Consider the following 57,671-nt stretch of genomic DNA (forward strand, 5'->3'; position numbering starts at 1 on the left):
CTCATCTTTGATGATGTAATGATTCGCGAAATTTTTCCCGGTATAACGCGTCGCCCAGTTTTTGGCATCATTTTCAAGACGCAGATCAAACGCACCGGCCTTAAACGCTTCAAAGGCGACGTTATCATCCAGATAGTAGTCGTAGCGGATGGTATCAAAGTTCCAGCGTCCACGATTGACGGGCAGATTAGCGGCCCAATAATCTTTGACGCGCGAATAGACAATATACTGGCCCATCTTCCATTTCGTAATGCGATAAGGGCCGCTGGCGAGCGGTGGCGATGATAAGGGATCGCTGAGCTTATGATCTTTCCAGTACTTCTCTGGCATTACGGGTAATGAAAACAGGCTGAGCATGTCCTCTTTACCCGGTTTGGCTAATTCAATGCGTACGGTTAATGGCGCGATGGCTTTTACCGTTGTTCCCTTGTAGACCAGACGAAACTGCGGCACGCCTTCAGTCATAAATTTGTGGAAGGTGAATGCGACGTCGCGGGCGGTAATGGGTGAGCCATCGTGAAAACGCGCTCGTGGATTAATGGCAATTTCTACCCAGGAATAGTCGTCAGCATAGCGTGCGCTGTCGGCAATGAGCGGGTAATAGCTACCAGGTTCATCGTCAGAGGTCGTAAACAACGTATCGTAAAGCGTTTCGGTACGTGCGCCGGGGTTACCGCGCATCGCATAGCGGTTAAAGTTGTCAAACGTGCCAATGGCGGACAGGGTGATTTGACCCCCTTTAGGGGCTGCGGGATTTACATAATCGAAGTGATTAAAGTTAAATGCGTACTTCGGTTCACCCAGTACGGCAAAAGCATAGCTTTCTTTGATGGATTGCGCCTGGGCGCTAAACCCGATGAGGGTAATAAACAGAAACAGTACGCGAGGGATCATATAAAAGCGATTTCCTTTTCCTGCCACAACCCGACGGGCATCATGCCTGAAAGATAAGGGATGTAGCGGCGAGTGAGAGTATATGAATCGCATACTGCGATCACCACGTCGGCTTATTGGGCTGTGCCATCCAACGCACAAAATCAGCAAGCTTTAATGGTCGGCTAATCCAGTATCCCTGGAAAAAATGCACCCCACGATCGCGCAGCCAACGGGCTTGCTCAGGAGTTTCTACCCCTTCCGCAACCGTCAGCATATTAAGACGTTTAGAAAGTGTCAACACGGCGTCCAGAACCGGAGAGGTCAGGGTTTCCGTCCCGATGGCGTTAATAAATCCGCGATCGATTTTCAGGTAGTCAACGGTAAAGCGTTCCAGATAAATAAGCGCGCTATGGCCGGTGCCAAAATCATCAATCGCAATTTCAAAACCTGCGGAATGTAGCCATTCAAATAGCTTTGTGGCCTCGTGCTGATTGAGCATATCTCGTTCAGTGATTTCCAGCACTATCTGAAAATAGTTTGCGGGAAGTGAAGCGTGCAGGTGCCGGATGTCGTCTTTAAATGTCTCGCCATGCAGATGCGATGGCGCGATATTGATCCCCAATTTTGCGCCAGCGGGTAACACTTTTTGTAGCGCCGGGGCATCCTGGGCGATCAACTTAAAGAGATGCTGAGTCAGCGGGACGATCATTTTCTGTGATTCAGCGTAATGAATAAAGGCATCCGGTGGGATCTCGCCCGTTGTTGGGTGATTCCAACGTAACAGGACCTCGACGCCTTTCACTTCCAGCGTTTGCATCTCTACGACGGGCTGGTACACCACATAAAACTGGTTATGCTTGATGGCGTTGAGGATATCTTTGCCTGGGCGTAAACGGATGCTGTAGATGTAGTACCAGAGGAGAAGGGCGGCAATAATCCCGGCCATACATCCCAACAAAATAGAATACCAGACGTCGGTATAGCTCCACTCTTGTGCGTATAAGCGAATTTTAAGCGGGATCCCTTCAAGAGTGGCCTGCCGCCAGGAGGTATGAGGAAGAGCGGAGACATCGATGATTCGCGATGAGAATGTCGAAATTGCGGTATTACCGACGATAATCGCAATACCGTCAAAATCATCCTGCCGGGCGGTATAGAGCAGATAAGGTGCCAGATTGATATTCAGTGAGGTAAATACGCCGCTATCGTTGAACGACGCGTTTCGGTGCCAAATCATGATCGCTGGTTTGTCCGGCATCATGGGCGTACCGGGAAGTAATTCCACATCAATATTTCTGCTGATATCGAGGTTTGGTATCAAATCCAAAATCGGAGTGAACATGGAACCTGTCGCGGAAGAGCAGAAAGCGATGCCGTCTTTTACCAGCAAGAAAGCGCGAACGTTCAGGCTAAATGCTGCACTGGAGGTCAGCTTAGCGCCGACTTGTTGGCAACTGTTGGCAACCAGCGGCTGAAGGGCATCGGTGGTGGTTTTGAGGTCGGTGAAGTAGCTGCTGACGTAATTCTGGATATCGGCAAGGAGCGTGTCGTACTTAACTTCTCGTTTATGCCAGGTGACGAAAAACTGCAGGGTACTCACGAGTATTGCGACGATAAGCCCCGTTAACATACAGGAAAGCAGGATTTTCCGACCGGATGAAGAAGAGCGTCTGAACATAGATCCTTATTTTACCTGATTTAACCGCTTACTCTGTATGAATATAACCTGAAATGACTCATGTTGTGAGATTTTTCTTAGTCGCAGGGTGAAACAAAAAAGCACCGCCGAAGCAGTGCTTTTGGAATGTCTCATCAGGATAGCCAAGGGATAGCTGCCAAACGAAACTAACTGCGGCTCAGAACCCGGCGAGCTTCGTTGTAACGTTTTTTCCAGTAAGGCTCGTTCATGCTGGAAATGATAACGCCACTGCTGGTCGAGGCATGTACAAACTGGTTGTTACCGATATAAATACCGACGTGACGGCCAGTAGAACCAGCACGGAACAGAACCAGATCGCCTGTGCGCAGATTAGTGCGCGAAACGGATTTTCCCGTTTCCTGTTGTTCATAGGTTGAGCGCGGAAGCTCTAAACCAAATTGCTCGCGGAATGTACGCTGCACGAAGCTTGAGCAATCAATACCTTTTTTGGTGCTGCCGCCAAGGCGGTAACGCACGCCTTTCCAGTCAGCATACTGGTCCATAATACGTGATTTAACATCGATATTACGTACCATATTTTCAAATTCATCCTGAGAGGCTTGCAGTGAAGAGTTATCTCCATTGCCCACAGCATGCGTCTCAGAATGCATATTCTTGGCGGTGTTCGTTGTGCTACATGCAGAAAGCAGAACCGCAACTGCTATCGCGGGTATGCCCCGCAAGATATATCTCAAAATCGGTTGAGATTTGACCATTTTGTTTGTTTTCCCTTGAAGTCCTTAACGATAAATATCGTTATAAAAAATGCCAAACGTGACGAGACTAATTACCATCGCACGATGAGACAATTCCTTAAGGTCAAATCTGTGGCAGAACGCACAAATTTATTCTGAAAGGGAATAATTATCCCGCGAGGCAAAACGAGTTCGAGATTACCCGATCGTTCCGGTCAATGCGAGTGATTTTACGTGATTTCTTATAAGAAAAATTGATACAGAAAGTGAATAAACGGCATTGTCTAAATTAAGAACAATCAGGGTAAAAAATACGCAACCCACTCATTTTAAACATGAATAAGATGACAGGAGAATGACAATCAGAATGATGAAATATTGCCCGGCATCATCAGGGAATCAGAAGTATCCCTGATGATGTTAATTACTCTGCGTTATTTGTTTAAAAATTGTTTGTTTTTGCCGGGTAGATAATTCACGAACAGAGTGACTAATCGGTCGCTTAATGGCGTCATTAGCCACCAGGGAAGGCCAATCAAGACCACCGTCATGGAACCAACCACGATATCAGTGAGCCAATGAGCGCCAATCATTACGCGCGGGAAGGCAAAAACCACAGCAATAATAAGGCCGATTATTCCTGCGACTTTTCCGAAATAACGCAGCATAAATGCGGAAAAAATAAGCAGCATCATGCCGTGATCGCCAGGAAAACTGTCTTTCGACGCATCTTTGGTCGGAATATGCAGCAGTTCGCTGACGCGATAAATATTATCCAGCATAAGCGTGGGGCTGGCGCGTTTAACGGGAATAAGCGCCTGGCCCAGCTGATTTAATACCACTGCGGTGAGCAGCATAACCAAACCAATCGCCACAATGCGTCGGCGACCTTCCGACGTCTCTTTGAGCCAAAAGTGCAGCATCAATGCGCCCATAGCCAGCAATGAGCAGCCATCAAATGCCCGATTATTGGTAATAGCAACAACCGATAAGAACAGCGGGCTTTCCACCAGTTTATGATTAAAGAAGCGGAAGACGCCCGTATCGAGTGAAGACCAGAACCCATGCCCGGCTGGAATATACCAGGACAGAAACAGTGCCAGACCCGCAATATTAAGCAGGAGGATTAAAGGGTATCGGGTTTTCATCGTCGTTTACCATTGCTAAAAACGAAGGCAACCTTACGCGCTAGCGTCTAAACGAAGTCTCAACAACGCGCTCTGTAACGCATTCCAGTCAGTCTCGGTATCGGCGATGAGTTCAATACGGCTATCCGGTGGCGCGACGTTTTGCGTCTCTATATGCCAGTCGTCTCCCTGGCGGTTAATGCGTACCAGTCCTTCTTTAATACGCATTACCCCCTTTACGCGTCCAACAGGAGCAAGACGCGACCATTCCAGCAGACCGATGGTATCGAACACTGTATCGGCGTCAAAAATCCAACCGCAGGCCTGATGGCCCTGACCGCTGTTCAGGCTACGACGCCAACGCTGCTGTGCGGGTAAGCTCAACGCTGCCAGCCCCTTTTTGTTGGCATGGCTATGGGCGTGCTCCGCGCTTGCAGGAAGCTCCGCCAGGTTTAGTCGGGGCAAATCCAATAGCTGACCGTCAATTTGCCCATGGTCGGCATGAACTAACTGGCGATTACCACCGTAGTGTTGCCACCAGCTTTGTAGGGCGTTTTCGCTTTCCGTCGTGGCACGGTCGGTTTTGTTGGCAACAATGATATCAGCGGCGGCCAGCTGATCGCGGAAATTGTCATTGGCGACGCTTTTCTCATCCAGTAACAGGCGAGGATCAAGGATACAGAGGGTTGCGCGCAGATCGATCCACGGCTCATAAACCGGTGCGGTGAGTAAATCCAGAATCTGTTTGGGATGCCCGAGGCCGGTGGGTTCAATCAGCAGGCGGTCGGGTTTTCCCTGACGCAGCAGCGTATTGAGGCCAACCTGCATTGGCAGACCGTTAACACAGCACATACAGCCGCCGGGGATCTCTTTTAGCAGCGCACCGCTGTCGGCCAGCAACGCGCCATCAATGCCAACTTCACCAAACTCATTAACCAGCACGGCCCACTTCTCAGCAGGATCTTTGTTTGCCAATAAATGAAGAATAGAGGTGGTTTTGCCACTGCCGAGAAAACCGGTGATGAGATTGGTTTTAGTCACATTTACTCCAGAATCATAAATTACCGTAATGGCATTTAACAATCCTGGCGAAAAACGGGGAAAAAGAGAAGGGGTGAGAGGACGAAGAGGCGCTTCGTCCTGCTTAATGGCAGAAATCGTTAACTTTTTAACGTCTCAATGACAGCCTGATGCGCACCGTATTGGGCAATGCGTTGCCAGGCCTGCTGAATGGCCGCGACAAACTGCGGATTCTGTACGAGATCGGTGGCGAAAATCTCGCGCAGCGAAAGCAGGGCGTTGACGCGTTCTGACTCTGTGCTCTGTTTAACCAGAGCGGCAATTTTTTCACTCAACGGGTCACGAACATCAATAGCGGTGCCTGAATCATCCACGCCGCTCACATAACGCATCCAGCCCGCGACGCCGAGCGCCAGCAGTGGCCACTCGCTTTGGCGGGCTAAATGTACGCGGATCCCTTCCAACATGCGCTGGGGTAATTTCTGGCTACCGTCCATCGCGATTTGCCAGGTTTTATGTTTCAACGCTGGGTTGGCAAAACGCTCCAACAGGCTTAGGGCATACTGGTCTAAATCAACATCGGTAATTTGCAGCGTAGGTGCCTGTTCGTTGAGCATCAGGCGGTAAGCGGCTTCACGAAATGCGCTGTCCTGCATACAGTCGCTGATGTGCTGGAACCCGGCCAGATAGCCGAGATAAGCGAGAAACGAATGACTGCCGTTCAGCATCCGCAGTTTCATTTGTTCCCACGGCAACACATTTTCGACCATCTGGACGCCCGCCGTTTCCCATTGTGGGCGGCCACACACAAAATTATCTTCAATCACCCACTGGATAAACGGTTCGCAGCTGATTGCGCAAGGATCGGCAACCCCCAGCTCGCGGGCAATTTCGGCCAGTGACTCTTCAGTGGCGGCAGGGACAATGCGGTCGACCATGGTGCCTGGGAAACTGACATGTTCCTGAATCCAGGTTGCCAGTTCTGGTGAACGTTTCTCCGCCATTCCAAGGACGGCGTTTTTTACCACATGACCATTGTCCGGGATGTTATCGCAAGAGAGGACGGTAAACGGCTGTAGCCCGCGTTCACGTCGGCGGTGTAGGGCTTCAACAATAATTCCGGGGGCAGAGTGCGGTTCAGTCGGTGTTTGCAGATCGTGAGCAATACGTGGATTACTGAGGTCTAACGAACCTGTCGCCGGATCGATGCAGTAGCCTTTTTCTGTGATGGTTAGCGAGACAATAGCCACCTGAGGTTCGCAGAATTTTTCGATAATGGCTGCCAGCGAATCCAGCCTGGCGTTGAGACATTCGTTGACGGCACCGATAACAATTGGCTGGTTGCCGTTGGCCCCTTTTTCCAGCACGGTAAATAAATGATCCTGTTCGCGCAGTTGGCTCATCAGTCGATCGCCGCTGAACAGACTGATCTCACAAATACCCCAGTCTCCACCCTGCGCATTCAGCACCCTGTCGGTTAGTAACGCCTGATGGGCGCGGTGAAAAGCACCGAAACCAAAATGCACAATCCGCGTTTTTAATTGCTGGCGGTCGTATTGCGGCATCATGACATTTTCCGTCAGTGGCGCTGAGGCAATAGTTTTCATTTAATACACCTGATTAACCATAAATTAACAATGGCAGTATAAAGTTATATGACAACAAATTGAATTGGTGTGCCTCATTTATCCGGGGAATGTGAGCTTGATCAACCAATCATCGGCAATGTGTTGATCAGTTGACGGATGCCTGTATGGTAGTCGTCATTAAGATGATTTAATTTGGTATAACAACTTGTGAGGTGAAACAATGGAACAAACCTGGCGTTGGTACGGACCTAACGATCCGGTATCGCTTGATGATGTGCGTCAGGCTGGCGCAACGGGTGTTGTGACCGCCTTGCACCATATTCCAAACGGTGAAGTGTGGCCGGTAGAAGAAATTCAGCAGCGTCAGGCCATTCTGGCTGAAAAAGGGCTGACCTGGTCGGTAGTGGAAAGTATCCCTGTCCACGAAGATATCAAAACGCGTTCAGGTCAATATCAAACGTGGATTGCCAACTATCAGCAGAGTATCCGTAATCTGGCGACCTGTGGTATCGATACGGTGTGCTATAACTTCATGCCGATCCTCGACTGGACGCGTACCGACCTCGAATATCAACTGCCGGATGGTTCCAAAGCGCTGCGTTTTGACCAGATTGCTTTTGCGGCCTTTGAACTTCACATTCTGCAACGCCCGGGAGCTGAAGCGGATTATACCGCCGAAGAACAACGCCAGGCGATGGACTACTTCAATGCCATGAGTGATGCAGAAATTGAAAAACTGACCCGCAATATCATTGCTGGCCTGCCTGGTGCAGAAGAGGGCTATACGCTGGATCAGTTCCGTGCGCGTCTCGCTGAATACGACGGCATCAGCAAGGACGATCTGCGCGATAATATGGCGGTATTCCTGCGGGCGATTGTGCCAGTGGCAGAAGAAGTCGGCGTGCGTCTGGCCGTGCATCCTGACGATCCGCCGCGCCCGATCCTCGGCCTGCCGCGTATCGTTTCGACTATCGAAGATATGCAGTGGCTGAAAGAAACGGTCGATAGCATTAATAATGGTTTCACCATGTGCACCGGTTCTTACGGCGTGCGCGCTGATAACGATCTGGTGAAAATGATCGAAACCTTTGGCGATCGAATCCACTTCACGCACCTGCGCTCAACCTGTCGTGAAGATAACCCGAAAACCTTCCATGAAGGTGCGCACCTGCAGGGCGATGTGGATATGGTATCGGTGGTGGCTGCCATTTTGAGCGAAGAGCAGCGGCGTAAAAAAGCGGGCGACCTGCGTCCTATCCCGATGCGTCCGGATCATGGACACCAGATGCTTGACGATCTGCACAAGAAAACCAACCCGGGCTACTCTGCGATTGGCCGCCTGAAAGGCCTGGCAGAAGTCCGTGGCGTTGAGCTGGCGCTGAAACAAACGCAGTTCCGCGATCTGCTGTAAGTCTAACAACAGGGATTGCGCGACAGGCGCGATCCCTGTTTTTCATCAAGGCTGCGCGAGCGCCTGCTCCAGCACTGTCAGCACTTTATTGATCTGCTGTATCTGCAATCCACCAAATCCAAAAAACATAACAGCATCGCTGTTCTCTTTGCGCCATGCGGCTTCTGATCCATTTTCTATATCCGGCAGAGTGTCGAAACGGATCCCGGCCAACAGGCAGCATTGTTGCAACCTGGTGATGAATTCTGCGTGTCTGGCAATGCGTAACGAGAGGTGCAGACCTGCCGTTGCGCCAGCGATTTTCCCTTCGGGAAACAGAGTGGAAAGGCCATCGCGTAACAGGGTGAGGCGCGTCGCATAGCTGCAGGCCAGCTTGCTGATATGCGTATAAAACACCTGATTTTGCATCAGTTCGGCCAAAAATTGCTGCAACAACCACTGGCTGCCGTTGTTATTGAGCGCTTTCATATTCTGTACCACCGGAAGCAGTTCATCAGGGCAAATAAGATAGCCAAGCCGTGCGCCTGGCCCCAGCGTTTTAGAAAATGTCCCCAAGTAGATAACCCGGTTGTGATAATCCATGGCTTTCAGCGCGGGAAGGGGATTTTCCCCATAGGTAAAAACGGCATCGTAATCATCTTCAATGATGTAAGCGCCGACGCGTTGCGCCCACGTTAATAATGACTGACGGCGCTCCAGTGAAAGCACGCTTCCCATCGGATACTGATGCGCTGGAGTAACATAACAAAGCTGGGTTTCATACTCGGGTAAATTATCTGTTTGCAGCCCGTGGTTATCTACGGCAATTGACGTAATGTCTGCACCGTAATAATTAAAAAGATGCCATGCGCCAGAATAACAAGGGGATTCCGTCACAATATGGCACTTTTTTTGCTGACTGACAGCATGATGAATAATAAATATTTGGCTGAGCAGTGATAATCCTTCCTGAATCCCGTTGGTAATGATGATGTTCTCTGCTCGGGTATTAATTCCGCGGGATAAATTAAGGTATCTGACCAATTGCTCACGCAGTGAAAATAATCCACTTGGTGAATGGTATCGGGTAAATAATTGTTCTTTAAGTATGCTTGGAGCATTATTCCATTTCCGCCAACTTGACCAGGGAAAAGCGTTGGGATCGGGGACGCCCATCCGACAGTAGCACTCTCGTCCAGGCTCGGCGTAAACATCGGTTGAGACTCCGGCAGCTTTAGGTTTTGTCGGCGGAGAACCCTGGGTAACGGGCACATGCGTTGGTGTTATACGTACAGGCGTGGTGAATATCACTTCATAGCCAATGCCGTGTCGGCTCTTGATTAACCCTGCAGCCATAAGCTTATCATAGGCCATCACTACCGTTATTTTGGCTACGTTCAATACCTGAGCCTGCTCGCGAATAGAGGGAAGCTTATCGCCACAAAGCAAATCTCCCCGCTGAATAGCCTGGAAATAAAATTGAAAAATTTGCAATTGCAGCGGAGTGCGGAGTTCTCTATTGAGCGTTAATGTAAGCATGAGGAATTCCTTATTAATATATAGCCACTATATTACGAATTTCTCGTTTTTACTATTTGATACACCTCATGGAGTAGTGGCTGTTCCTATAACTTGCTATCGCTGTCTCTATTTTTGATTTTTATTATCCCTTAGCGTGTCGCTATTAAAAAAATGGAGGCAAGCATGTCGTGGATAAGAAAGAACGCATTGTGGTGCGTATTGGCTGGGGCGGTGGCAATGGCCCTGGCTATTTGGGGAACGTGGCAAGGCGTTCATTACACCAGTACCACCGAATTTTGTTTATCGTGTCACTCGATGCGCACGGCTGGAGAGGAATATAAAACCAGCGTGCATTTTCGTAACGCATCTGGCGTGCGGGCTGAGTGTAAGGATTGTCATATCCCCCCGGGCGTTGTTCCAACGCTTATTCGTAAAACTGAAGCCTTAAACGACCTCTATCACACCTTTATTTCTCCTTCTATCGATACTCCTGAAAAGTTTGCTGCCAAACGTCCGGAGCTGGCCCAGCGGGAGTGGGCGCGCATGAGCGCGAATAATTCAGCGGCGTGTAAATCCTGCCATAGCTATGAGGCAATGGATCATGGCAAGCAATCGGCAAACGCGGCGGCGCAAATGACCGCAGCGGCAGCAAAAGACAGTAACTGTATCGATTGTCACAAAGGAATAGCCCATCACAAACCCGATATGAGCAGCGGTTTTCGCGATCGCTATAAGCAGCTACAGCGTCAGGGAGATACGCCAACGGATGCGACCACGCAGTTCTCATTAAGCGAAAAATCACTGGCGGCAACGGCAGGGAGTCCGGTCGGGAAGGCGCTGTTATTTCCTGCTACCGAGGTCAAGGTGCTGAAAAAAGAAGGCAGTAACGTGCAGCTCGAAATCACGGGCTGGCGAGAAAGCAAAGGGCGTGGACGGGTGATCACCCAGTATATGGGGAAACGCGTTTTCTCCGCCGTTCTCGATGAGCCCCTGATGGCGAACGTAAAAGTGCTACACACCCAGGTCGATCCTGACTCACATCAGGAATGGCAGCAGGTGAGCGTCACCGCCTGGACCACCGATCAGGACTTTATCAACACGCTTGCGCCAATCTGGGAATACTCAGATCAAATGCTGCAATCCACCTGTAGCGCCTGTCATAGCACTCCTCCTACAACCCGATATACCGCTAACGGCTGGATCGCCGGACTGAAAGCCATGTCGACCTATTACCGGCTTAATCCGGTGGAGGAACGTACGTTGTTGAAATACCTCCAGACCCACGCCAGCGATGTGTCTGAAACCAACAAAAAGTAAGGATAATGTATGGATATTCATGACTTTAATCCGTCCCGCCGCCGTTTTCTCAACGGAATGCTGGCGGTGGGGGCTGCCAGTGCACTGGCGCCTAATCCGCTGATATCAAAAGTGTGGGCGGCGGGGGAAAATCCCGAACAGTGGATCCAATCTGGTTCGCACTATGGCGCTTTTGAAGCCAAAGTGGTCAACGGTGAGTGGACCGAAACCCGTCCGTTCAAACATGACAAATACCCCTGCGATATGCTGAACGCGGTGCGTGAAGTGGTCTACAACCCGTCGCGGGTGCGCTACCCGATGGTGCGTCTGGACTGGCTGCGTAAGCGTGAGAAGTCAGATCGCAGTCAGCGCGGAGATAACCGTTTTGTACGGGTCAGTTGGGATCAGGCGCTGGATCTGTTTTACGAAGAGCTGGAGAGGGTGCAAAAAACCTATGGCTCATCAGGCGTATTTACCGGGCTTGCCGACTGGCAAATGGTGGGCAAATACCATAAAGCGGGCGGGGCGATGGATCGGGGGCTTGGCCTGCATGGTAGCTATGTGACAACCGTCGGCGACTATTCTGCGGCAGCGGCACAAGTCATTTTACCGCATGTGATTGGTTCGCTGGAAGTTTATGAGCAGCAGACGTCGCTTCCGCTAGTGATTCAAAACAGCAATACCATCGTGCTGTGGGGCTGCGATCCGATCAAGAACCTGCAGATCGAGTTTTTGGTTCCCGATCACGATGCGTTTGGCTACTGGCAGCAGATTAAAGAGGCGGTAGCGCAGGGTAAGATGCGCGTTATCAGTGTTGATCCGGTGCGTAGCAAGTCGCAAAACTATCTTGGCTGCGAGCAGTTGGCGTTGCGGCCACAAACCGATGTCGCGTTAATGCTGGCGCTGGCGCATACCTTGTACGAAGAAAAACTGTACGACACGGCGTTTATTACCGATTACACCGTCGGTTTTGAGCAGTTTTTGCCGTATTTGCTGGGCGAAACCGATAAACAGCCGAAAAATGCCGAATGGGCGGCCGAAATCTGCGGCCTGACGGCAGAGCAGATCCGAGACTTCGCCCGTCTGTTGGTGAAAGGCCGGACACAGTTTATGGGCGGTTGGTGCGTACAACGCATGCACCATGGTGAGCAGTATCCGTGGATGCTGGTGGTGCTGGCCAGCATGGTCGGTCAAGTTGGTTTTCCCGGCGGCGGGGTAGGATTTGGCTGGCACTACAACGGCGGTGGTACGGTAACATCCGCCGGGCCTGTGCTTTCTGGACTGGGAGGGATCACGAATCCCCCGCAGGCAAAGTACAACGCGGATTTTCGCGGCGTATCGGAGCATATCCCCACTTCGCGTATCGTTGACTGCCTGCTTGAGCCGGGCAAAAAGGTTGCCTTTAACGGCGAGACGTTAACCTGGCCTGACATCAAAATGGCGATCTACAGCGCGGCAAATCCATTTCATGCGCAGCAGGACAGGAATCGCATGATCGACGCGTGGAAGAAGCTGGAAACCGTTGTGGTGTTGGATCACCAATGGACCGCGTCGTGCCGTTTTGCCGATATTGTCCTGCCCGTTACCACCCGCTTTGAACGTAACGATATTGAGCAGTTCGGTACGCATTCGAATAAAGGGTTGATGGCGTTGCATCAGATCGTCAAACCGCAATATGAAGCGCGACATGATTTTGATGTATTTGCCGGGCTGTGTAAGCGCTTTGACAAGGAAGCGGTGTACCGTGAAAACCGTGATGAAATGCAGTGGATACAGGCGCTTTATGACGAAGGCGTGAAGATGGGGGCATCGCTCGGCGTCTCATTACCGGATTTCACAACGTTCTGGCAGGGTGACGGATATATTGAATATCCGCCGGGTCAGCCGTGGGTACGTCACGGTGAGTTTCGCGACCAGCCAGACCTGAATCCGCTGGGAACGCCGTCAGGTCTGATTGAAATCTACAGCAAAACCATCGCGGGCTTTGCCTATGAGGATTGTCCGGGGCATCCGGTGTGGATGGAACCCTTTGAGCGTACCCATAGCGGCAAAAAAGATAAATACCCGCTGCATCTGCAATCCTGCCATCCGGACAAACGTCTGCATTCCCAACTGTGCTCTAGCGAGGCGTTTCGCAACACCTATGCGGTTGCCGGAAGAGAACCGCTTTATATCAGTGAACAGGATGCCACCGCTCGTGGCTTAAAAGCCGGTGATATCGCCCGCGTTTTTAACGCTCGTGGTCAGGTACTGGCTGGCGTAATTGTCAGTCCGGATTTTTCCCCTGGCGTGGTCCGTATTCATGAAGGTGCATGGTACTCCCCGCAGGAAGGGGGGAAAGCCGGGACATTATGCACCTATGGCGACCCGAACGTGCTGAGCGCGGATATCGGTACTTCACAGCTGGCCCAGGGGCCTTCAGCGCATACCGTGCTGGTGGAGGTCGAGCGTTATCAGCAGAAAGCCCCGCAGGTGACGGCATTCGGTGGTCCGCAGATTGTGAAAGAGGAGGGGACCAGTGCAGCATAAGCAAATTCATCAGCAGCGGGCAGCTGTGTACCAGTGGTTTTCGCAACTGTTATTTCGTGAGCTGGATGAAAAACAGCTTGCCAGTCTGGAAAACGGCGATAGCCAGGCTTGGATTGCCTCACTGGCGGCGGTTCCTGGAGTGTCTGCCGAGGTTAAACGTTTTGAGCGTAGCCTGGGCCGGGTTTTGCGGCGCGACTCCCGACAGCTGGAGCTGGCAGCAGATTTTGCCTCGCTGTTTCTGCTGGCCCCGCCGGCTAGTGTTTCTCCCTATGCAGGGCACTATCCACACACGACAGCGGCAGAAGAACGTCGGCAAATGAATGTGCTGCTGATTGAGCAAGGTCTGGCAGCGCGAGAGAATGAACCCTCCGATCATATTGTTGTGCAGTTGGCATTAATGGCGAGGATGGTTGCTAAAGAGGAGAGGCTATCGGAGCAATATTACTTTTTGCATCATCATATTCTGTGCTGGGCACCGTTATTTCGCGACGCTTGTCTGGTGCGGGATAACGAGGCGTTTTATCCTCAGGCGGTGAATCTGATAGTGCGTTTTATGCAAGAGGATGAACAGTATCTGGAGTCATTGCTGATGGATGATTTTTATTTCAGCAGCCAGCGCTGAAAATGAAAAAAGGGACAGCCTGCGTTGTAATGCCAGTCAGTTAAGCATTATGGAGCATATTTTATTGCGGCATAGGGTTCCGTTCACCTCAGCGGAGTCATTTCTCTGAAGCGCAGATACCCGTGAACGTGCAAGGGAGGCTCACCGCCGCCTCCCTTGCAACCCTGGCTCCCGGCAGGAAAATCGTCGCGATGCGATTCATTCGGCTCATGCCGTCTGCCTGTCGGGTCGGGGCCGAGCCTGCGTCCCTGCAGGCCGTCCCCTCTGCCCGCATCCCTGCGGGCAGACCCGGTCAGCCGTCAACGCCTCATCGATTTTCAGCCGGACCGGGGTCATCGCTTCAACTCTCTGATTTCCAGTTAAATCTGTTTTGCTGTTTAAACAAAAAAAGTAGATGGTCAGGTGTGGCTGGTCCGACTGAAAATTGCCGACGTGTTTCCGTAAGGCCGGGAGAACCCGCAGGGATGCGGGTTCAGGGCGCGCTTTGCAGGGACGCTACCTCGCGCCCGGCCCGATAGCCTGAAGGAAAAAGCGGAGGGTATTGCGTAGCAACAATTTTCCCGCCGGGAGCCTGGATTGTTAAGGGTACGGCGATAGTACCCTTAACACGTTCACAGGCAGTATCGTTTCAGAGAAGTGATATCACTAAAGTGAACGGAACATTTTGCCAGAGACAACATGTCATTATCTTTGGTTCACCTGTAACGACAGGAGCTTAATCTGCACGGCCCATATAGCGACGTTCTTCGATATGAATGCGGATTTTTTCACCCGCACTCAGATACTCAGGAACCTGGATCACCAGACCGGTGCTCAGGGTTGCTGGCTTGTTGCGCGCACTCGCTGAAGCACCTTTAATCCCCGGTGAAGTTTCAACGATTTCCAGGTCTACGGTCTGCGGCAGTTCAAGCGCCAGCAGTTGGCCGTCCCAGGTCAGTACCTGCATGTCCGGCATACCGCCTTCCGGCATGAACAGCAGCTCTTCTTCAATCTGGTCTTTGGTGAAGGTATACGGGGTATAGTCTTCTTTATCCATAAAGATGTATTCGTTGCCATCGACGTAGGAGAAATCAACGCCACGACGGCTCAGAGTGACGGTATCCACGATATCGTCACCTTTGAAGCGCTCTTCAACTTTCAGACCGGTACGCACATCAGAAAAACGCATTTTGTACAGCGTGGCAGCACCACGTGCAGACGGTGATTGAATATCGATATCTTTTACAATCAGCAGTTTGCCGTTGTAGTTCAGTACCATACCTTTTTTAATTTCGTTCGCTCTTGGCATCGAAAAAATCCTGTAGTGAGGAGTGTCTAAAATATCGCGTAAAACTACTCGCGCCGGGGCATTCAGGCAAGCGGAATTCATGCTTTTGCTGGTGCAAAAAAGGTGGTACTGTGCCCTTCCCGCACAATCCGATGGTTTACGATAAAGAGAGTACTGTATGGAATGCCGTCCGGATTGTGGTGCATGCTGCACCGCGCCTTCAATCTCCAGTCCCATCCCCGGTATGCCTGATGGCAAGCCCGCTAATACGCCCTGCGTTCAGTTGGATGAATCCCTGCGTTGCAAAATTTTTGCGTCGCCGCTACGACCAAAGGTGTGCGGCGGTTTACAGCCCAGTGCGGAAATGTGTGGGCGGACGACGCACCAGGCCATGGTTTATCTCATTGAGCTTGAAGCGCTAACCGCGCCTTAAACGTCCTTGATGCGCACCAGGCACGCGACGGTGGCGACGATCATCACCAGTGCAAACCAGAACACCGCGTGATAGTTCCAAATTTCAGCGGCAATCCCCGCCAGCGATCCGGCAATAATCCAGCCCACGCGAATGGTATTCGTATAGAGGGTGGTGGCTGAACCCGCCTGTCCCGGCATCAGGTCCTGGAAATAGAGCATACCAATCCCGCCGAGAATTCCGATGTAAATCGCGTTCAGCAGCTGTAAGCCAAGCAATATCGCCGGAGAGTGAGCCAGCAGCATACCGGCATAAAAGAAGAATCCGGCAACCACGGCAATTCTCATCAACAGACGTTTACCCAGACGCTTTGCAAAATAGCCAGCAATCAACATGGTTGGGATTTCCAGTCCGGCTGCGGTGCCCATCATGATGCCCGCCAGTTTTTCCGGCAGATGCAGTTCGTTGATGATAAACAGCGGCATATTAATGATATAGAGACTATTGGTTCCCCACATTAATGTGCAGATAACAAACAGCAGCAACGTGTCGCGTCGATTGCGGCGCGGGGCCTCAACTGCGCCTGTCGCGAGAGGCACGTTTTTACTCATTGAGGGTAAAAACAGCCAGACAATTACGCCGCAGACAACAAACGCCACCGCCGCGCTGAGATACATCACCGTAAAGCTGAATCCCATGGCCAGCGCGTAGGCCAGCGGCGGGCCAATTACCCAGGCTAGCGAAACCTGCGCACGTAATATTGAGCTGAACATGACGGCTTCCCGACCTGTGCGGTCGGCGTGTTCACGGGCGAGAGCAAACATTTGCGGGTTGGCGGTCGATCCAAAGCTGCTGAGGAATACCCCGACAAACAGCAAGATAAAATAATTACGGTTCCAGGCGAACAGCACGCAGGCCAGCATCCCCAGCACGCAGCAAAACACAATCAGGTTCTTGCGATCGCCTTTTCTATCTGAACGTCCGGCCAGAAACTGACTTACCAGAATACCGATCACAGCGCTTCCGGTAAAAAAGAACCCAACCATGCCGGGACGGGCGTGGACTTCATCCGTCAGAAAAAGGCTGAGCGTTGGCGTCTGCAACGCACCGGCGATACCCGTCAGAAATGCGACAAGCAGGAACGCCGAAGACGTTAAATCAAACGCCTTGGGTGTGGCGGCTACGGGGGTGTTATGCATGTTTTGATATCAATGATGTGAAGAGACGCGGAGTTTACGCCGCTTGTCAGAAAATAAACAGGGAGCCAAATCAAAATCGGCATCAAAAATCAAAATAGCATTTCAGTCAAAGAATGCTGTTTGCTGACGTTGCTGAATCTGACAAGCTGACGGCGTTTTTGCGTCAGCATTTTTTTCTCCTCCGCAGAGAAAATGTGCGTTATCTCTAAATTCAGCAAGTATTTTGTCAACTTTACTTGTGTGCTGAAGAAAAAAGAGCAAGACTTCTTGAAACGTTTCAGCGTCATCTTGCCTTAACTGATGGAGTCGGGTGACGCCTTTTTTCTCATGTTGGCTGAATCGTTTCAATTCAGCGGGAGAGGAGAATCATGTTCCAGTTATCTGTTCAGGATATTCACCCGGGCGAACAGGCCGGGAATAAAGAAGAGGCTATTCGCCAGGTTGCCGCTGCCTTAGTGCAGGCGGGTAACGTCGCGGAAGGCTACGTCGATGGCATGCTGGCGCGCGAACAACAGACGTCCACGTTCCTCGGCAACGGTATTGCGATTCCTCACGGTACGACGGACACGCGCGATCAGGTACTGAAAACCGGTGTGCAGGTATTTCAGTTTCCGCAAGGCGTGACCTGGGGCGAAGGGCAGGTTGCTTATGTGGCAATCGGCATCGCCGCAAGCTCTGATGAACACCTCGGTTTACTGCGTCAGCTGACACACGTGCTGAGCGACGACTCCGTCGCTGAACAGCTGAAATCTGTGACCACGGCGGAAGAACTGCGTGCGCTGCTGATGGGTGAAAAGCAAAGTGAACAGCTGAAGCTTGATAACGAAACGCTGTCGCTGGATGTCGTGGCCAACTCGCTGGTGACGCTGCAGGCACTCAACGCGGCACGGCTGAAAGAAGTCGGTGCGGTTGACGCCACCTTTGTGGCCAGAGCAATCAATGAGCAGCCGATGAATCTTGGTCAGGGGATCTGGCTGAATGACTGTGCTGAAGGTAACGTGCGTAGCGCCGTTGCGGTCAGCCGTGCAGCAACAGCGTTCGATGTACAAGGTGAAGCGGCAGCCCTGCTGGTGACCGTCGCCATGAATGACGATCAACCGGTTGCGGTGCTGAAGCGCCTTGGCGATCTGCTGCTGAATAATAAAGCTGACCGTTTGTTGAAAGCTGATGCGGCAACGGTGCTGGCGCTGCTGACCAGCGATGATGCCTTAACTGATGATGTACTGAGCGCCGAATTTATTGTGCGCAATGAGCATGGTTTACATGCCCGCCCGGGCACCATGCTGGTGAATACGATTAAACAATTTAACAGTGAAATTACCGTGACAAATCTTGATGGAACCGGCAAGCCGGCGAATGGACGCAGTCTGATGAAAGTTGTGGCGTTAGGCGTGAAGAAAGGACATCACCTGCGCTTTACTGCACAGGGCGACGATGCTGAACAGGCGCTGAAGGCGATTGGCGAAGCCATCGCGGCAGGTCTTGGGGAGGGCGCGTAATGAGCAGACGTGTTGCTACTATCACCCTTAACCCGGCCTACGACCTGGTGGGCTTCTGCCCAGAAATTGAACGCGGTGAAGTGAACTTGGTTAAAACCACCGGTCTGCATGCGGCAGGGAAAGGGATCAACGTCGCTAAGGTTTTGAAGGATTTAGGTATCGATGTCACTGTGGGTGGCTTCCTGGGTAAAGACAACCAGGATGGTTTTCAGCAGTTGTTCAGCGAGCTGGGCATTGCCAACCGTTTTCAGGTCGTGCAGGGCCGTACCCGTATTAACGTCAAGCTGACCGAAAAAGACGGTGAAGTATCTGACTTCAACTTCTCTGGTTTTGAAGTTACCCCGGCTGACTGGGAACGCTTTGTGAATGATTCGCTGAGCTGGCTGGGCCAGTTCGACATGGTGTGCGTCAGCGGCAGTTTGCCAACCGGCGTGAGCCCGGAAGCCTTCACCGACTGGATGACGCGCCTGCGTAGTCAGTGTCCTTGCATTATCTTTGATAGTAGTCGTGAAGCGTTGGTAGCAGGTCTGAAAGCGGCACCATGGCTGGTGAAGCCAAACCGTCGCGAACTGGAAATCTGGGCCGGTCGTAAGCTGCCGGAAATGAAAGATGTGATTGAAGCGGCGCATGCGCTGCGTGAACAGGGGATCGCTCATGTGGTGATTTCACTCGGCGCAGAAGGTGCGCTGTGGGTTAACGCCTCAGGTGAGTGGATTGCTAAACCGCCGTCAGTTGAGGTGGTCAGCACCGTCGGCGCAGGTGATTCAATGGTTGGCGGTCTGATTTACGGTCTGCTGATGCGTGAGTCCAGCGAACATACCCTGCGTCTGGCGACGGCTGTTGCCGCCCTGGCGGTAAGCCAAAGTAATGTAGGCATTACCGATCGTCCTCAGTTGGCCGCAATGATGGCGCGTGTCGACTTAAAACCGTTTAACTGACAGCAGGAGAGGCATAATGAAAACGCTGCTGATTATTGACGCTAATCTCGGCCAGGCTCGCGCTTACATGGCGAAAACCCTGCTTGGAGCGGCGGCACAGAAAGCACATCTGGAAATTATTGATAATCCGAATGATGCCGAACTGGCAATTGTTCTGGGCGATACGCTTCCTGCCGACAGTTCGCTGAACGGCAAAAAAGTCTGGCTGGGCGACATTGGTCGTGCGGTTGCGCATCCTGAACTCTTCCTCAGCGAAGCTAAAGGCCATGCAAAACCCTACAGCGCCCCGGTTGCAACAGCACCTGTGGCCAGCAGTGGTCCAAAACGCGTGGTGGCGGTGACGGCGTGTCCGACCGGTGTTGCTCATACGTTTATGGCCGCTGAAGCGATTGAAACTGAAGCGAAAAAACGTGGCTGGTGGGTGAAGGTTGAAACCCGAGGTTCTGTTGGTGCAGGTAATGCCATTACGCCGGAAGAAGTGGCTCAGGCTGATCTGGTGATTGTGGCCGCTGACATTGAAGTTGATCTGGCGAAGTTTGCCGGCAAACCGATGTACCGCACCTCTACCGGTCTTGCGTTGAAGAAAACCAAGCAGGAGTTGGACAAAGCGCTGGAAGAAGCAACACCGTACCAGCCAACCGGTAAAGCGCAGACTTCAGCAACCGAAAGTAAGAAAGAGAGCGCGGGGGCGTATCGTCACCTGCTGACGGGTGTCTCTTACATGCTGCCGATGGTGGTTGCTGGCGGTCTGTGTATTGCACTCTCGTTCGCTTTTGGTATCGAAGCGTTTAAAGAGCAGGGGACGCTGGCGGCGGCGCTGATGCAGATTGGCGGTGGTTCAGCCTTCGCGCTGATGGTGCCGGTACTGGCAGGTTATATCGCGTTTTCCATCGCTGACCGTCCGGGTCTGACGCCGGGTCTTATCGGCGGTATGCTGGCGGTAAGCACCGGTTCCGGCTTTATTGGCGGGATTATTGCTGGTTTCCTTGCCGGTTATGTGGCGAAGCTTATCAGCACGAAGCTGAAACTCCCGCAGAGTATGGAAGCGCTGAAACCGATCCTGATCATTCCGCTGTTCTCAAGCCTGGTGGTTGGTCTGGCCATGATTTACCTGATCGGCAAACCGGTGGCGGGTATTCTGGAAGGTTTGACTCACTGGCTGCAAACCATGGGTACGGCCAATGCGGTGCTGCTTGGCGCGATTCTTGGTGGCATGATGTGTACCGACATGGGTGGTCCGGTTAACAAGGCGGCGTATGCTTTCGGTGTGGGTCTGCTGAGTACGCAAACTTATGCGCCGATGGCGGCCATCATGGCTGCGGGTATGGTACCTCCGCTGGCTCTGGGTCTGGCAACGCTGGTTGCGCGTCGTAAGTTCGACAAAGCGCAGCAGGAAGGCGGCAAAGCTGCCCTGGTACTGGGCCTGTGCTTTATCACCGAAGGGGCAATCCCGTTCGCTGCCCGTGACCCAATGCGCGTTCTGCCTTGCTGTATCGTTGGTGGTGCGATTACCGGGGCTATCTCGATGGCGGTGGGTGCGAAGCTGATGGCGCCACACGGCGGGCTGTTTGTCCTGTTAATCCCAGGCGCAATCACGCCGGTGTTGGGATACCTGCTGGCAATTATTGCTGGTACGCTGGTAGCCGGTCTCTCCTACGCGGTGCTGAAGCGCCCGGAAGCTGAGGTTGTGGCAAAGGCGGCCTGATTTAACGTCAATACCAGGGGCAGAGAATTCTCTGCCCCTTTTTTATGCATTTACCTACACCGTTGCAGCATCGCCACAATAATCCATCCAGCCTTAATAAAACGGGTCAGGCAATCATTGGCGCGATGATAAAACCAAAGGCAACGCCAGCAATGATCCCACCCAGACCTGGCAGCATAAACGGATGGTTTAAGACATACTTGCCCACGCGCGTTGTCCCTGTGGTGTCGAACTCCATTGCCGCCAGCGAAGTCGGGTATGTTGGTAGAACAAACACCCCGGTTACCGCCACATAGGAGGCCAGAATTGCCCATGTAGGCACGCCGAGCGCAACGGCCAGAGGGATGATCAGCGGCGTGGTGGCGCCTTGCGAGTAAAGAAGCGCGCAGGTACCAAACAACACCAGTGCCAACAGCATGGGGTAAGCCCGTAGAATATCGCCTGCGATATCCTTAATCTCCGCTAAGTGGGCATCAATGAAGGTCGTTCCCAGTGTAACAATCCCGAGAATGACCGCCAGTGAACTCATCCCCGATCGAAACGTGGATGTCAGGACAATAGCATCGGTTGATGTTTTGCATAACACCACCATCAGGCAAGCGGCAGCCAGCATACAGATAATGATGATATCCCGGGTATTCATTGGGTTGCCTGCATCGAATCCAGGGCGTAGCTGCGGGCAGGCGGCAAGAATAACGATGACGACCGTTGCCAGCATAAACAGGGCGACTGAGAGTTTGGCACCCGGCGTGGTGCTGTTTTGCCCTTCATATTTACGCACTAATCCTTTTTGCAGGCGTTCCAGATAGACTTCATCATCCTGTAGCTCGCATCCCTGACGTGAGGCGATAAAAGCGGCAACCATCGCGGCGACAAAAGAAGCTGGCAGACATACAACCATGACCTGAATAAAAGTGATACCGTTGCCTTCCATAATGGTCAGCATAGCCGCCATTGCGGCACTGATCGGCGAACCGGATATCGCCACCTGGGAGGCGACTACGGATCCGGCGAGCGTACGAGAAGGGCGGATACCGGACTCTTTGGCGACTTCGGCAATCACTGGCAGGGTAGAAAATACAATGAACCCTGTTCCGGCCATAATGGTCATAGACCAGGTGATAATCGGTGCAATAATATTGATATATTTAGGGTTACGCCGCATGAAATTACCGGCAACGCGAACCAGATAATCCATACCTCCTGCGGCCTGTAGCGCCGATGCTGCCACGACAACTGTCATAATAATGAGGATAACATCAACGGGTGGCGAGCCAATTTGCAGATCAAATCCCAACGTTAAAATAGCCAGCCCCAGACCACCGCATAAACCGATACCTATTCCGCCGAGGCGGATACCAAAAAATATTGCACCCAACACGACGATAATTTCTAACCAAACCATAATGGCCTCCGCCAGAGAATAATTTGTTATTAAAATAAGTGGTTGTTTAATGCTTTATTAATCTGGTGACGGCTGTTATTGCGCCAGAAGATGATGTTTGCCAACTCGTTTTTCGTACCATTTAATACCGGCGCGAACTAATGATCCGGTTGAGTCAATATATTTATCTGGAGACTTTCTGACTGCGTCGGCAAGAATGACGGGGACTTCAGTACATCCCAGTACAATGATTTGTGCGCCGCGTGAGAAGAGCACTTCAGCCTGTTCATTCATCAGCGTTTGTGCCCGCTTAAGGTCGCCGGCTTTTAAGCAATAAATACTTTCCATGACCTTTTCCTGACCGGATGAATCAGGACTGATGCAGGTTAAACCAAGAGATTCTATGCCTTTTTGGTAGAGTCCCATGTAAAGGGTGGCGTTAGTAGCAAGTAAACCGATACGTGATTTTCCGCAGTTTTTGACCTCATTCATGGTTGTTTCAACGATACTGAGTAACTCTGTATGACAGCACTCTTTTAATTCATTAAACCAAAAGTGGGCGGTATTACAGGGGATCACAATACACTCCGCACCAGCATCTTCCAGTTTGTGCATATAATCACGCATTGCCGGAAGTGGAGAATGACCATGATGCATTAACGCATCAGTTCGGTCTGGAATATCAGGGATGGATGAAATAATTAATGGGATATGTTCCTGATCGCGTTGCGCTGCGGTAAAGGTGACGAATTTATTAAAAAGATCGACGGTTGCAGCAGGCCCCATACCACCAAGTACGCCAATTAAACCTTTCACGATATATACCTCTAATTTACCGATATTTAATATTCAGAGCTGGTGTCTATCTGGTGCTTATGTTTAACAGCAGAGTGTCGTGAGGAGAAATGCAATAATGTTTGGTTCAATGCATAAAACGCATGAGCGTGATGTCTTTTACCACCTCGGCAGGCCGGTAATCAGCCAGAGGCCCGTCATTCAGCGGTGGATGAGCGGTCGTGGTCGATGGGTAAAGAAACATGTTAATGTCAAAAACGAAGGTATTATGCAAAAAACGAATCACCAGATGCTGATGTTGAATATCATCTCCGGGAATATTCAGGCATGATGCTTAAGACTAATCGACATATTTAAACATCCGCGTGACAGGCATGAAAAATATCGAGACAAAATGGTTATATGATTTTCTGACGCTGGAAGCGTGTCGTCATTTTTCTCAGGCCGCAGAGGAGCGCAACTTATCCCAACCGGCATTTAGTCGGCGGATCAAGGCGCTAGAATCCGCTGTTGGGGTGCTGCTGTTTGACCGTACGACAAGTCCACTGCAGCTGACGGAGGAGGGTAAGTTATTCCATTCGCAGACCCGTAGCCTGCTACAACAGCTGGAATGCAATTTAGATGAGCTAAGTGGTCACAACCTGCTTGGCGTTCCCAATATCAAAATAGCGGCGGCACATTCTCTGTCGCTGACGATGTTGCCCAGATTAGTACATTCAATGTCGGCATGGGGCGAAGAATTTGTTTACCACGTCGAAGCGATTGATGTAGTCCAGGCGGTGAATACGCTGCGCGAGGGGAAAAGTGATTTTATTATCTCCTTTCGCGATGAAGACTTAATGCAGTCGCCTTTCTGCGGCTTGAAGGTTTTTGAGTCTGAGCTGTATCCCGTCTGTGCTGCGGATGCACAGGGTAAGGCGTTGTTTGATATCTATCAGCCGCAGGTGCCGATTCTGAACTATACCAGCACTTCCTACATGGGAAGATTGGTTAACCGTCACCTGGCGGAGGTGGGCAGTATTTCAGCGCGTACGCTGTTTATGTCTTCGATGAGTGAGCTATTGAAGAATATGGCATTGGATGGTCATGGTATCGCCTGGCTGCCAGCGTGGACGATCGTGAACGAACTACGGGATAAGCGCCTGGTTTGTCTGGACACGCCGGAGTTGATGGTGCCAATTCAGGCCTATATTTACCGAATGGATACCCGTTTGAATAAAACGGCAGAGCATTTCTGGCGGATTTTGTACAACCATATGCCAGAGGATCTGGTTACGCTCACTTGATACGCGCCAGCTTGTCTGGCGCGCGGAGATCGTTACGCCACTGCTTTTTCTGTTTGCTGGGTTTTCAGCCAGGCGATCTCTTCGGCCCATATATCCGGATTAATGGTTTCCAGTACCAGCGGAATACCGTCAAAACGATTATCCTTCATAATCCAACGGAAGGCATCATGGCCAATATTACCTTCACCCAGGCTGTGATGACGGTCAACGCGACTGCCAAACGCGCTCTTGGCGTCGTTCAGGTGCATACCGCGTAGATACTTGAAACCGACAATGCGTTCAAATTCCGCAAACGTCTTTTCGCACTCTTCTGCGGAACGCAAATCGTAACCCGCCGCGAAAGCGTGGCAAGTATCAATACAAACGCCAACACGGGACTTATCTTCGACGCCGTCGATAATGGCGGCCAGGTGCTCAAACTTGAATCCCAGATTACTACCTTGTCCGGCGGTATTTTCGATAACTGCCGTAACGCCCTGGGTCTGAGCGAGGACGATGTTGATGGATTCGGCAATGCGCGCCAGACATTCATCTTCCGGGATCTGCATCAAATGGCTGCCCGGGTGAAAGTTCAGCAGGGATAAGCCAAGCAGTTCACAGCGTTGCATTTCATCAAGAAACGCATCACGCGATTTTTCCAGCGCATCGCTGACCGGGTGACCGAGGTTAATCAGATAACTGTCGTGAGGCAGGATTTGTGCGGAGGTGTAGTGGTACTTCTCGCAGGCAGATTTGAAATCATCAATGATTTCGGTGGTTAGCGGCGCAGCACGCCACTGGCGCTGATTCTTGGTGAACAGGGCGAATGCGGTCGCTTCGATTTCTGCGGCTCGAATAGCGGCGTTAGCCAGACCGCCAGCGGCGCTTACGTGCGCTCCGATATATTTCATAAATTTAACCCGCCATACTCAAATACAAAAAGGGAGAGTATAGCGGGTTAATGGAGGTGAGTCGTGATCGTTTATGCCATCAGGGCGTGGACAGCGACGTTAATCGCACCACCACCGACAATCAGCCAGACAAACAGCAGCAGGGCCATCAGTAACGGTTTGGCACCGGCTTTTTTCAGTGCGCTAACGTGAGTGGTTAACCCCAGTGCAGCCATCGCCATTGCCAGCAAAATGGTATCCAGCGTTACCAGCATGTTCACAACCGACTGCGGCAGCAGGTGGAACGAGTTAAAAATCGCGACCACAATGAACAGGATGGCAAACCATGGAATAGTGATTTTGCTTTTCTCACCGCCCGTAGCCGGAGACAACTGTTTAACGCGTGCGGCCAGGAGGATGAGGAACGGTGCCAGCATCATGACACGCAGCATTTTGGCAATAACCGCGGCGTTTTCTGCATCCGGGTTAATGGCGTGCCCGGCAGCCACTACCTGTGCTACTTCATGCATGGTGGAACCAATGTAAATGCCGTAGGTTTCTGGGCTAAACCAGTGTGCCAGCAGCGGATACATTGCCGGATACAGGAAGATAGCGATGGTACCGAAGATCACCACGGTGGCGACAGCGACGGTTACCTTACTGGCTTCCGCTTTCACTACCGGCTCGGTTGCCAGCACGGCGGCGGCCCCACAAATGCTGCTCCCCGCACCAATCAGCCAACTGGTGTGGCGGTCCAGACCAAACACTTTCTGCCCCAGGAAGCAGGCAATCAAAAAGGTACTGCTCAGCGTTAACACATCAATCACGATACCGCTGACGCCGACGTCAGCAATTTGCGCGAAGGTGAGACGGAAGCCGTAGAGGATGATCCCCAAACGTAATAAATGTTGTTTAGCAAACAGCACGCCGCCGTCACAGCTTTTCCAGATGTGCGGATAGACGGTGTTGCCGAGGACCATCCCCAACAAGATTGCTAAGGTGAGGGCGCTGAACCCGGCACCTGCGACGGCGGGAATAGATCCACCCCATAAGGCGACCCCAGTGATAACTGCACTCAGGGCAAGCCCCGGAATAAAATGCCACGCTGTACGACGATGAGTCTGCAAGGTGAGTTCTGTCATATCCTTCTCCTTTATCTGGGTAAAAGAGTACGGCGAAGTGGTTTAAAAATAAAATTGATTATATATTTATAATTAATCTCTATAAGTGGTAAGTAACGGATATCCGGTGGAAAACGACTATGCATATCACCTTGCGACAACTTGAAGTGTTTGCTGAGGTACTAAAAAGCGGTTCAACGACCCAGGCGTCTGTCATGCTGGCATTGTCGCAATCGGCGGTGAGTGCGGCACTTACCGATCTGGAAGGGCAACTCGGCGTGCAACTGTTTGACCGCGTCGGCAAACGGCTAGTGGTCAATGAGCACGGGCGTTTGCTCTACCCACGAGCGTTGGCGTTACTTGAGCAAACGACCGAAATCGAGCAGCTTTTTCGCGAAGATAATGGTGCCATTCGGGTCTATGCCAGTAGCACCATTGGTAACTATATCTTGCCTGCTATGATCGCCCGCTATCGGCAGGATTTTCCTGATTTGCCGCTCGAGCTGAGCGTGGGTAACAGTCAGGATGTGATCAATGCGGTGCTGGATTTTAGGGTAGATATCGGACTGATCGAAGGGCCTTGTCACAGTACTGAAATTATCTCTGAACCGTGGCTGGAAGACGAGCTGGTGGTGTTTGCCGCACCGTCGTCACCGCTCACAAAGGGGCCTGTTACGCTGGAACAGCTGGCGGCTTCGCCGTGGATCCTGCGTGAGCGAGGATCCGGTACGCGTGAACTGGTGGATTACCTGCTGTTGTCTCATCTGCCGAGATTTCAGATGGCAATGGAGTTGGGTAACTCAGAGGCCATTAAGCATACGGTACGCCATGGTCTCGGGATCAGCTGCTTGTCGCGTCGGGTCATTGCGGAGCAGCTGCAGGCGGGAACGCTGAGCGAAGTTCCCGTGCCGCTGCCGCGTTTAGTCCGCACTCTCTGGCGCGTGCATCACAGGCAAAAACACATCTCCAATGCCATTACGCGATTTTTGCATTACAGCGACCAGGTCGAGCTGGGCGAATAGGGCGCTTACAGTCGTAAGGTCATCTCTTTATAGAACGGCGGTTATATCTTAACCGCTGTGCGCCGCAAATTTTCTGCTTTACTTATAATCCGCGGCCAGTCATGAAGGTCTCTTATAACAGCGTATTTGTGCCGGAAGAATGCCATTTCGTCTGCTACAATCGCGCCTCATTTTTTGGATGGATAGCATTTTCACATGGTTTCCGAAACTAAAACCACAGAAGCGCCCACGCTACGTCGTGAACTGAAGGCGCGTCACCTGACGATGATTGCCATTGGAGGCTCCATCGGTACAGGTCTTTTCGTTGCATCTGGTGCAACTATTTCTGCAGCGGGTCCAGGCGGCGCGTTGTTCTCTTATATTCTGATCGGTCTGATGGTGTACTTCCTGATGACCAGCCTCGGTGAACTGGCTGCCTATATGCCGGTTTCCGGCTCGTTTTCCACCTACGGTCAGAACTACGTAGAAGAGGGCTTTGGCTTCGCGCTGGGCTGGAACTACTGGTACAACTGGGCGGTAACGATTGCCGTTGACCTGGTGGCCGCACAGCTGGTGATGAGCTGGTGGTTCCCGGACACGCCGGGCTGGATCTGGAGTGCGCTGTTCCTCGGCGTTATCTTCCTGCTGAACTACATTTCCGTTCGCGGATTTGGTGAAGCGGAATATTGGTTCTCGCTGATCAAAGTTACCACCGTCATTATCTTCATCGTGGTCGGTGTGATGATGATTTTCGGTATCTTCAAAGGCGCTCAGCCGGTGGGCTGGAGCAACTGGACGACCGGTGATGCACCGTTTGCCGGTGGTTTTGCTGCGATGATTGGCGTGGCGATGATCGTCGGCTTCTCCTTCCAGGGGACAGAGCTTATCGGTATCGCGGCTGGCGAATCTGAAGATCCTGAAAAGAACATTCCACGTGCGGTACGTCAGGTATTCTGGCGAATCCTGCTGTTCTATGTGTTCGCGATTTTGATTATCAGCCTGATCATTCCGTACACCGATCCAAGCCTGCTGCGTAACGATGTAAAAGACATCAGCGTTAGCCCGTTCACGCTGGTATTCCAGCATGCGGGTCTGCTGTCTGCGGCAGCGGTGATGAACGCAGTTATCCTGACGGCGGTGCTGTCGGCAGGTAACTCCGGGATGTACGCCTCCACGCGTATGCTTTATACCCTGGCATGTGACGGTAAAGCACCGCGTATTTTCGGTAAACTGTCTCGTGGCGGCGTACCGCGTAACGCGCTGTATGCGACCACCGTGGTGGCGGGGCTGTGCTTCCTGACTTCAATGTTTGGCAACCAGACCGTGTATCTGTGGCTGCTGAATACTTCCGGGATGACGGGCTTTATCGCCTGGCTGGGGATTGCTATTAGCCACTATCGCTTCCGTCGCGGTTATGTGCTGCAGGGTCACGATGTGAAGGATCTGCCGTACCGTTCTGGCTTCTTCCCGCTGGGTCCGATCTTCGCCTTTGTGCTGTGCCTGATTATCACCCTGGGTCAGAACTACGAAGCGTTCCTGAAAGACAGCATTGACTGGGGCGGCGTGATGGCTACCTATATCGGTATCCCGCTGTTCCTGATTATCTGGTTTGGCTATAAGCTGACCAAAGGAACCCGTTTTGTTCGCTACAGCGAAATGAAATTTCCGGGTCGCGTGAAGAAGTAACAGTATAAAAAAGCATAACAAAAACCCCGGCATGATGAGTACCGGGGTTTTTTATTGCGTCAGACTTAGAAGCTGTAAGTCATGCCAACCGTGTAACGACGTCCATCAAGAACGGTGTCGTAGGTATCGTAATCGATTTGTTTATCCAGCACGTTATACACGCCAGCGGTCATCAATAGATCCTTGGTAGCATAGTAACGTAAACCAACGTCGACCTGAGTATAGGACGGGGTGCCCTGTGCCATTGAGGTACGGCTCAGGTATTCAGACGTTTTCCCGCGCAGATTCAGACGGCTCCAGAAACCGAGATCCTGGGTGGCCTGCCAGTCCAGCGTCGTGTTAAACATATGCTTCGGCATTTTGTTCAACGGCTGGCCAGAGAACTGACCGCTTTTCTGCTCAGATTCCGTGTAGGTGTAGTTCGCAGTCCAGTTGACGTCGGAGGTTATTTTCCAGCCGAAGGTGGATTCTACGCCGCGCATATTGGCTTTATCGACGTTAACGCGATCGCTGACGAAGTCATAATGGGTGCCGCCGATGGTGCAGGCCGGATCGGAACTGCTGTTACAACGGCGAACTTCGGTGATTTTGTTTTTAAAGTCGGTATTGAACAACGTAACGCCTGCGTTGAGGTCGTTGCCGTTATCCCACAGTAAACCGATCTCTTCGCTGAGGCTTTTCTCTGGCTTCAGATCCGGGTTGCCGACAATGATTCCGTTCAGACGGCCACCGCCGGTAACCTGTCCCCAACTGGCAGAAGACTGGCGCAGATCCGGTGCACGATAGCCCGCGGAAACGCCGCCTTTTAAGGTCCACTGATCGCTCAGATGCCATACGCCATAGCCGCGTGGCGTCCAGTTGTCACCGTAGTTTTCATCCTTATCCATACGCAGACCGCCGGTCAGCGTGAAGGTATCGGTAACGGCCCATTCATCTTCAGCAAACAGCGCCCAGCTCCAGCGGGTCAGTTTGTTCAGTCCATCAGCCGCTTGCAGCTGGTTGCCGTTATCGCGTAGTTTTTCATAACGGTATTGCCCGCCCAACGTCAGGGTGTGCGCCCCAAGGAATACCTGGTTCTGGTTATTGAAAATCGTGTTGTAGGACTTCATCTGGCGACCGGGGTTGTCGGTCTCTTCCTGCTGGACATAGCTGGTGGAGTTGAAGTCGTCGTAATAACCGCTGTGGGTTATTGAGTACGTGGTGTGCACATACTTGTTTTCGCTTTTACTGTTGGGCTTACAGCTTCCGTTACGGCAGTTTTCCTCTGCCATGGATTTGCCTGGCGTACTGTCGCGATCCTGCAATTCACGTGCGTAATCGAAATCGATGTCGTTTTTATCATCTGGCGTAAAGTTCAGGGTTAATCCCCCGCTACGCATACGCTGTTCGTTGTAGCCATTTACGATTTCATCTTCCGCGCGGTGGGAGAATAATCCGGTCACCTTCGCGCCAAGTAATCCGTCAACCAGCGGCCCGGACGCATAGGCATTGGTCTGGTAAATATCACCGGAATCTCTGTCTTCCTGGAAAGTGGCATCGCCGTGTAAGGATCCGGTCCAGGCTTTGGTATTCGACACTTTTTTGGTGATGACGTTAATAACGCCACCCATCGCATCGGAGCCGTAAAGCGATGACATTGGGCCACGGATGACTTCGATACGCTCGATGGATTCCAGCGGCGGTAACCAGCCTTGTTCAATACCTGAGTTATCGCTGTTAGGTCGTGTGCCGCGGGTGCTGATGCGTTTACCGTTGACCAGGAAGAGCGTGTATTGCGAAGCCATACCGCGAATACTGATATCGCTGCTGCTTCCCCCGCCAGTGACGACGACGCCAGGGACATCTTTTAGCGCATCGGTGACATCTCGATAGGCTTTGTCCTCAATCTGCTGCTTGGTAATAACAGATATTGAAGCCGGGGCATCCTGAATTTTCTGCTCGAAACCGGTAGCGGTAACGACCACGGTGTCTTGTTCAGCGGCATGGCCGAGTGATGGGAGGCAGGCGACGCATACTGCGGCAGCTACAGCCTTAACGTGAGGTATAGTCATTTGTATCATTCCATTTAAATGAATCAAACTGCGCGTCATGTGAAAGGCCATGACAATTGTATGTATTTGTCTTTTAAGGACTCTTTTCAGTAAAGAAGCGGGGGGATTGTACAAAAGTATGAATATTTGTAAACACAAATGATAATAGAAATCATTTGTGTTTGATATGATTTGGAGTGAAATGCTTTTTTAATCAATAAGATAGTTGGGGAAGAAAAAAGGAGAAAAAGTGAAGGAATGATGGAGAAATGAAGAGGGCTTCCGCCCTCAACTCAGGAATTACTTCAGCAAATACTGGGCGTGGAAGCGCAGGTGATCCTCAATAAACGACGCAATAAAGTAATAGCTGTGGTCGTAACCAGGCTGGATGCGTAGCGTCATTGGCCATGCGGTCTGACGGGCAGTTTCGGCCAGTACCGCGGGCTGCAACTGATCGGCAAGAAACTGATCGCTGTCTCCCTGATCGATTAACGTCGGGATCGCGTCTGCGGGTTTGCTGGCCAGCATTAACGCGCAGCTATCCCACTCTGCCCACTGTGTTTTATCTTCGCCCAGATAAGCGCTAAACGCCTTCTCACCCCACGGAACGCGACAAGGGTTTACGATCGGCGCAAAGGCGGAAACGCTGGTGTATCTCCCGGGATTTTTCAGCGCCATAATCAATGCGCCGTGGCCGCCCATGGAGTGTCCGCTGATGGCGCAGCGATCGCTGACGTTAAACTGCGACTGAATCAGTGCCGGAAGCTCATCACGCAGATAGTCATACATACGAAAATGCGTTGCCCACGGCTGCTGGGTGGCATTGAGGTAAAATCCGGCCCCTTGACCTAAATCGTAGCCATCATCGTTGGCAACCTGCTCGCCGCGCGGGCTGGTGTCCGGCATCACGAGAACAATACCCAGCTCAGCTGCAATGCGCTGCGCGCCTGCTTTGGTAGTGAAGTTTTCATCATTACAGGTCAGGCCCGACAGCCAGTACAGCACCGGAGGCGCGGCGTTATCACGGGGTGGTGGAAGAAAAATACTGAAGGTCATGGCGCAATTTAACGTGGCGGAGTCGTGACGCCAGCGTTGCTGCCAGCCTTCAAAACAGCGGTGCTCTTCAAGCATTTCCATGCGTGGCTCCTTGTTGTGTTGAACCTGAATGTGTTTGCGAACTCATCATAATACAGATTATTCATAGCACTGTGAGTAACTTTCACTTCCGCATTGAGCAAACATACTTCATCATCTATATAACTTTACATTAACACTCGACGTCACCGGGCTGAACGACAAGTGAAATCAGCAATGCTGAAAGGCTGTGCCAATTTCAATAATTATCACGGTGAATACTGGATTATGTGCGCCGCCTCACGCACAATGTTCTGGCTGTGACACAGCCTAAAAACTTTGCCCCATGCAGGGCAGAGGCGCCCCACCTGCAGGAGAAGAAGAAATGTCATCACTCAGTAAAGAAGCGGCACTGGTTCATGAAGCGCTGGTTGCGCGTGGTCTCGAAACCCCGCTGCGCCCGCCCGTGCAAGAGATGGATAACGAAACACGCAAACGTCTTATCTCTGGCCATATGACCGAGATTATGCAATTGCTCAATCTCGATTTGAGCGATGACAGTCTGATGGAAACTCCGCATCGCATTGCGAAAATGTATGTCGATGAGATTTTCTCCGGCCTCGATTACGCCAACTTCCCGAAAATCACCGTCATTGAAAACAAAATGAAGGTGGACGAGATGGTCACGGTTCGTGATATCACGCTGACCAGCACCTGTGAACACCACTTTGTCACTATCGATGGCAAAGCGACGGTGGCGTATATTCCGAAAGATTCGGTCATTGGTCTGTCGAAGATTAACCGCATTGTGCAGTTCTTTGCACAGCGTCCGCAGGTACAGGAACGTCTGACCCAGCAAATTCTCACCGCGCTGCAAACGCTGCTCGGGACGAATAATGTGGCGGTATCGATTGATGCGGTGCATTACTGTGTGAAAGCGCGCGGCATTCGCGATGCGACCAGTGCGACCACCACTACTTCTCTTGGCGGATTGTTTAAGTCCAGCCAGAACACGCGTCAGGAATTTCTGCGCGCAGTACGTCATCACAACTGATTAGGGCAGGAACCATGGAGCGTAATGTCACGCTGGATTTTATTCGTGGCGTCGCCATTCTTGGTATCCTGCTTCTCAATATTAGCGCCTTTGGCTTGCCAAAGGCGGCATACCTCAATCCCGCCTGGTATGGCTACATCACCTTATCCGACGCCTGGACCTGGGCGCTGCTCGATCTCTTCGCGCAGGTAAAATTCCTCACGCTGTTTGCGCTACTGTTCGGTGCCGGTCTGCAAATGCTGCTCCCGCGTGGTAAACGCTGGATCCAGTCGCGGCTTACGTTGCTGGTGCTGTTGGGTTTTATTCACGGTTTACTCTTCTGGGATGGCGATATCCTGCTGGCATATGGCTTGATCGGCCTGATTTGTTGGCGGCTGATCCGGGATGCGCCGTCGGTAAAAAGCTTATTTAACACCGGTGTGCTGCTGTATCTGGTGGGCGTTGGCGTACTGCTGCTGCTGGGAGTGATCTCCGGGAGCGAAACCAGCCGCGCCTGGACACCGGATGCTTCAGCGTTGCTGTATGAAAAATACTGGAAAGTGAACGGCGGAATGGAAGCAATCAGCAATCGCGTGGATATGATGTCCAATAGCTTGCTGGCGCTGGGTGCGCAATACGGTTGGCAACTGGCGGGAATGATGCTGCTCGGCGCGGCATTAATGCGTAGCGGCTGGCTAAAAGGGCAGTACAGTTTGCAGCATTATCGACGCACTGGCGTTTTGCTGGTTATTATCGGCATGGCGATTAACCTGCCTGCTATCGTCGCCCAGTGGCAACTGGACTGGTCCTACCGCTGGTGTGCCTTCCTGTTACAAGCCCCGCGAGAGTTGGGTGCGCCTTTGCAAACCATTGGTTATGCCGCGCTGATGTTTGGTTTCTGGCCGCAGCTTAGTCGCTTCAAATGGGTCATTGCTATCGCCTGTGTGGGGCGCATGGCATTAACCAACTATCTGTTACAAACCTTAATCTGCACCACGTTGTTTTATCAGGCCGGTTTATTTATGAAATTTGACCGGCTGGAGCTGCTGTTTTTCGTCATCCCTGTCTGGGCGATTAACTTACTTTTCTCTGTCATATGGCTGCGTTTCTACCGGCAGGGCCCGGTGGAATGGCTGTGGCGTCAATTAACCCTGCGTGCTGCGGGGACATCATTACCGCGAACATCCAGATAACGATCTGGATCACATTCATTAACAAAATGGATGTAAGCGCTTTCATTCCTGTGACTTCACTCACGCAGTCCGTTTCATTGTGCTGACAAAATACCCAGCCTGGGGTGTCTGCGGGCAGCCGCAATCTAAAACAGGGCAGTGAATATGGTAACCATTCGTGATGTGGCACGGCAGTCTGGCGTTTCTGTAGCGACCGTTTCCCGCGTACTGAACAACAGTGCGCTGGTGAGTCCCGATACGCGTGAAGCGGTAATGAAGGCAGTCACTCAGCTTGGCTATCGACCTAATGCCAACGCACAAGCGCTGGCGACGCAGGTAAGCGACACGATTGGCGTTGTCGTCATGGATGTATCAGATGCGTTTTTTGGCGCGCTGGTAAAAGCCGTGGATATGGTTGCCCAGCAGCATCAGAAGTATGTCCTGATTGGCAACAGCTACCATGAGGCGGAAAAAGAACGTCATGCCATTGAGGTGTTGATTCGCCAACGTTGTAACGCGCTGATTGTACACTCTAAAGCACTGAGCGATCGGGAACTGGCCGAGTTTATGGATCAAATCCCCGGCATGGTACTGATCAACCGCCTTGTTCCTGGCTACGCCCACCGTTGCGTCTGCCTGGATAACATCAGCGGTGCCAAAATGGCTACCCGAATGCTGCTAAATAATGGTCATCAACGCATCGGTTATCTGGCATCAAGCCACCGTATTGAAGATGACGCCATGCGCAAAGAAGGGTGGTTAACTGCCCTGAAAGAGCAGGGGATTGTTGCGGCAGAAAGCTGGGTCGGCACTGGTTCGCCCGATATGCAGGGCGGAGAGTCCGCGATGGTGGAATTGCTGGGGCGTAACTTACAACTGACGGCGGTCTTTGCTTACAACGACAATATGGCAGCCGGCGCGCTGACTGCGCTAAAAGATAACGGCATCGCTATTCCATTACACCTTTCTATCATTGGCTTCGATGATATTCCCATCGCGCGTTACACCGATCCGCAGCTAACCACTGTGCGCTATCCCATTGCCTCAATGGCAAAAATGGCGACGGAGCTTGCGCTACAGGGTGCGGCTGGCACGTTGGATCCGCAGGCGTCGCATTGTTTTATGCCAACGCTGGTGCGTCGTCATTCAGTCGCGCTGCGGCAGAATGCGGCACCGATCACTAACTCATAACGTTGCGCGATGTAACCGCTTTCAATATGTGAGTAAATTCACAGTATATTAACAATGCGATAGCTATGATGACACTGTTTGTTGCGCTGTAACTACTATGTAACGGTGAATAATCACTTTCATCGAGGTATAGGTGCCTTAAACAAAAATTAAAGCCTGTTTTTGGAGCGTTGCCAGACACGGAAGAAATATTTTTTAAAAGTGAGCTTCGGCGTTCAGTAACACTTCAGTAACGTTCTGCCTGCCGAGCATTTATCTCAAGTACTACCCTGCATAATAAAACCGGAGATACCATGAATAAGAAGGTGTTGACCCTGTCTGCTGTAATGGCAAGCATGTTATTCGGCGCGGCTGCGCACGCTGCTGATACCCGCATTGGTGTGACTATCTATAAGTATGACGATAACTTTATGTCTGTAGTACGTAAGGCTATTGAAAAAGATGCCAAAGCGGCACCAGATGTACAGCTGCTGATGAACGACTCGCAGAACGACCAGTCCAAACAAAACGATCAGATCGACGTGCTGCTGGCAAAAGGCGTTAAAGCACTGGCGATTAACCTGGTTGACCCGGCAGCTGCTGGCACGGTCATTGAAAAAGCACGCGGACAGAACGTACCGATCGTATTCTTCAATAAAGAACCTTCTCGTAAAGCGCTGGACAGCTATGACAAAGCGTATTACGTCGGTACCGACTCTAAAGAGTCCGGCATTATTCAGGGTGATTTGATTGCCAAACACTGGGCAGCTAACCCGAACTGGGACCTGAACAAAGACGGCAAAATTCAGTTTGTTCTGCTGAAAGGCGAACCGGGACACCCGGATGCTGAAGCACGTACCACTTACGTGATTAAAGAGCTGAACGACAAAGGCATTAAAACTGAGCAGCTGCAGTTAGATACTGCAATGTGGGATACCGCTCAGGCGAAAGATAAGATGGATGCGTGGATGTCTGGTCCAAACGCGAACAAAATTGAAGTGGTTATCGCTAACAACGATGCGATGGCAATGGGTGCAGTTGAAGCGCTGAAAGCGCACAACAAAACCAGCGTACCAGTATTTGGTGTGGATGCGCTGCCTGAAGCGCTGGCTCTGGTGAAATCTGGCGCCATGGCCGGTACCGTGCTGAACGATGCCAACAACCAGGCGAAAGCCACCTTCGATCTGGCGAAAAACCTGGCTGACGGTAAAGGTGCGGCAGATGGCACTAACTGGAAAATTGAGAACAAGATTGTTCGCGTTCCGTACGTAGGTGTCGATAAAGATAATCTGGCAGAGTTCACCAACAAATAAATACTCCGTATGTGGGCGCAATTTCATTGCGCCCTTAATAACGCACTCTGCAAGGCCAACAAGGTATAATTATGGTCAGCACACATACTCAGTCGTCAGGCGAATACTTGTTGGAAATGACCGGCATCAACAAGTCCTTCCCCGGTGTTAAGGCGCTTGATAATGTCAATTTAAAAGTCCGCCCGCATTCTATTCACGCCCTAATGGGAGAGAATGGAGCGGGGAAATCAACATTATTGAAATGTCTTTTCGGCATCTATCAAAAAGATTCCGGCAGTATTTTATTTCAGGGTAAAGAAATCGATTTTCATTCTGCGAAAGAAGCGCTCGAAAATGGTATTTCGATGGTACACCAGGAATTAAACCTGGTATTACAACGTTCTGTGATGGACAACATGTGGCTGGGACGCTATCCCACCAAAGGCATGTTTGTCGATCAGGAAAAAATGTACCGCGATACCAAAGCGATATTTGATGAACTGGATATTGATATCGATCCGCGTGCGCGTGTCGGCACATTATCAGTTTCACAAATGCAGATGATTGAAATTGCGAAAGCATTCTCCTATGACGCCAAAATCGTCATCATGGATGAGCCAACTTCATCGTTAACCGAAAAAGAAGTTAACCATCTGTTCACCATCATCCGTAAGCTGAAAGAGCGTGGATGCGGTATTGTTTATATCTCTCACAAAATGGAAGAAATCTTCCAGCTGTGCGATGAAATTACCGTTCTGCGCGATGGCCAGTGGATTGCGACCCAGCCGCTGGAAGGGCTGGATATGGATAAGATCATCGCCATGATGGTTGGACGTTCACTGAACCAACGTTTTCCGGATAAAGAAAACAAACCTGGTGAAGTCATTCTGCAAGTGCGTAACCTGACCTCGCTGCGCCAGCCGTCGATTCGTGATATCTCGTTTGATTTGCACAAAGGGGAGATTCTTGGGATTGCAGGTCTGGTAGGCGCAAAACGCACGGATATCGTTGAAACGCTTTTTGGTATTCGTGAGAAATCATCAGGTACGATTACGCTACACGGCAAAAAAATTAATAACCACAGTGCAAATGAAGCCATCAACCATGGTTTTGCGCTGGTCACGGAAGAGCGCCGCTCAACCGGTATTTATGCGTATCTGGACATTGGTTTTAACTCGTTAATTTCTAATATCCAAAATTACAAAAACAAAGTCGGTCTGTTGGATAATTCCCGCATGAAGAGTGATACCCAGTGGGTAATTGACTCCATGAGGGTAAAAACACCGGGTCATCGTACGCAAATCGGTTCACTTTCTGGCGGTAATCAGCAAAAAGTGGTTATTGGTCGTTGGTTATTAACCCAGCCAGAAATTCTGATGCTGGATGAACCGACGCGTGGAATCGATGTTGGTGCGAAATTTGAAATTTATCAGTTGATTGCCGAACTCGCGAAAAAGGATAAGGGGATTATTATTATTTCCTCTGAAATGCCGGAGCTGCTGGGTATTACCGATCGTATTCTGGTGATGAGCAATGGTCTCGTTGCTGGAATTGTTGACACTAAAACAACAACGCAAAACGAAATACTCCGTCTTGCGTCTTTGCACCTTTAAGATTAGGGGCTCCTCATGAGTGCGTTAAATAAGAAAAGTTTTCTTACTTACCTGAAAGAAGGCGGAATTTACGTTGTTCTTTTGGTTTTGCTGGCGATTATTATTTTCCAGGATCCCACTTTCTTAAGCTTACTGAACCTGAGTAATATTCTCACGCAATCCTCGGTGCGTATTATTATCGCATTGGGTGTGGCTGGACTGATTGTTACCCAAGGGACCGACCTGTCGGCGGGGCGTCAGGTTGGCCTGGCGGCAGTGGTGGCGGCAACTCTGTTGCAGTCGATGGAGAATGCCAACAAGGTGTTCCCGGAAATGGCGACGATGCCGATCATTGTAGTGGTGCTGATTGTCTGCGTGATTGGCGCCATTATCGGTCTGGTGAACGGTATTATCATTGCTTATCTGAACGTAACGCCGTTTATTACCACACTGGGTACGATGATTATCGTTTACGGGATCAACTCCCTGTACTACGACTTCGTCGGCGCATCGCCAATTTCTGGCTTTGACAGTGGATTCTCAACCTTTGCGCAGGGCTTTATTGCACTGGGCAGTTTCCGACTCTCCTACATCACATTCTATGCGCTGATTGCGGTGGCCTTTGTGTGGGTGCTGTGGAACAAGACCCGCTTCGGTAAAAACATTTTCGCCATCGGCGGAAACCCGGAAGCTGCGAAAGTGTCCGGTGTAAACGTTGCGCTGAACCTGCTGATTATCTATGCGTTGTCTGGCGTGTTCTATGCCTTCGGTGGTTTGCTGGAAGCAGGGCGTATCGGCTCAGCGACCAACAACCTCGGCTTTATGTATGAGCTGGATGCGATTGCGGCGTGCGTGGTTGGCGGCGTGTCGTTCAGCGGCGGGGTAGGTACCGTTTTTGGCGTAGTGACCGGTGTGATTATCTTCACCGTCATCAACTACGGTTTGACCTACATCGGCGTGAACCCATACTGGCAGTATATTATCAAGGGCGGCATTATTATCTTCGCGGTCGCGCTGGACTCACTGAAGTACGCGCGTAAGAAGTAATCTGGGAAGAGAAAAATAAAACCGGTGCAGAGGCGTTCTGCATCGGTTTTTTTATTTGATAAAGAGTAACCAGATACCAGTGAACAATGCACCAATGGCCATACCGAAATAAACGATGATATAGCTCCAGTAAGTGCTGGGCTCTTTAGCGCGAGAAATGATCATTGGCGTCTGCGAACCTTTCACTGTTTTCTCGACGATACCGGAACGTAGTCCCTTCAGGCCTTCTCTGCACGTCCAGAGAACAATCATCAGTACGCCAATAACGATAAAGATCGTTTTTCCTTCCATGCTTATTTTCCTTGTTTCTTTTGTAATTCGAGTAATTGTTCAGGCGTGACCGCCGGATACCCCTGCGCATCGTCCGGTACCTGATGCATGGTAGGGATGGGCACCAGTGGACCTAAAAAACGAGGCTCACGTTTGAAAATGTAGAGATCGGCGAGTGCGCCAAAACGGGCACCAAATTCACGTACCCGCACGGTGAGCATATCTTTTGGCGAAGGCACCGCATAGCACTGAGCCTGAATACCCATATGCAGCGCAATAAACAAGGCGCGCTCACAGTGGAATCGTTGAGTAATAATGATGAAATCGTTGGTATCGAATACTTTACGCGTACGCACGATGGAGTCGAGCGTGCGGAACCCGGCGTAATCAAGCACGATGTCAGCGGGATCAACGCCTGCGGCAATCAGATCCTTACGCATCGTCATGGGTTCGTTGTAGCTTTGCTGGGCATTGTCGCCGCTTAACAGCAGATAGTTTACCTTCCCGCTGTTATAGGCGTTCAATGCGCCCTGAATGCGGTAGCGGTAATACTGATTGATGACGCCGGTGCGGTAATACTTCGCCGTGCCCAGAACCACACCGACCTGGCGGTAGGGCAAATCCTGCAGTTCGTCGTAAATGTAGGGAGCCGTCTTCCAGCTCATCCAGCGATCGAGTCCAAGCACAGTCAAAAGCAGCAAGCCTAACAGGACTAACAGGCTGTAAAACACGCGCTTTAACATGCAGAAAACTCGTTATTTGGATGGAATTTCAATCAGGCTACTGTACCGGAAGACGTAGCGCAAGAAACAGCAGTCTGATTGAGGGGATTTTAGGCATTCTGCATAGTGCCGGATGGCGGTGTAAACACCTTATCCGGCCTACGAACTGGCGTTATTGAGTCGATTAACCCAGGAGAACGCGCTCAATATTATTGCAGCCCAGTGCTTTCAGCGTGGCGGAGGTCGCATCCCACTGAATCAACGGCGCGTCGGCTTTTTCAGCCAGCACGGCGCGTTGGATATCTGGATAATCATAACCGTTCAGATTCAACAGGTTTAACGCGCCTTGCAGCGGAGGCAGGGTCGGGTTAAAGGCGGCATTTTCAGCATAGCTGCCGCTAAAAATACGGCCATCTTTACACTCCAGCGCCACGCCGCTTGGGGATTTGCTGTACGGCATATGACATCTGTTAGCAGCGGTGATTGCCGCTTGGGTCAACGCATCGCCCTGCAGCGCGAAGCCGTGATCCTGCTCGTCCATCAGCAGCGTTTTAATCTCCAGATCTTTCGGGCCGAAGGCATCTGGCAGGTAATCACGTAGCATGTGTGGCGCACGTCCCGGCAGATGAATCCGTAAATCCAGTCCGCTGTTCAGTTCGTTCATAAACTGGCGACAGTGGCCGCACGGCGTGTAGTTGACGGTGATGGCGGCGAGCCCTTTTTCACCGCGCAGCCAAGCGTGGCTGATAGCGCTTTGCTCGGCATGAACAGTTTGCTGCATGGTCGCGCCCAGGAACTCCATGTTCCCACCGAAGTACCAGTTGCCGCTGATGCCGCGAGAAATTGCCCCAACGTTGAAGTTGGACAGCGGAGTACGTGCGCAGGCCGCAGCCAGCGGCAGCAGAGCGAATGCCAGCGCGTCTTCGTCCAGTCCCGATTCGCGTTTCAGCAAAGAGACCTGCTCAGCAGTCAGCATGGCGGGGAAATGCACATCCGCCAGAACAGGGGCCAGGGCTGATTGCAAGTTATCCGCGAGTTGGGCAAAAGCAGTTTGAAAACGTGGATGCATGGCGATGCCTCATAACAATGTAATGGAATCGTAGTTTACGGGCCTGTTATGGCTTTATATGTGATCCAAATCTCATTGTGTATGCAACTTATGAAACTTAAATGAAAAATGTGCAACGCATCGCAAATAAATAGCTAAAAAATGAAGATTAACCCACCACTGCCAGAATAATCGGGAACAGGAACGGGGCTACCAGCGAGGTAATAATGCCGCAAATGACCAGCGCCAGTGAGCTAAACGCACCTTCCTGATAGTCCAGTTCCGCACAGCGTGCGGTGCCCAGGGCGTGCGACGCGGTGCCCATTGCCAGCCCACGAGCGGCCTTAGTGCGAATACGCATGGCATTGAGTAACGTATGACCAAATACCGCCCCGAGAATACCGACAAAAATGACGCATACGGCGCTGATCGCCGGAATGCCGCCAATACTGCCTCCCACGGCCATAGCGATAGGCGTGGTGACCGATTTTGGCATGATAGACGCGGCAATTTGCGGCGATGCGCCCATCAACAAGGCGATTGTTGTACCTGTAACCATCGCCACAACGCTCCCGGCAAAACAGATAGCAATGATTGATTTCCAGCGGGCGCGAATCTGGTGCAACTGTTCGTATAACGGATAGGCCAGCGCGACCACGGCAGGCTGCAGCAAATCGTTCAGCACTTCGCTGCCTTTGAAATAGTGATCGTAGGGAATACCGGTCAGCAGCAGAATGGGAATGATCACCACCATGGCAACAAGCAGCGGATTCAGCAAAGGCATTTTAAAGCGAGCTGCCAGCTTACGTGCGCCAAAAAATACCGCCAGCGTAAGAGGTAACGACCACCAGATATACGACATCATTTTTTTGCTTTAGCCTCTTTTTGCCCAACGATTTTGCGCTCACCGTGCACAATGTGCGAGCTCCAGCTCACCACCAGGAAAACGACCAGCGTACTGATGGTACAAGACACCACCACCGGACCAAATTGCGCGCGCAGCAGGTCAAAGTACTGCATGATCCCCACGCCAATCGGGACAAACAACAGGGCCATATAGCGAATCAGCACGTAGCAGCCGGGGTTAACCCATTTTGCCGGTAACACCTGCAAAGCCAGTAAGACAAATAGGATCAGCATGCCGATAATGCTTCCCGGAATGGTGATGGGGAGTAGCGATGCAAGAAAAATACCTGCATAGAGGCAGGCATAAATCAGGACGAATGCGCGCAAATATTGCCAGATAACGTTCAGTGCTTTGCTCATAGTTGAAACCCTTGACGAGACTGATTCATCATACAATTAAACTTAAAAACGTGCTACCGATCACATCATGAATTCTAAGCATAGAGGAAATAGATATCTGGAACATCGGGCGATGGCCCTAACTCTCCGCGCTAAACTTGTGCCAGGTAGAACAGAAAACGATTCAGGGCGGTAGTAGGCGTTTCGTTGTTGCGCCAGAATACGCCGACGCTGCCTTTTTGTTCAATCTTCGGCAGATTCAGGATAACCAGTTGTCCCTGGGCGGCATACCGTTGTGCCAGCCGTAGAGAAAGAATAGATATCATGTCGCTACTTTGCAGCAGGTTGGTACTGACGTTGATTGATGCCGATTCAATGATGTTTTCCGGCAACATTACGCCGTTATCAACCAGCGCGTTATCAATGCTTATCCGGATAGGGGTTCCTGTCGGCCAGACAATCCAGCGCCAGTTATCCAGATCGTGCCAGGTGAGCAGGGGATATTTTGCCAAGGGATGATCGGGTCGGGCGACGAAACAGACCGGCTCGGTATACAGCACTTGATAATTGAGCGGCAACTGAAGCGCCCGACCGCCGACCCGACCGACGACGACATCCACCGAACCCGCGAGCAGATCGTGCAGCAGCGGGGTCATCACTTTCTCTTCAATATTTAGATGCAAGGTTGGCAGTTCTGTGAGCAAACCCAGTATTGCCTGTGAAACACAGTCGGTCGCTACCGGCGAGCAGCCAATCTTCAGACTCCCTACAAGTCCGCCTTGCTTAAAACGGGCGATTTCATACTGCGAACGCTCCATATCATTGATCAGGCGTTGGGCATGTTGCAGTAGCAACTTGCCGCCTTCGGAAGGGCGCAAGCCTTTACTGTGACGTTCAAAGAGCGTGATGCCAATCTCATCTTCGAGCTGTGATAACCATTTCGACAACGCGGGCTGGGTGATATTCATCATCCGGGCGACGTGCGTCAGATTTCCCTGTTCGCCCAGCGCGATAAGCGTTTGCAGGTGTTGCAACTTCAATTTCTGCGCCCAGTTCGCCATTTGCTATAACCTCCAGGTTATGCCTCTGCATGAAAAGCCATTGTACATTTCATCTCCAAACATACAAAGTCGCAACATACCTAAAACAAAACAGACATCTACTCTACCTGCACTGAGGCATTCACTATGACTCAACAACGTGATCTACAAGCACTGATCGATTCCGCCCCCGTCGGTAAGACCCAGTGGCGCGTTATCATCTGCTGTTTTCTGGTTGTCATGCTCGACGGATTTGATACCGCGGCGATTGGTTTTATCGCACCCGATATTCGCACTCACTGGCAGCTTACTGCCGGCGATCTGGCACCGCTTTTTGGTGCAGGTCTGCTGGGGCTGACCGCTGGCGCGCTGCTCTGTGGCCCACTGTCCGACCGTTTTGGCCGCAAACGGGTGATAGAACTCTGCGTGGCGCTGTTCGGCGCGCTAAGTCTAATTTCGGCTTTTTCACCCGATCTGCAAACGCTGGTTATTTTGCGCTTTCTTACCGGCTTAGGGCTGGGCGGGGCAATGCCGAATACCATTACTATGACTTCGGAATACCTGCCCGCGCGTCGGCGTGGCGCACTGGTCACCATGATGTTCTGTGGCTTTACTCTGGGATCGGCAATGGGCGGTATCGTCAGCGCACAGCTGGTGCCGGTGATTGGTTGGCACGGCATTCTGGTGCTGGGAGGCGTTCTGCCGCTAATGCTGTTTGTTGCTCTGCTGTTTGCGCTACCGGAATCCCCGCGCTGGCAGGTTCGTCGTCAACTGCCGCAAAACGTGATTGCCAGAACCGTTAGCGCCATCACCCGGGAATGTTATGACAATACCCATTTTTATCTCAACGAAGGTGCCGCGATAGCTAAAGGCAGCATTCGCCAGCTGTTCGTTGGGCGACAGCTGCCTATTACTCTGATGCTATGGGTAGTGTTCTTTATGAGCCTGCTGATTATTTATCTGCTCTCCAGCTGGATGCCAACGCTGCTTAACCATCGTGGAATTGATCTGCAGCATGCCTCCTGGGTAACTGCCGCCTTCCAGATTGGAGGAACGCTGGGGGCACTGGCGCTGGGCGTGCTGATGGACAAATACAATCCTTTCCGCGTGCTGGCCGTGAGTTATGCGCTGGGCGCAGTGTGCATCGTCATGATTGGCCTGAGCGAAAACGGTCTGTGGCTGATGGCACTGGCTATTTTTGGCACCGGCATCGGCATCAGCGGTTCTCAGGTTGGTCTTAATGCGTTAACCGCCACGCTTTATCCGACACAAAGTCGGGCGACGGGCGTCAGCTGGTCTAATGCAGTGGGGCGCTGCGGCGCGATTGTCGGCTCGCTTTCCGGCGGGGTGATGATGGCGATGAATTTCTCATTCGATAACCTGTTTTTCATTATTGCCGTCCCGGCGGCCATCAGCGCGGTAATGCTTACGCTGCTGACGGTTGTTATCCGCCAGTCGGCCTCTGCCTCAAATACTCTGCCACGCGCAGGTGTTGTGAATGAATAAGGAGAATCCCTATGTCTGAACTGAATCAGGACGTTAAGAACAGCCGTCAGCAGTTTTACCAGCATATTTCCGGGCAGAATCTGACCCCGCTGTGGGAGTCGCTGCACCGCCTGGTGCCGCCAACACCGAACGCACATTGCGCGCCTGCGTACTGGAACTATCAGGAGATCCGCCCGCTGCTGCTGGAAAGTGGCGATCTGATTGGCGCGAAAGAGGCGATTCGCCGCGTGCTGGTGCTGGAAAACCCAATGCTGCGTGGACAGTCTTCAATCACCCCAACGCTGTACGCGGGATTGCAGTTAATTATGCCGGGCGAGGTTGCGCCGAGTCATCGTCATAATCAGTCTGCGCTGCGTTTTATTGTCGAAGGGAAAGGGGCATTTACCGCCGTGGACGGTGAGCGCACCCAAATGCATGAAGGCGATTTTATTCTGACGCCGCAGTGGCGCTGGCACGATCACGGCAACCCGGGCAGCGAACCGGTGGTGTGGCTGGACGGTTTGGATCTGCCGTTGGTGAACCTGCTGGGCTGCGGCTTTGCGGAAGACTACCCGGAAGATCAGCAGCCGGTCACGCGCAAGGAAGGGGATTACTTGCCGCGCTACGCGGCCAATATGCTGCCGCTGCGTCATCAGAAGGGTAACTCATCGCCCATTTTTAACTATCGCTACGATCGCAGCCGTGAAGCACTGCATGACCTGACCCGCATGGGCGACGCCGATGAGTGGGACGGTTACAAGATGCGTTACGTCAACCCGGTAACCGGCGGTTATCCCATGCCTTCGATGGGGACCTTCCTGCAACTGTTGCCGCAGGGCTTTTCCTCACGAATGGCGCGTACCACTGACAGCACTATCTACCACGTGGTGGAAGGAAGTGGGCAGGTCACCATCGGCAATGAGACCTTCAACTTTTCGCCAAAAGATATCTTTGTGGTGCCGACCTGGCACGGCGTGTCGTTCCAGACCCGCGAAGATACCGTCTTATTCAGTTTTTCGGACAGACCGGTTCAGGAAGCACTGGGGTTGTTCCGCGAAGCACGCTATTAATTTGGGAGAGAGAAAATGACGCAATACGTATTTGAACCACAAGCGCCTGTTACCGTTCCGGTTGTTGGCTGTGAGGAACAATTTCCTGTGCGCCGTGTTTACTGCGTGGGCCGTAACTATGCCGCTCATGCCCGTGAAATGGGTTTTGATCCGGATCGCGAACCACCGTTCTTTTTCTGTAAACCTGCCGATGCAGTAGTCCCGGTGGCGGCTGGTCAGATCCTCGAACTGCCGTACCCATCGCAAACCGATAACTATCACTATGAGATAGAGCTGGTGGTGGCGATTGGCAAAAAGGGCAGTGATATTCCGCTGGAAAAAGCGCACGAATATATCTGGGGCTATGCCACCGGTCTGGATATGACTCGCCGTGATCGGCAGATGGAGATGCGGCAGATGGGGCGTCCGTGGGAAATTGGCAAAGCGTTTGATCTCTCCGCACCCATCGCGCCGCTGCATAAAGCCAGCGAAAGTGTGAATGTTAACAATGCGCCAATCTGGTTGCAGGTCAACGGCGACGATCATCAGCGTAGCGATATTCGCCACCTCATCTGGTCTGTGAATGAAACCATCAGCTATCTGTCTGGTTTCTTCGAACTGCAGCCGGGCGATCTGATCTACACCGGTACCCCAGAAGGCGTGGGGGCGGTAGTGAAAGGGGATGTGATCACCGGAAACGTAGACGGTTTAACCCCCATCGCCGTGAAGATTATCTGAGGTGGATGATGAAGCTGTACAGTTTCTTTAATAGCTCGGCGTCATATCGGGTGCGCATTGCGCTGGCGCTGAAGGGGCTGGATTACCAGACGGTGGGCGTCAACATTCGCATCGGTCAGCAGAACGAACTGGCCTACCGACGGATGAACCCGGTGGGACTGGTGCCGACTCTGGTGACCGATGACGGAGAATCACTTGGGCAGTCGCTGGCAATAATTGACTGGCTGGATGGCCACTTTCCGCAAACGCCGCTGCTGCCTGCCGACTTCCCGGTGCGCAGTAAGGTGCTGGAAATTGTCTATGCCATCGCCTGTGATATCCACCCGGTGAATAACATGCGGGTACTGCGCTACCTGAGCGAAGAGTTAAAGGTCAGTGAAGAAGATAAAAAACGCTGGTATGCACACTGGATCCAGCAAGGGTTAAGCGCGGTGGAACAGATGCTGCGCCAAAGTCATTCGGGGAAGTTCTGCGTGGGTGATGCGCCGACGCTGGCGGATTGCTGTCTGATCCCACAGTGGGCGAACGCGTTACGTATGGGTTGCGATCTGAGCGGATATCCGCGCTGTAAGGCGGTATATGATGCCTGTACTCAACTTCCGGCGTTTATCGCCGCCGCGCCCGAGAATCAACAAGATAAAATTCCAGCCTGATAAGGAGAACGACAATGGCTAAAGTGACACGCGCAATTATCGTGGGTGGTGGGATTGGCGGCGCGGCGACCGCGCTATCGCTGGCTCGTCAGGGCATTAAAGTGATGTTGCTGGAGAAAGCGCACGAGATTGGTGAAATTGGCGCGGGTATTCAGCTCGGGCCGAATGCATTCTCTGCTCTGGACAGCCTTGGCGTGGGGGAAGTCGCCCGTCAGCGCGCCGTTTTCACCGACCACATTACGATGATGGATGCGGTAAACGCAAAAGAGGTGGTCCGCATTGAAACCGGCCAGGCGTTCCGCGATCACTTTGGCGGTCCTTATGCGGTTATCCATCGGGTTGATATTCACGCCAGCGTTTGGGAAGCGGCGCTGGTGCATCCTAACGTTGAGTATCGCACTTCAACTAACGTGGTTGATATTCGCCAGACAGAGAATGACGTCACGGTATTTGATGAGCACGGCAACAGCTGGACGGCGGATATTTTGGTGGGCTGTGACGGTGTAAAATCGGTCGTTCGTCAGTCTCTGATTGGCGATGCGCCACGGGTTACCGGACACGTGGTCTATCGCGCCGTGATTGATTGCGATGATATGCCGGAAGATTTACGCATTAACGCACCGGTGCTGTGGGCCGGACCACACTGTCACTTGGTGCACTATCCGCTGCGCGGCGGTAAGCAATATAACCTGGTGGTGACCTTCCACAGTCGTCAGCAGGAAGAGTGGGGCGTGAAAGATGGCAGCAAAGAGGAAGTGCTCTCCTATTTTGAGGGTATCCATCCGCGCCCGCGCCAGATGCTTGATAAACCGACGTCATGGCGGCGCTGGTCCACCGCCGACCGCGAGCCGGTAGAAAAATGGGGAACCGACCGCATCACGCTGGTGGGGGATGCCGCGCACCCGGTGGCGCAATATATGGCGCAGGGTGCCTGTATGGCGTTGGAAGACGCTGTAACGCTCGGTAAAGCGCTACAGCAGTGTGATGGCGATGCGGCTGATGCCTTTGCGCTGTATGAGTCGGTGCGTATTCCGCGTACCGCACGCATCGTCTGGTCAACGCGTGAAATGGGCCGTGTCTACCACGCCGCAGGCGTCGAGCGTCAGGTACGTAATCTGCTGTGGAAAGACAAATCGCAGGTGGAGTTTTATCGCGGTATGGAATGGCTGTACGGTTGGAAAGAAGATAACTGCCTGTTGCCGCGCTGAGCCTCTTTAATCTCCCGAACGGAGGCGCTACCATAGCGCCTCTTTTTTTGCGGATGACGATATGCGTGTTTTACTGGCGCCGATGGAAGGCGTGCTCGACTCACTGGTGCGCGAGCTGCTGACTGAAGTGAATGATTACGATCTGTGCATTACCGAGTTTGTGCGCGTGGTGGATCAGCTCCTGCCGGCAAAAGTATTTCATCGACTTTGCCCGGAACTGCATAACAACAGCCGGACGCCATCCGGCACGTTGGTTCGCATTCAGCTGTTAGGACAGTATCCGCAGTGGCTGGCGGAGAATGCCGCACGAGCGGTAGAACTGGGCTCGTACGGTGTCGATCTAAACTGTGGCTGTCCATCGAAGCTGGTGAACGGTAGCGGCGGTGGCGCAACATTATTGAAAGATCCTGAGCTTATCTACCGGGGCGCAAAAGCTATGCGCGAGGCGGTCCCGGCTCATCTTCCGGTGACGGTGAAAGTTCGTCTGGGCTGGGACAACAGCGACCGGCAGTTTGAAATTGCCGATGCCGTCCAGCAGGCTGGTGCCAGCGAGCTGGCGGTGCATGGCCGAACCAAAGAGCAGGGCTACAAGGCGGAACATATCAACTGGCAGGCGATTGGCGAGATCCGTCAGCGGCTGTCCATTCCGGTTATTGCGAATGGCGAAATCTGGGACTGGCAGAGCGCCCAGGATTGTATGGCCATCAGCGGATGCGATGCGGTGATGATCGGACGTGGCGCATTAAATATTCCGAACCTGAGCCGCGTGGTGAAATACAACGAGCCGCGTATGCCGTGGCCTGAAGTCGTGACGCTGTTGCAAAAATATACCCGCCTTGAAAAGCAGGGGGACACCGGGCTGTATCATGTAGCGCGGATTAAGCAGTGGTTAGGGTATTTGCGCAAAGAATATTCAGAGGCAACAGAACTGTTTCAGGAAATTCGTGCGTTAAATAATTCGCCGGATATCGCACGTGCGATTCAGGCTATCGAGATTACTGCCTGCTCTCAGTTCCAGTAGGCCGGATAAGGCGTTTACGCCGCCATCCGGCATCAGAGAGAAGAATAGCCTGAGATTTCTGCTATCAGGCCTGGGCGAAATGACGACATCAGAAAATCATCTTAAACACGCCTGTTACCACCAATAGCCCAATCAGAAAAATAATCAGAATTACCCACAGCAGAATTTTCATTAACTTTCCTTTTTTTGGTAAGTTCAGATTGAGTATAGGAAAGTATCAATCATTCTGCCTGGAGGCGTTGTTATGCAGGTTTACGTGCGCTGAGCAGAAACACCATCGGCCGCTCTTTTTCTTCATCTAAAGCCGGGTTTTCAGCAATCTGTTGCGCGGACGGTCCCCATTCATCGACACAGACGATCTCGAATCCGGCGGCAATCAGCGCATTAATCCAGGTCGCCAGCTTACGGTGCTGTTTTTTGACGCCTTCAGCAAACCAGTTACTGATGCGCTCACCTTCCTGCTGATAATGATTAACCGGCCAGGACAGCTGCCCAGTTTTATCTTTTATCCAACCCTGACTAAGCGGTGCGGTATAAATTGGATGCTCGGCAGAGAAAACTAACATACCGCCTGGTGTTAATGACTGGTAAATGGTTACGAATAATCGTTCTATATCGTGCAAATAGTGCAGGGCAAGCGAGCTATAAACCAGGTCAAAAGAATTTGGGGACAGGGTTAGCGTTTCGAGATCTTCACGCTGATAAACGATGCCATTACCCTGCGTCATACTGTGTGCCTGGGTTAACATTTTTTGTGAAATATCCAGTCCCATTACGCTGGCTGCCTGATTATCGCGTGCGTAGCGGCAAAACCAACCATATCCACAGCCCAAATCAAGAATGTTTTTGCCTTGAAGAGAGGGGAGCATCGCTTGTATTGTCGGCCATTCTGGCGCGCCGTCGAGTCCCTTTACTGAACGATCCAGCGTGGCATATCCGGCAAAGAACTCAGGATCGTCATAGATATTCTGTGACATAACATCTCCATCCATTAATTATTAAAATTATTTAATCTATATTATTCACGAGGTGTATATTTTTCTGATTATATATTTTTATTGCCAAAGATGTATTGCCACGCGTAACTAAAAAAGCAACAGCGACAAGTCGTAATCTCTGCACATCTTTTCTTACCTGTATATCTCCATGAATAGTAATTCTGTGTTTGTCACGACGGCATTGTTGCCGCTTTTTGTTCTGATGTCTGGCTGCGCGCCGATGCATGATGACCGCCAGTCTCTGTCACAGCAGACGCCTGCCGCAAATGTCGATACCACATTGCCTGCCGCGTTAAAAAATGGCTGGCCGGACAGCCAGTGGTGGAAGGCATATCACGACCCCCAGCTTAATGCGTTGATTGACAGCACGTTACGAAATTCTCCTGATATGCAGGTCGCGGAACAGCGCATTCAACTGGCGGAGGCGCAGGCTAAGGCCGTGGAAGCGCAGGATGGCCCGGAGATTGACTTCTCCGCAGACGTTGAGCGTCAGAGAATGTCAGCCGAAGGGCTGATGGGGCCGTTTGCCATTACCGATCCGGCCGCCGGGACGACAGGGCCGTGGTACACCAACGGTACCTTTGGTTTAACCGCCGGCTGGAATCTGGATCTGTGGGGTAAGAATCGGGCCGAAGTGACTGCGCGTATAGGAGCCGTTAAGGCGCGTGAGGCTGAGCGCGAGCAAACCCGGCAGCTACTGGCGAGCGGTGTCTCCCGTCTTTATTGGGAATGGCAGACGCAGGCCGCACTGAAAACCGTGCTGACGCAAATCGAAAGCGAGCAGCAAAATGTGATTACCGTCGATCGTCAACTGTATCAAAACGGCCTCACTTCTTCGGTGGAAGGCGTCGAAACCGATATCGATTCCAGCAAAACAGAGCAGCAGCTGAATGATGTCAGCGGTAAAATGAAGGTGATTGAGGCGCGCCTAAGCGCGTTGAGCAACTCGCAGTCCGTTGCCCTGAAGCTCCATTCGACCAAACTGCCCGTGGTTGAAAGTCAGCTTCCGTCCCAGCTAGGTTATTCGCTGCTGGCCCGTCGACCAGATTTGCAGGCGGCTCACTGGTACATTGAGTCATCGCTGAGCAGCATTGATGCGGCGAAAGCGGCGTTTTATCCCGATGTGAATCTGATGGCATTTTTACAACAGGATGCGTTACATCTGAGTGACCTGTTCCGCCATTCCGCGCAGCAAATGGGCGTAACCGCCGGGTTGACGCTGCCTATCTTTGACAGTGGCAGACTGAATGCGAATCTCGATATTACGAAAGCGCAAAGTAATCTGACGGTGGCGAATTACAACAAAGCTGTGGTGGATGCGGTGAATGACGTGGCACGTGCGGCATCGCAGGTAGAAACACTGGCGCAGAAAAATCAGCATCAGCAGCAGATTGAACATGACGCTCAGCGCGTAGTGGGGCTGGCGCAGGCACGCTTTAATGCGGGTATTATTGCGGGCTCCAGGGTTAGCGAGGCAAAGATCCCGGCATTACGTGAGCAGTGCAACGGTCTGCTTTTGCAAGGCCAATGGCTGGATGCCTCAATCCAGTTGACCAGCGCGCTGGGCGGCGGTTATCACGCATCCTGATTTAATCGGCCCGCCGGTGTTCCGCTGTCGGGCCATCTTCATTGCGCTTTACGCGTGCTTCGACGTTTCATCCACCAGCGGACGCCCGCGACTATCGCGATAACCAGCACCAGCCAGATACCATGCTTGATATGCTGGTCGAGGCTGTGCAGCCACGGCGCGATCACTTCGCCACCGACGTAGCCGAGGGTGGTAAATAGCAATGCCCACACAAACGCGCCAAGAATATTCAGCGGTAAAAATATCTTCGGCGGCAGGTGACTGGCGCCAATCAGTAAGGGACCAATAACGCGAAAGCCGTACATAAAGCGCGTACCGACCACAAACAGGTAAGGACGCCGTTGGATCATTTTCTGCGCATAATGAATTTTCGCCTGATGGCGCGAGAAACGACGCAGAATTTTGCCGCCAAAACGACGTCCGAGTAAATAGAGCAACTGATCGCCAATCATCCCACCTAGTGCGACCGAGAGTACCACCAGCGGGAATTTCAGGACTCCCTGATGCGCCACGACGCCGCCTAACAGGGTAATGGTTTCACCTTCCGCCAGGCTGCCGATGATTAACGCAGCATAGCCGTACTGCGCAACATAATGCGTTATATCCATACGTTGTATGACCTCCACGGTAATAGCATACACCCTATGAATACTTGATGCCGGAAAAGACGCATAGTAGCGCTTAACGTCGTTCAGTTCCCTAATGCCTGATGGCGCTTCGCTTATCAAGCCTACGGCTTACACACTTTTTACCCGGCGCTTCGGTATTTTTCATGTGTACATAAAATAATCAAAAGCTGAATTATACTTGAAGTGTTGAGGTCCGGAGCTGACAAGAAGGGGGCGGTATGAACCATGTCTGGGGGCTGTTTTCCCATCCCGATCGTGAAATGCACGTGATCAACAGCGAAAACGAAAGTGTTTCGCATCACTATACCCACCATGTACTGCTGATGGCGGCAATCCCGGTTGTTTGCGCATTTATCGGTACCACGCAAATCGGCTGGAATTTTGGCGATGGCAATATCCTGAAGTTATCTCTGTTGACCGGATTTGCGATGGCGATTCTGTTTTACGGGGTGATGCTGGCAGGCGTCGCCGTCATGGGCCGGGTTATCTGGTGGATGGCACGTAATTACCCGCAGCGCCCGTCGTTGGCGCATTGCATGGTCTTTGCAGGGTATGTCGCGACGCCGCTGTTTTTAAGCGGATTGGTCGCACTTTATCCGCTGGTCTGGCTGTGCGCATTGGTGGGGACCATTGCGTTGTTTTACACCGGTTATTTACTCTATCTCGGCATTCCGACGTTCCTGAATATCTCTAAAGAGGAAGGCCTGAGCTTTTCCAGTTCGACGCTGGCGATCGGTGTGCTGGTACTGGAAGTTCTGCTGGCGATTACGGTAATCCTGTGGGGTTACGGCTATCGGTTATTCTGACGGATAAACCTGTCTGCGCTGCGTTGTTGACGTAAAAGTCAGCAACGCAGCATTTCGAGACGATTCTCCTGTGGCGGCAAACCTGCCGGATCGCTATGATGCCTGAGCTAGCTTGAGATAATACTTAGTCTCTGGCGGTGTGCGTTGTGACGTACGTGAACCATTATCAGAAATCTCATCATGCTGAAATTCCGAGTTTCATTATTAAGCCTTGCCCTGGTGCTGGCCGTTCCTTTTGCACCCCAAGCCGTGGCTAAAACGGCAACTACCGCAGCAGCTTCTCAGCCTGAGATAGCGTCCGGTAGCGCGATGATTGTTGATCTGAATACCAACAAAGTTATCTATTCGAACCACCCGGACCTTGTGCGTCCGATTGCGTCGATTACCAAATTAATGACCGCGATGGTAGTGCTTGATGCACGACTGCCGTTGGATGAGAAGCTGAAAGTTGATATCAGCCAGACGCCGGAAATGAAAGGCATCTACTCTCGTGTGCGACTGAACAGTGAAATTAGCCGTAAAGACATGCTGCTGCTGGCGCTGATGTCATCAGAAAACCGTGCGGCGGCGAGCCTGGCGCATCATTACCCTGGCGGTTATAACGCGTTTATTAAGGCCATGAATGCCAAAGCGAAAGCGCTCGGCATGACTCAGACTCGCTTTGTGGAACCAACCGGCTTATCGATTCATAACGTCTCGACCGCCCGTGATTTAACCAAGCTGCTGATCGCCAGCAAGCAGTATCCGCTGATTGGCCAGTTAAGCACCACGCGTGAAGATATGGCGACCTTTGCCAACCCGGCTTATACGCTGCCATTCCGTAACACCAACCATCTGGTATACCGCGATAACTGGAATATTCAGTTAACCAAAACCGGGTTTACCAATGCGGCAGGCCACTGTCTGGTGATGCGCACCGTGATCAATAACAAACCGGTGGCGCTGGTGGTGATGGATGCGTTCGGTAAATATACCCACTTTGCCGATGCCAGCCGTTTACGTACCTGGATCGAAACGGGCAAGGTGATGCCGGTTCCGGCAGCGGCGCTGAGCTATAAAAAGCAAAAAGCGGCGCAGATGGCAGCGGCGGGTTCAGCGACGAGCGAGCAAACTGCACAGAACGATTAAATAAGACACCTCATCCGGCATACACATAGCTAATGTAGCGGTAGGCCGGGCAAGCGAAGCGCCCCCGGCAACATGTCCGGTGGCGCTTATCTTTTTCTGGTTTACGACTCTTTCCAGAACTTTTGCTTACTCGTTTTACCAATCCCCGGATTCATACTGTTGGTGGGGTCATTCTCGCGGTAAAAACGGGTTAATGTCTCCGGTGCTTTATACAGATGTCCGACGTTATGCTCTGCTGGATACTGTGCTCCGCGCTCGTGCAGAAGCTCCAGCATCTGCTCTTTCAGCGCATGCGCATCCACGCCTTTTTTCACGATGTAATCCTGGTGGAAGACGTAGCACATAAAGTGGCCGTAATAGAGTTTGTGCACCAGTTGGCTGTCGATCTCTGCAGGCAGATGCTCGTACCATTCGGTGTCGTTACGGCGCAGCGCGATATCCAGCGCCAGAATATCTTCCACTTCATCGGCATGTACGGCCTGATAACGAATCGCCGCGCCAGCCGCCGCAAAGCGATGCAAAAACGCCTTGCTGCCTTCTTCCGGCGTACAGGCAAAGAAGTCGCCTTCAGCGGTTTTGAAAAACTCGCTTAGCCAGTTTTGCGCTTCAGCCACGCCACCACCGGCCATTTTTAACAGCAGGTGATGTTCGTACTTATCGCGCCAGCTTTTCATGCGCGCGGGTAAGTGGCTGGGGAACAAATGGCCAAATTTCTGCATTGCCCGATCGGTGAAATGTGGACGGAAAATTTTCACTTTTTCCAGCATCGCATCGGTGCGACCTTTCAGGGTGAAGAAGAACGGCATTTTGTCGGTGCCGAGCTTGTCGATCATCAGAAACGTATCTTTGCCGTATTGTTCAGCGATGTCATAAATATCGCGGTGCATATATTCACCGGCGACCGGCAGATGCTCAAATTTTGCCAAAATATGACGGCGGATCTCCGTCAGCACCTCTGGCTGGTTGGTACCGATGTAAAAGACCTGCTGGTTTTTTTCGGCTTCGAAGGTGTCCAGACGCACCGCAAAAACCGCGAGCTTGCCTGCACAACCGGATGATTCAAACAACCGATCCGGGTCGGCGTTATAGCGAGCGGGCGTGTCCGCCTCAATATCTCTGACGCGGGTAACGTAGTCGTGATCGTGTGCATGACGCCCGTCATGGCGCACATCGTCATCTTTGATCCGCTCGTCATCAAGTTTGCTCAGGATCTGTTCCGGGGTCTGGCCCAGTTCGATACCCAGATGGTTAACCAGCTGTAATTTACCCTGCTCGTCAATACGCGCAAACAGCGACATCTCCGTGTATGCCGGACCGCGCTGAACCAGCGAGCCGCCGGAGTTGTTACAAATACCGCCAATCACTGAAGCTCCGATACAGGAAGATCCGATCACCGAATGCGGCTCACGGCCAAACGGTTTGAGCGCTTTTTCGAGTGAATAAAGCGTGGTGCCGGGATAGGCCAGCACCTGTTCGCCTTTGCCGATGACGTGCAGCTTATCAAGGCGCAGGGTGCTGATAATGACAATCTCGCGGTCGTAATCATTACCGCTTGGCGTAGAGCCTTCGGTCAGCCCAGTGTTGGCGGCCTGCATCAGGATAATTTTATCTGCGGCGACACAAGCGTTCAGGACGCGCCACAATTCTAAAAGCGAGCCAGGGAACACCACGGCGAGCGCATCGCCATGACCGGAGCGGAATCCCTTGCGATAGCGGGCGGTTTTAGCAGGGTCTGTGAGCAGGTGTGAATGACCTACCAGACGGGTCAGTTCATTCAGAAAAGCTTTATTATCTGTTGTAATGGAAGACATTCTCCACTCCTTGTGGTGGGACTCAATATCAGGAACAAGCATAGCGCTTTGTATGACAATACGCTTTCTCATTCACATTGTCTCTGGGTTGTCTTCCACTGAGTCGCGTTGGTTTCGAAAATTAGGAGAATAACCTTAGCTTTCTTTATCGCTCCCGTTTAGTCTTACGGCAAACTGCGGTTTTTGTTATATTTTCGCTGCCTCGTCGGGAAAAAATAAAGAGAGAATCAACATGAAATGGCTATGTTCTGTAGGTGTCGCGGTGAGTCTGGCGTTGCAACCAGCGCTGGCGGACA

At 51.8% G+C, this 57,671-nt stretch carries 53 protein-coding genes (2 of these 53 only partly in view); 28 read left to right on the forward strand and 25 right to left on the reverse strand.

The window, feature by feature from the left end:
- The 6 genes from OGY10_RS02655 to OGY10_RS02680 form a co-directional block, all read right to left on the reverse strand.
- A protein-coding gene (locus OGY10_RS02655; RefSeq protein ID WP_191226991.1) for an extracellular solute-binding protein crosses the window boundary here: on the reverse strand, positions 1–894 show its beginning. The gene continues 921 nt to the left of window position 1, outside the view; the window shows 894 of its 1,815 coding nt (coding positions 1–894); it begins with the start codon at positions 892–894; its stop codon lies off the left edge, out of view.
- A gap of 100 nt (positions 895–994) precedes the next feature.
- Positions 995–2,554, reverse strand: coding sequence for a cyclic di-GMP phosphodiesterase (locus OGY10_RS02660; protein WP_008785287.1), 1,560 nt, complete (start codon positions 2,552–2,554; stop codon positions 995–997).
- A gap of 167 nt (positions 2,555–2,721) precedes the next feature.
- Positions 2,722–3,291 (reverse strand): bifunctional murein DD-endopeptidase/murein LD-carboxypeptidase, encoded by a 570-nt coding sequence (gene mepS / locus OGY10_RS02665; protein ID WP_003834567.1) that lies wholly within the window; start codon positions 3,289–3,291, stop codon positions 2,722–2,724.
- A gap of 413 nt (positions 3,292–3,704) precedes the next feature.
- Positions 3,705–4,418: a phosphatase PAP2 family protein gene (locus tag OGY10_RS02670; protein ID WP_191226992.1), complete on the reverse strand. Its 714-nt coding sequence runs from the start codon at positions 4,416–4,418 to the stop codon at positions 3,705–3,707.
- A gap of 33 nt (positions 4,419–4,451) precedes the next feature.
- A complete protein-coding gene (locus OGY10_RS02675; RefSeq protein WP_003834563.1) occupies positions 4,452–5,438 on the reverse strand; it encodes a CobW family GTP-binding protein in 987 nt (328 codons plus the stop codon).
- Positions 5,439–5,557: 119 nt separating this feature from the next.
- Positions 5,558–7,024 carry a mannitol dehydrogenase family protein gene (locus tag OGY10_RS02680; RefSeq protein WP_286576177.1) on the reverse strand — a complete coding sequence of 489 codons (1,467 nt, stop codon included), beginning with the start codon at positions 7,022–7,024 and terminating at the stop codon, positions 5,558–5,560.
- 202 nt (positions 7,025–7,226) lie between these two features.
- Between OGY10_RS02680 and uxuA the strand changes: the two genes are divergently transcribed.
- Positions 7,227–8,417 (forward strand): mannonate dehydratase, encoded by a 1,191-nt coding sequence (gene uxuA / locus OGY10_RS02685; RefSeq protein WP_032944021.1) that lies wholly within the window; start codon positions 7,227–7,229, stop codon positions 8,415–8,417.
- 45 nt (positions 8,418–8,462) lie between these two features.
- On the opposite strand, the gene pdxR is transcribed toward uxuA, so the two are convergent.
- Positions 8,463–9,935, reverse strand: a complete 1,473-nt coding sequence (pdxR, locus tag OGY10_RS02690; protein WP_208743986.1) for a MocR-like pyridoxine biosynthesis transcription factor PdxR — start codon at positions 9,933–9,935, stop codon at positions 8,463–8,465.
- A 165-nt stretch (positions 9,936–10,100) separates the two neighbouring features.
- On the opposite strand from pdxR, the gene torC reads away from it, so the two are divergent.
- The 3 genes from torC to torD are packed head-to-tail and all read left to right on the forward strand — an operon-like array spanning position 10,101 to position 14,364.
- Positions 10,101–11,234 carry a pentaheme c-type cytochrome TorC gene (gene torC, locus OGY10_RS02695; RefSeq protein ID WP_020996672.1) on the forward strand — a complete coding sequence of 378 codons (1,134 nt, stop codon included), beginning with the start codon at positions 10,101–10,103 and terminating at the stop codon, positions 11,232–11,234.
- 9 nt (positions 11,235–11,243) lie between these two features.
- Positions 11,244–13,742: a trimethylamine-N-oxide reductase TorA gene (torA, locus tag OGY10_RS02700; RefSeq protein ID WP_286576180.1), complete on the forward strand. Its 2,499-nt coding sequence runs from the start codon at positions 11,244–11,246 to the stop codon at positions 13,740–13,742.
- The gene (torD, locus tag OGY10_RS02705) at positions 13,732–14,364 is read left to right on the forward strand and encodes a molecular chaperone TorD (protein ID WP_286576182.1); all 633 of its coding nucleotides are present in this window, start codon (positions 13,732–13,734) and stop codon (positions 14,362–14,364) included. Before torA ends, torD begins: the two co-directional genes overlap by 11 nt.
- A gap of 715 nt (positions 14,365–15,079) precedes the next feature.
- On the opposite strand, the gene yeiP is transcribed toward torD, so the two are convergent.
- Entirely contained in the window at positions 15,080–15,652 is a 573-nt protein-coding gene (yeiP, locus tag OGY10_RS02710) for an elongation factor P-like protein YeiP (RefSeq protein ID WP_003027452.1), read from the reverse strand.
- Between the two features lie 157 nt (positions 15,653–15,809).
- On the opposite strand from yeiP, the gene OGY10_RS02715 reads away from it, so the two are divergent.
- Positions 15,810–16,064 (forward strand): YkgJ family cysteine cluster protein, encoded by a 255-nt coding sequence (locus OGY10_RS02715; protein ID WP_008785278.1) that lies wholly within the window; start codon positions 15,810–15,812, stop codon positions 16,062–16,064.
- Here the strand turns inward: OGY10_RS02715 and setB are convergent.
- Entirely contained in the window at positions 16,061–17,242 is a 1,182-nt protein-coding gene (gene setB, locus OGY10_RS02720; protein ID WP_286576183.1) for a sugar efflux transporter SetB, read from the reverse strand. The two genes, OGY10_RS02715 and setB, sit on opposite strands and share 4 nt — an antisense overlap.
- Positions 17,243–17,610: 368 nt before the next feature.
- Here setB and fruB point away from each other — a divergent pair, with 368 nt between their 5' ends.
- The 3 genes from fruB to fruA are packed head-to-tail and all read left to right on the forward strand — an operon-like array spanning position 17,611 to position 21,384.
- Positions 17,611–18,741 (forward strand): fused PTS fructose transporter subunit IIA/HPr protein, encoded by a 1,131-nt coding sequence (gene fruB / locus OGY10_RS02725; RefSeq protein WP_008785275.1) that lies wholly within the window; start codon positions 17,611–17,613, stop codon positions 18,739–18,741.
- The gene (fruK, locus tag OGY10_RS02730) at positions 18,741–19,679 is read left to right on the forward strand and encodes a 1-phosphofructokinase (protein ID WP_003834544.1); all 939 of its coding nucleotides are present in this window, start codon (positions 18,741–18,743) and stop codon (positions 19,677–19,679) included. The genes fruB and fruK overlap by 1 nt, the downstream gene beginning before the upstream one ends.
- A gap of 16 nt (positions 19,680–19,695) precedes the next feature.
- On the forward strand, positions 19,696–21,384 hold the full coding sequence (gene fruA, locus OGY10_RS02735) for a PTS fructose transporter subunit IIBC (protein ID WP_048215908.1): 1,689 nt from the start codon (positions 19,696–19,698) through the stop codon (positions 21,382–21,384).
- Between the two features lie 106 nt (positions 21,385–21,490).
- Here the strand turns inward: fruA and OGY10_RS02740 are convergent, their stop codons facing one another.
- Together OGY10_RS02740 and cuyB are read right to left on the reverse strand one after the other, a co-directional pair.
- Entirely contained in the window at positions 21,491–22,789 is a 1,299-nt protein-coding gene (locus OGY10_RS02740; protein ID WP_191226999.1) for an anaerobic C4-dicarboxylate transporter, read from the reverse strand.
- Positions 22,790–22,864: 75 nt separating this feature from the next.
- Positions 22,865–23,584, reverse strand: a complete 720-nt coding sequence (gene cuyB, locus OGY10_RS02745) for a cysteate racemase (protein WP_020996671.1) — start codon at positions 23,582–23,584, stop codon at positions 22,865–22,867.
- Positions 23,585–23,681: 97 nt separating this feature from the next.
- Between cuyB and OGY10_RS02750 the strand changes: the two genes are divergently transcribed.
- Together OGY10_RS02750 and hypT are read left to right on the forward strand one after the other, a co-directional pair.
- Positions 23,682–23,894 (forward strand): hypothetical protein, encoded by a 213-nt coding sequence (locus OGY10_RS02750; RefSeq protein ID WP_286576189.1) that lies wholly within the window; start codon positions 23,682–23,684, stop codon positions 23,892–23,894.
- Between the two features lie 43 nt (positions 23,895–23,937).
- Positions 23,938–24,849 (forward strand): hypochlorite stress DNA-binding transcriptional regulator HypT, encoded by a 912-nt coding sequence (hypT, locus tag OGY10_RS02755; protein WP_020996669.1) that lies wholly within the window; start codon positions 23,938–23,940, stop codon positions 24,847–24,849.
- 32 nt (positions 24,850–24,881) lie between these two features.
- On the opposite strand, the gene nfo is transcribed toward hypT, so the two are convergent.
- Both nfo and OGY10_RS02765 read right to left on the reverse strand, forming a co-directional pair.
- Positions 24,882–25,739, reverse strand: a complete 858-nt coding sequence (nfo, locus tag OGY10_RS02760) for a deoxyribonuclease IV (RefSeq protein WP_191227000.1) — start codon at positions 25,737–25,739, stop codon at positions 24,882–24,884.
- Positions 25,740–25,810: 71 nt separating this feature from the next.
- On the reverse strand, positions 25,811–26,860 hold the full coding sequence (locus OGY10_RS02765) for a YeiH family protein (protein WP_008785269.1): 1,050 nt from the start codon (positions 26,858–26,860) through the stop codon (positions 25,811–25,813).
- Between the two features lie 119 nt (positions 26,861–26,979).
- Here OGY10_RS02765 and yieE point away from each other — a divergent pair, with 119 nt between their 5' ends.
- Together yieE and lysP are read left to right on the forward strand one after the other, a co-directional pair.
- Entirely contained in the window at positions 26,980–27,861 is an 882-nt protein-coding gene (yieE, locus tag OGY10_RS02770) for a DNA-binding transcriptional regulator YeiE (protein ID WP_286576190.1), read from the forward strand.
- Between the two features lie 195 nt (positions 27,862–28,056).
- A complete protein-coding gene (lysP, locus tag OGY10_RS02775) occupies positions 28,057–29,526 on the forward strand; it encodes a lysine-specific permease (protein WP_003834517.1) in 1,470 nt (489 codons plus the stop codon).
- A gap of 65 nt (positions 29,527–29,591) precedes the next feature.
- On the opposite strand, the gene OGY10_RS02780 is transcribed toward lysP, so the two are convergent.
- Together OGY10_RS02780 and fghA are read right to left on the reverse strand one after the other, a co-directional pair.
- On the reverse strand, positions 29,592–31,577 hold the full coding sequence (locus OGY10_RS02780; protein WP_191227001.1) for a ligand-gated channel protein: 1,986 nt from the start codon (positions 31,575–31,577) through the stop codon (positions 29,592–29,594).
- A gap of 279 nt (positions 31,578–31,856) precedes the next feature.
- Positions 31,857–32,693, reverse strand: coding sequence for an S-formylglutathione hydrolase (gene fghA, locus OGY10_RS02785; RefSeq protein WP_008785267.1), 837 nt, complete (start codon positions 32,691–32,693; stop codon positions 31,857–31,859).
- A gap of 322 nt (positions 32,694–33,015) precedes the next feature.
- Between fghA and folE the strand changes: the two genes are divergently transcribed.
- The 6 genes from folE (at position 33,016) to mglC (ending at position 39,936) form a co-directional block, all read left to right on the forward strand.
- Positions 33,016–33,684: a GTP cyclohydrolase I FolE gene (gene folE, locus OGY10_RS02790; RefSeq protein WP_003027410.1), complete on the forward strand. Its 669-nt coding sequence runs from the start codon at positions 33,016–33,018 to the stop codon at positions 33,682–33,684.
- 14 nt (positions 33,685–33,698) lie between these two features.
- On the forward strand, positions 33,699–34,856 hold the full coding sequence (gene yeiB, locus OGY10_RS02795; protein ID WP_191227002.1) for a DUF418 domain-containing protein YeiB: 1,158 nt from the start codon (positions 33,699–33,701) through the stop codon (positions 34,854–34,856).
- 144 nt (positions 34,857–35,000) lie between these two features.
- Positions 35,001–36,026, forward strand: a complete 1,026-nt coding sequence (galS, locus tag OGY10_RS02800) for an HTH-type transcriptional regulator GalS (RefSeq protein WP_032943995.1) — start codon at positions 35,001–35,003, stop codon at positions 36,024–36,026.
- Between the two features lie 293 nt (positions 36,027–36,319).
- Positions 36,320–37,318, forward strand: coding sequence for a galactose/glucose ABC transporter substrate-binding protein MglB (mglB, locus tag OGY10_RS02805; RefSeq protein ID WP_003027399.1), 999 nt, complete (start codon positions 36,320–36,322; stop codon positions 37,316–37,318).
- A 71-nt stretch (positions 37,319–37,389) separates the two neighbouring features.
- Positions 37,390–38,910, forward strand: a complete 1,521-nt coding sequence (gene mglA / locus OGY10_RS02810; RefSeq protein WP_003027396.1) for a galactose/methyl galactoside ABC transporter ATP-binding protein MglA — start codon at positions 37,390–37,392, stop codon at positions 38,908–38,910.
- Positions 38,911–38,925: 15 nt separating this feature from the next.
- On the forward strand, positions 38,926–39,936 hold the full coding sequence (gene mglC / locus OGY10_RS02815; protein WP_003027393.1) for a galactose/methyl galactoside ABC transporter permease MglC: 1,011 nt from the start codon (positions 38,926–38,928) through the stop codon (positions 39,934–39,936).
- Positions 39,937–39,987: 51 nt separating this feature from the next.
- Here mglC and OGY10_RS02820 read toward each other — a convergent pair whose 3' ends face one another.
- From OGY10_RS02820 to OGY10_RS02845, 6 genes are all read right to left on the reverse strand, one after another.
- Positions 39,988–40,227 (reverse strand): DUF2542 family protein, encoded by a 240-nt coding sequence (locus tag OGY10_RS02820; protein ID WP_003834502.1) that lies wholly within the window; start codon positions 40,225–40,227, stop codon positions 39,988–39,990.
- Between the two features lie 2 nt (positions 40,228–40,229).
- Positions 40,230–40,949 carry an outer membrane permeability protein SanA gene (gene sanA, locus OGY10_RS02825; protein WP_003027383.1) on the reverse strand — a complete coding sequence of 240 codons (720 nt, stop codon included), beginning with the start codon at positions 40,947–40,949 and terminating at the stop codon, positions 40,230–40,232.
- Positions 40,950–41,112: 163 nt separating this feature from the next.
- Complete coding sequence (gene cdd, locus OGY10_RS02830; RefSeq protein ID WP_191227003.1) at positions 41,113–41,997, reverse strand: cytidine deaminase; 885 nt, start codon at positions 41,995–41,997, stop codon at positions 41,113–41,115.
- 148 nt (positions 41,998–42,145) lie between these two features.
- Positions 42,146–42,841: a CidB/LrgB family autolysis modulator gene (locus OGY10_RS02835; RefSeq protein WP_003027380.1), complete on the reverse strand. Its 696-nt coding sequence runs from the start codon at positions 42,839–42,841 to the stop codon at positions 42,146–42,148.
- Entirely contained in the window at positions 42,838–43,242 is a 405-nt protein-coding gene (locus OGY10_RS02840; protein ID WP_003834497.1) for a CidA/LrgA family protein, read from the reverse strand. Before OGY10_RS02840 ends, OGY10_RS02835 begins: the two co-directional genes overlap by 4 nt.
- A gap of 131 nt (positions 43,243–43,373) precedes the next feature.
- The gene (locus OGY10_RS02845; protein ID WP_191227004.1) at positions 43,374–44,282 is read right to left on the reverse strand and encodes a LysR substrate-binding domain-containing protein; all 909 of its coding nucleotides are present in this window, start codon (positions 44,280–44,282) and stop codon (positions 43,374–43,376) included.
- A 126-nt stretch (positions 44,283–44,408) separates the two neighbouring features.
- On the opposite strand from OGY10_RS02845, the gene mhbT reads away from it, so the two are divergent.
- From mhbT to dusC, 6 genes are all read left to right on the forward strand, one after another.
- Positions 44,409–45,767, forward strand: a complete 1,359-nt coding sequence (gene mhbT / locus OGY10_RS02850) for a 3-hydroxybenzoate transporter MhbT (protein ID WP_071444685.1) — start codon at positions 44,409–44,411, stop codon at positions 45,765–45,767.
- 11 nt (positions 45,768–45,778) lie between these two features.
- The gene (gene gtdA / locus OGY10_RS02855; RefSeq protein ID WP_048215915.1) at positions 45,779–46,816 is read left to right on the forward strand and encodes a gentisate 1,2-dioxygenase; all 1,038 of its coding nucleotides are present in this window, start codon (positions 45,779–45,781) and stop codon (positions 46,814–46,816) included.
- 15 nt (positions 46,817–46,831) lie between these two features.
- The gene (locus OGY10_RS02860; protein ID WP_191227005.1) at positions 46,832–47,533 is read left to right on the forward strand and encodes a fumarylacetoacetate hydrolase family protein; all 702 of its coding nucleotides are present in this window, start codon (positions 46,832–46,834) and stop codon (positions 47,531–47,533) included.
- Positions 47,534–47,541: 8 nt separating this feature from the next.
- Entirely contained in the window at positions 47,542–48,186 is a 645-nt protein-coding gene (maiA, locus tag OGY10_RS02865; RefSeq protein WP_003834489.1) for a maleylacetoacetate isomerase, read from the forward strand.
- A 14-nt stretch (positions 48,187–48,200) separates the two neighbouring features.
- Complete coding sequence (locus tag OGY10_RS02870) at positions 48,201–49,394, forward strand: 3-hydroxybenzoate 6-monooxygenase (RefSeq protein ID WP_191227006.1); 1,194 nt, start codon at positions 48,201–48,203, stop codon at positions 49,392–49,394.
- A 61-nt stretch (positions 49,395–49,455) separates the two neighbouring features.
- On the forward strand, positions 49,456–50,415 hold the full coding sequence (gene dusC / locus OGY10_RS02875; RefSeq protein ID WP_100272124.1) for a tRNA dihydrouridine(16) synthase DusC: 960 nt from the start codon (positions 49,456–49,458) through the stop codon (positions 50,413–50,415).
- An 88-nt stretch (positions 50,416–50,503) separates the two neighbouring features.
- Here the strand turns inward: dusC and yohP are convergent, their stop codons facing one another.
- Together yohP and OGY10_RS02880 are read right to left on the reverse strand one after the other, a co-directional pair.
- On the reverse strand, positions 50,504–50,587 hold the full coding sequence (yohP, locus tag OGY10_RS23760) for a small membrane protein YohP (protein ID WP_015572324.1): 84 nt from the start codon (positions 50,585–50,587) through the stop codon (positions 50,504–50,506).
- 70 nt (positions 50,588–50,657) lie between these two features.
- Positions 50,658–51,392, reverse strand: coding sequence for a class I SAM-dependent methyltransferase (locus OGY10_RS02880; RefSeq protein WP_125362676.1), 735 nt, complete (start codon positions 51,390–51,392; stop codon positions 50,658–50,660).
- Positions 51,393–51,561: 169 nt separating this feature from the next.
- Here OGY10_RS02880 and mdtQ point away from each other — a divergent pair, with 169 nt between their 5' ends.
- On the forward strand, positions 51,562–53,001 hold the full coding sequence (gene mdtQ / locus OGY10_RS02885) for a multidrug resistance outer membrane protein MdtQ (protein ID WP_286576193.1): 1,440 nt from the start codon (positions 51,562–51,564) through the stop codon (positions 52,999–53,001).
- Between the two features lie 38 nt (positions 53,002–53,039).
- Here the strand turns inward: mdtQ and OGY10_RS02890 are convergent, their stop codons facing one another.
- On the reverse strand, positions 53,040–53,609 hold the full coding sequence (locus tag OGY10_RS02890; RefSeq protein WP_126317691.1) for a DedA family protein: 570 nt from the start codon (positions 53,607–53,609) through the stop codon (positions 53,040–53,042).
- A 239-nt stretch (positions 53,610–53,848) separates the two neighbouring features.
- Between OGY10_RS02890 and OGY10_RS02895 the strand changes: the two genes are divergently transcribed.
- Together OGY10_RS02895 and pbpG are read left to right on the forward strand one after the other, a co-directional pair.
- Complete coding sequence (locus OGY10_RS02895) at positions 53,849–54,436, forward strand: Yip1 family protein (RefSeq protein WP_003834475.1); 588 nt, start codon at positions 53,849–53,851, stop codon at positions 54,434–54,436.
- A gap of 180 nt (positions 54,437–54,616) precedes the next feature.
- Complete coding sequence (pbpG, locus tag OGY10_RS02900) at positions 54,617–55,564, forward strand: D-alanyl-D-alanine endopeptidase (protein ID WP_048234922.1); 948 nt, start codon at positions 54,617–54,619, stop codon at positions 55,562–55,564.
- A 101-nt stretch (positions 55,565–55,665) separates the two neighbouring features.
- Here the strand turns inward: pbpG and dld are convergent, their stop codons facing one another.
- A complete protein-coding gene (gene dld / locus OGY10_RS02905) occupies positions 55,666–57,375 on the reverse strand; it encodes a D-lactate dehydrogenase (RefSeq protein ID WP_079934531.1) in 1,710 nt (569 codons plus the stop codon).
- A 232-nt stretch (positions 57,376–57,607) separates the two neighbouring features.
- Here dld and bglX point away from each other — a divergent pair, with 232 nt between their 5' ends.
- Positions 57,608–57,671, forward strand: the start of a protein-coding gene (bglX, locus tag OGY10_RS02910) for a beta-glucosidase BglX (protein ID WP_075551243.1). Its footprint extends 2,234 nt past the window's final position; the window shows 64 of its 2,298 coding nt (coding positions 1–64); it begins with the start codon at positions 57,608–57,610; its stop codon lies beyond the right edge, outside the window.

Source organism: Citrobacter sp. Cpo148 (assembly GCF_030332375.1).
Taxonomy (GTDB): Bacteria; Pseudomonadota; Gammaproteobacteria; order Enterobacterales; family Enterobacteriaceae; genus Citrobacter; species Citrobacter portucalensis.

Coding starts and splice junctions, on each gene's coding strand:
- OGY10_RS02660 (WP_008785287.1), bottom strand. CDS start 2,554: ATGTTCAGACGCTCTTCTTCATCCGGTCGGAAAATCCTGCTTTCCTGT.
- mepS (WP_003834567.1), bottom strand. CDS start 3,291: ATGGTCAAATCTCAACCGATTTTGAGATATATCTTGCGGGGCATACCC.
- OGY10_RS02670 (WP_191226992.1), bottom strand. CDS start 4,418: ATGAAAACCCGATACCCTTTAATCCTCCTGCTTAATATTGCGGGTCTG.
- OGY10_RS02680 (WP_286576177.1), bottom strand. CDS start 7,024: ATGAAAACTATTGCCTCAGCGCCACTGACGGAAAATGTCATGATGCCG.
- uxuA (WP_032944021.1), top strand. CDS start 7,227: ATGGAACAAACCTGGCGTTGGTACGGACCTAACGATCCGGTATCGCTT.
- pdxR (WP_208743986.1), bottom strand. CDS start 9,935: ATGCTTACATTAACGCTCAATAGAGAACTCCGCACTCCGCTGCAATTG.
- torC (WP_020996672.1), top strand. CDS start 10,101: ATGTCGTGGATAAGAAAGAACGCATTGTGGTGCGTATTGGCTGGGGCG.
- torA (WP_286576180.1), top strand. CDS start 11,244: ATGGATATTCATGACTTTAATCCGTCCCGCCGCCGTTTTCTCAACGGA.
- yeiP (WP_003027452.1), bottom strand. CDS start 15,652: ATGCCAAGAGCGAACGAAATTAAAAAAGGTATGGTACTGAACTACAAC.
- OGY10_RS02715 (WP_008785278.1), top strand. CDS start 15,810: ATGGAATGCCGTCCGGATTGTGGTGCATGCTGCACCGCGCCTTCAATC.
- setB (WP_286576183.1), bottom strand. CDS start 17,242: ATGCATAACACCCCCGTAGCCGCCACACCCAAGGCGTTTGATTTAACG.
- fruB (WP_008785275.1), top strand. CDS start 17,611: ATGTTCCAGTTATCTGTTCAGGATATTCACCCGGGCGAACAGGCCGGG.
- fruK (WP_003834544.1), top strand. CDS start 18,741: ATGAGCAGACGTGTTGCTACTATCACCCTTAACCCGGCCTACGACCTG.
- fruA (WP_048215908.1), top strand. CDS start 19,696: ATGAAAACGCTGCTGATTATTGACGCTAATCTCGGCCAGGCTCGCGCT.
- OGY10_RS02740 (WP_191226999.1), bottom strand. CDS start 22,789: ATGGTTTGGTTAGAAATTATCGTCGTGTTGGGTGCAATATTTTTTGGT.
- OGY10_RS02750 (WP_286576189.1), top strand. CDS start 23,682: ATGTTTGGTTCAATGCATAAAACGCATGAGCGTGATGTCTTTTACCAC.
- hypT (WP_020996669.1), top strand. CDS start 23,938: ATGAAAAATATCGAGACAAAATGGTTATATGATTTTCTGACGCTGGAA.
- nfo (WP_191227000.1), bottom strand. CDS start 25,739: ATGAAATATATCGGAGCGCACGTAAGCGCCGCTGGCGGTCTGGCTAAC.
- OGY10_RS02765 (WP_008785269.1), bottom strand. CDS start 26,860: ATGACAGAACTCACCTTGCAGACTCATCGTCGTACAGCGTGGCATTTT.
- yieE (WP_286576190.1), top strand. CDS start 26,980: ATGCATATCACCTTGCGACAACTTGAAGTGTTTGCTGAGGTACTAAAA.
- lysP (WP_003834517.1), top strand. CDS start 28,057: ATGGTTTCCGAAACTAAAACCACAGAAGCGCCCACGCTACGTCGTGAA.
- OGY10_RS02780 (WP_191227001.1), bottom strand. CDS start 31,577: ATGACTATACCTCACGTTAAGGCTGTAGCTGCCGCAGTATGCGTCGCC.
- fghA (WP_008785267.1), bottom strand. CDS start 32,693: ATGGAAATGCTTGAAGAGCACCGCTGTTTTGAAGGCTGGCAGCAACGC.
- folE (WP_003027410.1), top strand. CDS start 33,016: ATGTCATCACTCAGTAAAGAAGCGGCACTGGTTCATGAAGCGCTGGTT.
- yeiB (WP_191227002.1), top strand. CDS start 33,699: ATGGAGCGTAATGTCACGCTGGATTTTATTCGTGGCGTCGCCATTCTT.
- galS (WP_032943995.1), top strand. CDS start 35,001: ATGGTAACCATTCGTGATGTGGCACGGCAGTCTGGCGTTTCTGTAGCG.
- mglB (WP_003027399.1), top strand. CDS start 36,320: ATGAATAAGAAGGTGTTGACCCTGTCTGCTGTAATGGCAAGCATGTTA.
- mglA (WP_003027396.1), top strand. CDS start 37,390: ATGGTCAGCACACATACTCAGTCGTCAGGCGAATACTTGTTGGAAATG.
- mglC (WP_003027393.1), top strand. CDS start 38,926: ATGAGTGCGTTAAATAAGAAAAGTTTTCTTACTTACCTGAAAGAAGGC.
- OGY10_RS02820 (WP_003834502.1), bottom strand. CDS start 40,227: ATGGAAGGAAAAACGATCTTTATCGTTATTGGCGTACTGATGATTGTT.
- sanA (WP_003027383.1), bottom strand. CDS start 40,949: ATGTTAAAGCGCGTGTTTTACAGCCTGTTAGTCCTGTTAGGCTTGCTG.
- cdd (WP_191227003.1), bottom strand. CDS start 41,997: ATGCATCCACGTTTTCAAACTGCTTTTGCCCAACTCGCGGATAACTTG.
- OGY10_RS02835 (WP_003027380.1), bottom strand. CDS start 42,841: ATGATGTCGTATATCTGGTGGTCGTTACCTCTTACGCTGGCGGTATTT.
- OGY10_RS02840 (WP_003834497.1), bottom strand. CDS start 43,242: ATGAGCAAAGCACTGAACGTTATCTGGCAATATTTGCGCGCATTCGTC.
- OGY10_RS02845 (WP_191227004.1), bottom strand. CDS start 44,282: ATGGCGAACTGGGCGCAGAAATTGAAGTTGCAACACCTGCAAACGCTT.
- mhbT (WP_071444685.1), top strand. CDS start 44,409: ATGACTCAACAACGTGATCTACAAGCACTGATCGATTCCGCCCCCGTC.
- gtdA (WP_048215915.1), top strand. CDS start 45,779: ATGTCTGAACTGAATCAGGACGTTAAGAACAGCCGTCAGCAGTTTTAC.
- OGY10_RS02860 (WP_191227005.1), top strand. CDS start 46,832: ATGACGCAATACGTATTTGAACCACAAGCGCCTGTTACCGTTCCGGTT.
- maiA (WP_003834489.1), top strand. CDS start 47,542: ATGAAGCTGTACAGTTTCTTTAATAGCTCGGCGTCATATCGGGTGCGC.
- OGY10_RS02870 (WP_191227006.1), top strand. CDS start 48,201: ATGGCTAAAGTGACACGCGCAATTATCGTGGGTGGTGGGATTGGCGGC.
- dusC (WP_100272124.1), top strand. CDS start 49,456: ATGCGTGTTTTACTGGCGCCGATGGAAGGCGTGCTCGACTCACTGGTG.
- yohP (WP_015572324.1), bottom strand. CDS start 50,587: ATGAAAATTCTGCTGTGGGTAATTCTGATTATTTTTCTGATTGGGCTA.
- OGY10_RS02880 (WP_125362676.1), bottom strand. CDS start 51,392: ATGTCACAGAATATCTATGACGATCCTGAGTTCTTTGCCGGATATGCC.
- mdtQ (WP_286576193.1), top strand. CDS start 51,562: ATGAATAGTAATTCTGTGTTTGTCACGACGGCATTGTTGCCGCTTTTT.
- OGY10_RS02890 (WP_126317691.1), bottom strand. CDS start 53,609: ATGGATATAACGCATTATGTTGCGCAGTACGGCTATGCTGCGTTAATC.
- OGY10_RS02895 (WP_003834475.1), top strand. CDS start 53,849: ATGAACCATGTCTGGGGGCTGTTTTCCCATCCCGATCGTGAAATGCAC.
- pbpG (WP_048234922.1), top strand. CDS start 54,617: ATGCTGAAATTCCGAGTTTCATTATTAAGCCTTGCCCTGGTGCTGGCC.
- dld (WP_079934531.1), bottom strand. CDS start 57,375: ATGTCTTCCATTACAACAGATAATAAAGCTTTTCTGAATGAACTGACC.